Annotated in this window: 52 protein-coding genes and 2 riboswitches (2 of these 54 only partly in view); of the genes, 13 read left to right on the forward strand and 39 right to left on the reverse strand. The window is 69.2% G+C overall.

What is annotated here, in order from left to right; genetic code table 11:
• A protein-coding gene (locus tag HD596_RS11920) for a dihydrofolate reductase family protein (RefSeq protein ID WP_185069319.1) crosses the window boundary here: on the forward strand, positions 1 to 446 show its 3' portion. The gene continues 109 nt to the left of window position 1, outside the view; only the last 446 of its 555 coding nucleotides appear in the window; the start codon falls outside the window, past its left edge; the stop codon is at positions 444 to 446.
• Between the two features lie 205 nt (positions 447 to 651).
• Here the strand turns inward: HD596_RS11920 and HD596_RS11925 are convergent, their stop codons facing one another.
• From HD596_RS11925 to HD596_RS11945, 5 genes are all read right to left on the reverse strand, one after another.
• Positions 652 to 3153: an ATP-dependent Clp protease ATP-binding subunit gene (locus tag HD596_RS11925; RefSeq protein WP_185069320.1), complete on the reverse strand. Its 2502-nt coding sequence runs from the start codon at positions 3151 to 3153 to the stop codon at positions 652 to 654.
• A 1083-nt stretch (positions 3154 to 4236) separates the two neighbouring features.
• The gene (locus tag HD596_RS11930; protein WP_185069321.1) at positions 4237 to 4569 is read right to left on the reverse strand and encodes a histone-like nucleoid-structuring protein Lsr2; all 333 of its coding nucleotides are present in this window, start codon (positions 4567 to 4569) and stop codon (positions 4237 to 4239) included.
• A gap of 515 nt (positions 4570 to 5084) precedes the next feature.
• On the reverse strand, positions 5085 to 5573 hold the full coding sequence (locus HD596_RS11935; RefSeq protein WP_185069322.1) for an RDD family protein: 489 nt from the start codon (positions 5571 to 5573) through the stop codon (positions 5085 to 5087).
• A 111-nt stretch (positions 5574 to 5684) separates the two neighbouring features.
• The gene (locus tag HD596_RS64735) at positions 5685 to 7115 is read right to left on the reverse strand and encodes an RDD family protein (protein ID WP_185069323.1); all 1431 of its coding nucleotides are present in this window, start codon (positions 7113 to 7115) and stop codon (positions 5685 to 5687) included.
• 52 nt (positions 7116 to 7167) lie between these two features.
• The gene (locus HD596_RS11945) at positions 7168 to 7737 is read right to left on the reverse strand and encodes an amino-acid N-acetyltransferase (RefSeq protein ID WP_185069324.1); all 570 of its coding nucleotides are present in this window, start codon (positions 7735 to 7737) and stop codon (positions 7168 to 7170) included.
• Between the two features lie 276 nt (positions 7738 to 8013).
• A riboswitch (cyclic di-AMP (ydaO/yuaA leader) is annotated at positions 8014 to 8163 on the forward strand.
• A gap of 5 nt (positions 8164 to 8168) precedes the next feature.
• Between HD596_RS11945 and HD596_RS63700 the strand changes: the two genes are divergently transcribed.
• Positions 8169 to 9209, forward strand: a complete 1041-nt coding sequence (locus HD596_RS63700) for a C40 family peptidase (RefSeq protein WP_313043694.1) — start codon at positions 8169 to 8171, stop codon at positions 9207 to 9209.
• Positions 9210 to 9235: 26 nt separating this feature from the next.
• On the opposite strand, the gene HD596_RS11955 is transcribed toward HD596_RS63700, so the two are convergent.
• The 3 genes from HD596_RS11955 to lysX form a co-directional block, all read right to left on the reverse strand.
• On the reverse strand, positions 9236 to 9448 hold the full coding sequence (locus HD596_RS11955; protein ID WP_185069325.1) for a LuxR C-terminal-related transcriptional regulator: 213 nt from the start codon (positions 9446 to 9448) through the stop codon (positions 9236 to 9238).
• Between the two features lie 611 nt (positions 9449 to 10059).
• A complete protein-coding gene (locus HD596_RS11960; protein WP_185069326.1) occupies positions 10060 to 10461 on the reverse strand; it encodes a winged helix-turn-helix transcriptional regulator in 402 nt (133 codons plus the stop codon).
• A gap of 73 nt (positions 10462 to 10534) precedes the next feature.
• The gene (gene lysX / locus HD596_RS11965; protein WP_185069327.1) at positions 10535 to 12016 is read right to left on the reverse strand and encodes a bifunctional lysylphosphatidylglycerol synthetase/lysine--tRNA ligase LysX; all 1482 of its coding nucleotides are present in this window, start codon (positions 12014 to 12016) and stop codon (positions 10535 to 10537) included.
• A gap of 147 nt (positions 12017 to 12163) precedes the next feature.
• Between lysX and HD596_RS11970 the strand changes: the two genes are divergently transcribed.
• Entirely contained in the window at positions 12164 to 12655 is a 492-nt protein-coding gene (locus HD596_RS11970; protein ID WP_185069328.1) for a hypothetical protein, read from the forward strand.
• 66 nt (positions 12656 to 12721) lie between these two features.
• Here the strand turns inward: HD596_RS11970 and HD596_RS11975 are convergent, their stop codons facing one another.
• The 5 genes from HD596_RS11975 to HD596_RS11995 form a co-directional block, all read right to left on the reverse strand.
• Positions 12722 to 13504, reverse strand: coding sequence for a type III pantothenate kinase (locus tag HD596_RS11975; protein ID WP_185069329.1), 783 nt, complete (start codon positions 13502 to 13504; stop codon positions 12722 to 12724).
• Positions 13505 to 13507: 3 nt separating this feature from the next.
• Positions 13508 to 16033: an L-aspartate oxidase gene (locus HD596_RS11980; RefSeq protein WP_185069330.1), complete on the reverse strand. Its 2526-nt coding sequence runs from the start codon at positions 16031 to 16033 to the stop codon at positions 13508 to 13510.
• A 95-nt stretch (positions 16034 to 16128) separates the two neighbouring features.
• Positions 16129 to 16965, reverse strand: coding sequence for a pantoate--beta-alanine ligase (gene panC / locus HD596_RS11985; protein ID WP_185069331.1), 837 nt, complete (start codon positions 16963 to 16965; stop codon positions 16129 to 16131).
• Positions 16966 to 16986: 21 nt separating this feature from the next.
• The gene (locus HD596_RS11990) at positions 16987 to 17877 is read right to left on the reverse strand and encodes a Rossmann-like and DUF2520 domain-containing protein (RefSeq protein ID WP_185069332.1); all 891 of its coding nucleotides are present in this window, start codon (positions 17875 to 17877) and stop codon (positions 16987 to 16989) included.
• A gap of 442 nt (positions 17878 to 18319) precedes the next feature.
• A complete protein-coding gene (locus tag HD596_RS11995; protein ID WP_313043703.1) occupies positions 18320 to 18547 on the reverse strand; it encodes a chaplin family protein in 228 nt (75 codons plus the stop codon).
• A gap of 186 nt (positions 18548 to 18733) precedes the next feature.
• Here HD596_RS11995 and HD596_RS12000 point away from each other — a divergent pair, with 186 nt between their 5' ends.
• Positions 18734 to 19696: an SAM-dependent methyltransferase gene (locus HD596_RS12000; RefSeq protein WP_185069333.1), complete on the forward strand. Its 963-nt coding sequence runs from the start codon at positions 18734 to 18736 to the stop codon at positions 19694 to 19696.
• On the opposite strand, the gene HD596_RS12005 is transcribed toward HD596_RS12000, so the two are convergent.
• Positions 19680 to 20873 carry a cytochrome P450 gene (locus HD596_RS12005; protein WP_185069334.1) on the reverse strand — a complete coding sequence of 398 codons (1194 nt, stop codon included), beginning with the start codon at positions 20871 to 20873 and terminating at the stop codon, positions 19680 to 19682. The genes HD596_RS12000 and HD596_RS12005 overlap by 17 nt on opposite strands.
• Before the next feature lie 9 nt (positions 20874 to 20882).
• Positions 20883 to 21620 carry a TerC family protein gene (locus HD596_RS12010; RefSeq protein WP_185069335.1) on the reverse strand — a complete coding sequence of 246 codons (738 nt, stop codon included), beginning with the start codon at positions 21618 to 21620 and terminating at the stop codon, positions 20883 to 20885.
• Between the two features lie 113 nt (positions 21621 to 21733).
• Positions 21734 to 21849, forward strand: a riboswitch (SAM riboswitch).
• 46 nt (positions 21850 to 21895) lie between these two features.
• On the opposite strand from HD596_RS12010, the gene HD596_RS12015 reads away from it, so the two are divergent.
• Positions 21896 to 23254: an aminotransferase class V-fold PLP-dependent enzyme gene (locus HD596_RS12015; protein WP_313043707.1), complete on the forward strand. Its 1359-nt coding sequence runs from the start codon at positions 21896 to 21898 to the stop codon at positions 23252 to 23254.
• A 10-nt stretch (positions 23255 to 23264) separates the two neighbouring features.
• Here HD596_RS12015 and HD596_RS12020 read toward each other — a convergent pair whose 3' ends face one another.
• Positions 23265 to 23912, reverse strand: a complete 648-nt coding sequence (locus HD596_RS12020; RefSeq protein ID WP_185069336.1) for a DoxX family protein — start codon at positions 23910 to 23912, stop codon at positions 23265 to 23267.
• A gap of 122 nt (positions 23913 to 24034) precedes the next feature.
• Between HD596_RS12020 and HD596_RS12025 the strand changes: the two genes are divergently transcribed.
• Both HD596_RS12025 and HD596_RS12030 read left to right on the forward strand, forming a co-directional pair.
• Positions 24035 to 25180 (forward strand): NADH-quinone oxidoreductase subunit D, encoded by a 1146-nt coding sequence (locus HD596_RS12025; protein ID WP_185069337.1) that lies wholly within the window; start codon positions 24035 to 24037, stop codon positions 25178 to 25180.
• A complete protein-coding gene (locus HD596_RS12030) occupies positions 25177 to 26238 on the forward strand; it encodes an acyltransferase family protein (RefSeq protein WP_185069338.1) in 1062 nt (353 codons plus the stop codon). The genes HD596_RS12025 and HD596_RS12030 overlap by 4 nt, the downstream gene beginning before the upstream one ends.
• Here the strand turns inward: HD596_RS12030 and HD596_RS12035 are convergent.
• From HD596_RS12035 to dacB, 11 genes are all read right to left on the reverse strand, one after another.
• On the reverse strand, positions 26235 to 26690 hold the full coding sequence (locus tag HD596_RS12035; RefSeq protein WP_185069339.1) for a DUF3180 domain-containing protein: 456 nt from the start codon (positions 26688 to 26690) through the stop codon (positions 26235 to 26237). The genes HD596_RS12030 and HD596_RS12035 overlap by 4 nt on opposite strands.
• Entirely contained in the window at positions 26687 to 27190 is a 504-nt protein-coding gene (gene folK / locus HD596_RS12040) for a 2-amino-4-hydroxy-6-hydroxymethyldihydropteridine diphosphokinase (RefSeq protein ID WP_185069340.1), read from the reverse strand. The genes HD596_RS12035 and folK overlap by 4 nt, the downstream gene beginning before the upstream one ends.
• On the reverse strand, positions 27187 to 27552 hold the full coding sequence (gene folB / locus HD596_RS12045; protein ID WP_376775837.1) for a dihydroneopterin aldolase: 366 nt from the start codon (positions 27550 to 27552) through the stop codon (positions 27187 to 27189). The genes folK and folB overlap by 4 nt, the downstream gene beginning before the upstream one ends.
• Positions 27542 to 27988, reverse strand: coding sequence for a nuclear transport factor 2 family protein (locus tag HD596_RS12050; protein WP_185069342.1), 447 nt, complete (start codon positions 27986 to 27988; stop codon positions 27542 to 27544). Before HD596_RS12050 ends, folB begins: the two co-directional genes overlap by 11 nt.
• Positions 27985 to 28842, reverse strand: coding sequence for a dihydropteroate synthase (gene folP / locus HD596_RS12055; RefSeq protein ID WP_446685860.1), 858 nt, complete (start codon positions 28840 to 28842; stop codon positions 27985 to 27987). Before folP ends, HD596_RS12050 begins: the two co-directional genes overlap by 4 nt.
• Before the next feature lie 58 nt (positions 28843 to 28900).
• Positions 28901 to 29479 (reverse strand): GTP cyclohydrolase I FolE, encoded by a 579-nt coding sequence (gene folE, locus HD596_RS12060; protein ID WP_185069343.1) that lies wholly within the window; start codon positions 29477 to 29479, stop codon positions 28901 to 28903.
• Complete coding sequence (ftsH, locus tag HD596_RS12065) at positions 29476 to 31470, reverse strand: ATP-dependent zinc metalloprotease FtsH (RefSeq protein ID WP_185069344.1); 1995 nt, start codon at positions 31468 to 31470, stop codon at positions 29476 to 29478. Before ftsH ends, folE begins: the two co-directional genes overlap by 4 nt.
• A 238-nt stretch (positions 31471 to 31708) precedes the next feature.
• Positions 31709 to 32260, reverse strand: coding sequence for a hypoxanthine phosphoribosyltransferase (gene hpt, locus HD596_RS12070; protein WP_313043709.1), 552 nt, complete (start codon positions 32258 to 32260; stop codon positions 31709 to 31711).
• Between the two features lie 10 nt (positions 32261 to 32270).
• Positions 32271 to 33275, reverse strand: a complete 1005-nt coding sequence (gene tilS / locus HD596_RS12075; protein WP_185069345.1) for a tRNA lysidine(34) synthetase TilS — start codon at positions 33273 to 33275, stop codon at positions 32271 to 32273.
• 403 nt (positions 33276 to 33678) lie between these two features.
• Positions 33679 to 34755, reverse strand: a complete 1077-nt coding sequence (locus HD596_RS12080) for an Rv3626c family coenzyme F420 biosynthesis-associated protein (protein ID WP_185069346.1) — start codon at positions 34753 to 34755, stop codon at positions 33679 to 33681.
• Positions 34756 to 34950: 195 nt separating this feature from the next.
• Complete coding sequence (gene dacB, locus HD596_RS12085; protein ID WP_221519291.1) at positions 34951 to 36348, reverse strand: D-alanyl-D-alanine carboxypeptidase/D-alanyl-D-alanine endopeptidase; 1398 nt, start codon at positions 36346 to 36348, stop codon at positions 34951 to 34953.
• A 161-nt stretch (positions 36349 to 36509) separates the two neighbouring features.
• Here dacB and HD596_RS12090 point away from each other — a divergent pair, with 161 nt between their 5' ends.
• Positions 36510 to 37001, forward strand: a complete 492-nt coding sequence (locus tag HD596_RS12090; RefSeq protein ID WP_185069348.1) for an inorganic diphosphatase — start codon at positions 36510 to 36512, stop codon at positions 36999 to 37001.
• Positions 37002 to 37005: 4 nt separating this feature from the next.
• Here HD596_RS12090 and HD596_RS61650 read toward each other — a convergent pair whose 3' ends face one another.
• From HD596_RS61650 to HD596_RS12115, 5 genes are all read right to left on the reverse strand, one after another.
• The gene (locus tag HD596_RS61650; protein WP_246554368.1) at positions 37006 to 38109 is read right to left on the reverse strand and encodes a C40 family peptidase; all 1104 of its coding nucleotides are present in this window, start codon (positions 38107 to 38109) and stop codon (positions 37006 to 37008) included.
• A 105-nt stretch (positions 38110 to 38214) separates the two neighbouring features.
• Positions 38215 to 39633 (reverse strand): RNA polymerase sigma factor, encoded by a 1419-nt coding sequence (locus HD596_RS12100; protein WP_185069349.1) that lies wholly within the window; start codon positions 39631 to 39633, stop codon positions 38215 to 38217.
• A gap of 84 nt (positions 39634 to 39717) precedes the next feature.
• Positions 39718 to 40527, reverse strand: a complete 810-nt coding sequence (locus HD596_RS12105) for a hypothetical protein (RefSeq protein ID WP_185069350.1) — start codon at positions 40525 to 40527, stop codon at positions 39718 to 39720.
• 64 nt (positions 40528 to 40591) lie between these two features.
• The gene (locus HD596_RS12110; protein ID WP_185069351.1) at positions 40592 to 42202 is read right to left on the reverse strand and encodes an ABC-F family ATP-binding cassette domain-containing protein; all 1611 of its coding nucleotides are present in this window, start codon (positions 42200 to 42202) and stop codon (positions 40592 to 40594) included.
• A gap of 68 nt (positions 42203 to 42270) precedes the next feature.
• On the reverse strand, positions 42271 to 43224 hold the full coding sequence (locus HD596_RS12115) for a phage baseplate protein (RefSeq protein WP_185069352.1): 954 nt from the start codon (positions 43222 to 43224) through the stop codon (positions 42271 to 42273).
• 175 nt (positions 43225 to 43399) lie between these two features.
• On the opposite strand from HD596_RS12115, the gene HD596_RS12120 reads away from it, so the two are divergent.
• From HD596_RS12120 to HD596_RS12140, 5 genes are all read left to right on the forward strand, one after another.
• Complete coding sequence (locus tag HD596_RS12120) at positions 43400 to 44566, forward strand: DUF5005 domain-containing protein (protein WP_185069353.1); 1167 nt, start codon at positions 43400 to 43402, stop codon at positions 44564 to 44566.
• Positions 44563 to 45573 (forward strand): DUF4432 family protein, encoded by a 1011-nt coding sequence (locus HD596_RS12125; RefSeq protein WP_185069354.1) that lies wholly within the window; start codon positions 44563 to 44565, stop codon positions 45571 to 45573. Before HD596_RS12120 ends, HD596_RS12125 begins: the two co-directional genes overlap by 4 nt.
• Before the next feature lie 67 nt (positions 45574 to 45640).
• Positions 45641 to 46411: an SDR family NAD(P)-dependent oxidoreductase gene (locus HD596_RS12130; RefSeq protein ID WP_185069355.1), complete on the forward strand. Its 771-nt coding sequence runs from the start codon at positions 45641 to 45643 to the stop codon at positions 46409 to 46411.
• A 220-nt stretch (positions 46412 to 46631) separates the two neighbouring features.
• Positions 46632 to 47051, forward strand: a complete 420-nt coding sequence (locus HD596_RS12135) for a peptidase inhibitor family I36 protein (protein WP_185069356.1) — start codon at positions 46632 to 46634, stop codon at positions 47049 to 47051.
• Positions 47042 to 47959, forward strand: coding sequence for a hypothetical protein (locus tag HD596_RS12140; protein WP_185069357.1), 918 nt, complete (start codon positions 47042 to 47044; stop codon positions 47957 to 47959). Before HD596_RS12135 ends, HD596_RS12140 begins: the two co-directional genes overlap by 10 nt.
• Here HD596_RS12140 and HD596_RS12145 read toward each other — a convergent pair.
• The 7 genes in view from HD596_RS12145 to HD596_RS12175 are tightly spaced (at most 55 nt apart) and all read right to left on the reverse strand, a layout consistent with a single transcriptional unit that may run on beyond the window.
• A complete protein-coding gene (locus tag HD596_RS12145) occupies positions 47918 to 49354 on the reverse strand; it encodes a S10 family peptidase (RefSeq protein ID WP_185069358.1) in 1437 nt (478 codons plus the stop codon). The two genes, HD596_RS12140 and HD596_RS12145, sit on opposite strands and share 42 nt — an antisense overlap.
• Positions 49355 to 49363: 9 nt before the next feature.
• Entirely contained in the window at positions 49364 to 50596 is a 1233-nt protein-coding gene (locus HD596_RS12150; RefSeq protein WP_185069359.1) for an enolase C-terminal domain-like protein, read from the reverse strand.
• Positions 50593 to 53568 carry a glycoside hydrolase family 38 N-terminal domain-containing protein gene (locus HD596_RS12155; protein WP_185069360.1) on the reverse strand — a complete coding sequence of 992 codons (2976 nt, stop codon included), beginning with the start codon at positions 53566 to 53568 and terminating at the stop codon, positions 50593 to 50595. The genes HD596_RS12150 and HD596_RS12155 overlap by 4 nt, the downstream gene beginning before the upstream one ends.
• Positions 53568 to 54377, reverse strand: a complete 810-nt coding sequence (locus tag HD596_RS12160) for a carbohydrate ABC transporter permease (protein WP_185069361.1) — start codon at positions 54375 to 54377, stop codon at positions 53568 to 53570. Before HD596_RS12160 ends, HD596_RS12155 begins: the two co-directional genes overlap by 1 nt.
• The gene (locus tag HD596_RS12165) at positions 54374 to 55222 is read right to left on the reverse strand and encodes a carbohydrate ABC transporter permease (protein ID WP_185069362.1); all 849 of its coding nucleotides are present in this window, start codon (positions 55220 to 55222) and stop codon (positions 54374 to 54376) included. The genes HD596_RS12160 and HD596_RS12165 overlap by 4 nt, the downstream gene beginning before the upstream one ends.
• Positions 55223 to 55277: 55 nt before the next feature.
• Entirely contained in the window at positions 55278 to 56525 is a 1248-nt protein-coding gene (locus HD596_RS12170) for an ABC transporter substrate-binding protein (protein WP_185069363.1), read from the reverse strand.
• A gap of 29 nt (positions 56526 to 56554) precedes the next feature.
• A protein-coding gene (locus tag HD596_RS12175; protein WP_185069364.1) for a FadR/GntR family transcriptional regulator crosses the window boundary here: on the reverse strand, positions 56555 to 56783 show its final stretch. The gene runs 473 nt beyond the window's last position; the window shows 229 of its 702 coding nt (coding positions 474–702); the start codon falls outside the window, past its right edge; the stop codon is at positions 56555 to 56557.

The raw sequence follows: 56783 nt of genomic DNA on the forward strand, positions 1-56783 counted from the left end.
ACGACCATGTTCGCCAGATCTCGGCGTTCCTGTTCGGGCGGCGGCTGTTCGAGGCGATGGAGAAGCCCTGGACGGAGGACCTCGGCAAGGAAGGCGCCCCGGCCGTCGAGCGGGAGTTCGCCCAGCTCTACAAGGAGACGCCGCGGTACGTCTTCTCCGACACCCTCCAGACCGTCCCCGAAGGGGTCACGCTCGTCCGCCGTAAGGACGCCGCGTCCGTGGTGACGCGCCTCAAGCAGGAGATCGACGGCACCCTCCAGCTCGGCGGCGCCGAGCTGGCCGCCTCCTTGCTGGACCTGATCGACGAGTTCTGGGTGTACGCGCTCCCCGTGATCATCGGGGGCGGCAAGCCGTACCTGCCCGTAAGAGAAGCACTGCGGCTGCGCCTGGTCGAGCACCGTTCCTTCGCCTCGGGAACCATGTTCCGGCGCTACGTACGACGCTGACCGACCAGGCGCGCACCCCGCGCGGGCGCACCACGAGGGCCCTCAGTGGCCGTACGCCCGTGCGGAACCCCGGCCGAGGCACATTCGCCACCCCGGCCGCGTGCAGTGCGACGAAAACCAGCACCACCCCAGAGGCGTAGGCCGCAGGAGGCGGGAACGCGAAAACCCCCGTGTGAGGGATTCACACGGGGGTTTTCGGGATCCGTCAGTGCTGGATCGGAGCCGCGATCGCGGCGGCCGAGTCGGGGACCTTGGAGGCGGACTCGCCCTTGAAGATGAACTTGGCGTTGTCGCCTTCACCCTCGATGGTCACCTTGACGACCTGCCCCGGCCGGAGCTCGCCGTACAGGATCTTCTCCGACAGGGAGTCCTCGAGCTCGCGCTGGATCGTACGGCGGAGCGGACGGGCGCCCATGACGGGGTCGTAGCCCCGGTCGGCCAGCAGCTGCTTGGCCTCGGGCGAGACGTCGAGCCCCATGTCGCGGTCCTTGAGCCGAGCGTCCACCTGGGTGAGCATCAGATCCACGATCTGGATGATCTCCTTCGGCGTGAGCTGGTGGAAGACCACGATGTCGTCGACACGGTTGAGGAACTCGGGCCGGAAATGCTGCTTGAGCTCCTCCTGGACCTTGGCCTTCATCCGCTCGTAGTTGGACTCGGTGTCGTTGGACTTCGCGAACCCGACCCCGATGCCCTTGGAGATGTCGCGGGTGCCGAGGTTGGTGGTCATGATGATGACCGTGTTCTTGAAGTCGACCACCCGGCCCTGGGCGTCGGTCAGGCGACCGTCCTCCAGGATCTGCAGCAGCGAGTTGAAGATGTCGGGGTGGGCCTTCTCGATCTCGTCGAAGAGGACCACGGAGAACGGCTTGCGCCGCACCTTCTCGGTGAGCTGGCCGCCCTCCTCGTAGCCGACGTAGCCGGGGGGCGAGCCGAACAGCCTGGAGACGGTGTGCTTCTCCATGAACTCCGACATGTCCAGGCTGATCAGAGCGTCTTCGTCGCCGAAGAGGAACTCCGCCAGAGCCTTGGACAGCTCCGTCTTACCGACACCGGAGGGACCCGCGAAGATGAACGAGCCACCGGGACGGCGCGGGTCCTTCAGGCCGGCGCGGGTGCGCCGGATGGAGCGCGACAGGCCCTTGATGGCGTCGTCCTGGCCGATGATCCGCTTGTGGAGCTCGTCCTCCATGCGGAGCAGGCGCTGCGACTCCTCCTCGGTCAGCTTGAAGACCGGGATGCCGGTGGCGGTCGCCAGGACCTCGGCGATGAGCTCCTGAGTGACCTCGGCCACGACGTCCATGTCGCCGGCCTTCCACTCCTTCTCCCGCCGCTCGCGCTTGAGCTGGAGCTGCTTCTCCTGGTCGCGGAGGGCAGCGGCCTTCTCGAAGTCCTGCGCGTCGATCGCGGACTCCTTGTCACGGCGGACGTTGGCGATCTTCTCGTCGTATTCGCGCAGGTCCGGCGGAGCGGTCATCCTACGGATGCGCATCCGGGAACCGGCCTCGTCGATGAGGTCGATGGCCTTGTCGGGAAGGTAGCGGTCGCTGATGTAGCGGTCGGCCAGCTGCGCGGCGGCCACCAGCGCGTCGTCGGTGATGGACACGCGGTGGTGCGCCTCGTAGCGGTCGCGCAGACCCTTGAGGATCTCGATCGTGTGGCTGAGCGAGGGCTCGGCCACCTGGATCGGCTGGAACCGGCGCTCCAGCGCGGCGTCCTTCTCGAGGTACTTGCGGTACTCGTCGAGCGTGGTCGCGCCGATCGTCTGCAGCTCGCCGCGCGCCAGCATGGGCTTGAGGATGCTGGCCGCGTCGATCGCGCCCTCCGCGGCGCCCGCGCCGACGAGCGTGTGCAGCTCGTCGATGAACAGGATGATGTCGCCGCGCGTGCGGATCTCCTTGAGCACCTTCTTCAGGCGCTCCTCGAAGTCACCGCGGTAGCGGGAGCCGGCGACCAGGGCGCCGAGGTCAAGCGTGTAGAGCTGCTTGTCCTTCAGCGTCTCGGGCACCTCGCCCCTGACGATCTTCTGCGACAGGCCCTCGACGACGGCGGTCTTGCCGACGCCGGGCTCGCCGATGAGAACCGGGTTGTTCTTGGTCCTCCGGGAGAGGACCTGCATGACCCGCTCGATCTCCTTCTCGCGGCCGATGACCGGATCCAGCTTGCCCTCACGGGCCGCCTGGGTCAGGTTGCGGCCGAACTGGTCGAGCACCAGGGAGGTCGACGGGGCCGACTCCTGCGGACCGCCTGCCGCGGCCGGCTCCTTGCCCTGGTAACCGTGGAGCAACTGGATGACCTGCTGCCGGACACGGTTGAGATCAGCTCCAAGCTTGACCAGCACCTGGGCGGCCACACCCTCACCCTCGCGGATGAGCCCGAGCAGGATGTGCTCGGTGCCGATGTAGTTGTGGCCCAGCTGCAAAGCCTCACGGAGCGACAGCTCGAGGACCTTCTTGGCCCGCGGGGTGAACGGAATGTGCCCCGACGGAGCCGACTGGCCCTGGCCGATGATCTCCTCGACCTGCTGGCGCACACCCTCAAGGCTGATCCCGAGGCTCTCCAGAGCCTTGGCGGCCACGCCCTCACCCTCGTGGATCAAACCAAGAAGTATGTGCTCAGTGCCGATGTAGTTGTGGTTGAGCATCCTGGCCTCTTCTTGGGCCAGGACGACAACACGCCTCGCTCGGTCGGTGAACCTCTCGAACATCTCGTCGCTCCTCACAGAGCGGTCAGTCAGGTCCGGTAAATCCGGGCCCGTCATCCCGCATGCTAGCCCTGGCTCGGCGAACCGTGCCCTCTGCCACTGACACGCTCTATAGCAGACACGTTCCCCGAGAGCAGGGCGTTCACCCTCATCCAACTACTGTTCGGGGGTGACGTGTTCCCGATACGCCGCAAGCGAACGAGGTTTAGGACGCTTCGCGGAAGCGTCAAAAAAATTGCCCCCTGCGGCGCACGCGGTACACACGGATCGGCCATCGGACGCGCCGGGGCGGAGTCAGCGTTGGGGCGCCACTTCGCCCGCACATCCCAGATGCCGCGTCCGTATCGTTACGTAATCATCCTATGTAGCGGAGGGCCGCCGTCCAAACGGCCGCTCTACGCCCTGAGCACAACGCGGCACGGGCGGCGCACCAAGGGAATCTTGCATCCGGTCAGCCCGGTTACCAACTTCATCTCGCATGATGAGACCCCGCCTCGCGCGGCGCCCGGGATTCGTGGCACTTCCGCGCAGTTGAGAAGGCACGGCATTGTGCGTAGATGCCGGGGAACGGGGATTGTCCGAGCCCTGCTCGGGTTCGCGGGTTTTGCCCGCCGGCGGGGATCCCGGCGCCCGCGGTATTGCCCGTCGCCACGCGTCCCGCCCGCGCCGCTTTACCCCGGAGCCGGGCGCGGGTTTACGCTCAGTGAGATCGCCCGTATACACCCGGCACCGCCCCGTAGATCGCTTCCGGGCTATACGGCGCCGGGTTTTCCGGCATGGCGCGTTCCATGAGCGCGGGGATCGCTCGTGACGTACGGACGCGAACGTACGTTGAATGGGGCATGGCCGCCCCGCCCGGCTTTCGGCGCGCGACTACGGCGCCGTCACATATGTGGACGACCGCCGGTGAAACAGCGTCGCGGGCGAAGCCGAACACGCAGCCAAAACGCCCGCATATGTGCACAGGAAGATCACACTCCGGGCGTCCGGCTTTCGAGTTCCGGCCCCGGATAACGATCATGCGCTTATGGCGGCCGCCGGGGTCCTAGGCGAACGGCATAAGCGCATGGTCGATCGTCGGCTTGCTCAGTGGGCCGCTTCGTACTTCTCGACGACCGTGGAGGCGATCCGGCCGCGCTCGCTGACCGGCAGGCCGTGGGCCTTGGCCCACTGCCGGATCTCCGAGCTCTTCTCGCGGCTCATCGCCCTGCTGCCGCCGCGACCGCGGCGACGTGTGGTGACGGCGCCCGCCCTGCGCGCGTGCTGCACGAAAGGCGTGAGTGCGTCCCTCAGCTTCTTCGCGTTAAGGTCGCTGAGGTCAATCTCATAGGACGAGCCGTCAATAGCGAAGCTGACCGTCTCATTGGCCTCGCCCCCATCGAGGTCATCGATGAGAATCTCCTGGATCTGCTTGGCCATCTACGCAATCCTTTCGCGGAGCATTGTTTCATTCGCCTGCCCAAACATATACCCGGAAAGGCGCGGAGACAATTCAGCGCAGCGGGGATTCGGCTGACTGGCCGATCAGTTCTGGCCCTCGGCCTGATCCTCGCGGTTTCGGCGGCCCCCCAGGGCCTCGGACCGGACCAACTTCACTACGCCAAAGATGAAGGCACCCCCGACCACAGCAGGGGGGATGAGCGCTGACAATACGTCTGTTAGGGCTTCCATTCGTCCTCGCCTCCACGGCTTGCGGGGTTTCAGGGGCGCATTATGCGGATGGGAGCGCGCCCAGGAGGGGCGTTGCGGCCCTCACGACGCGCCAGGTGACTACCGTTCGCACCCGACCATAGCGGCGCACAGATGCCCTGCGCCTCGCAGGTCACCACATCCGGCAACCTGGATGCCCCATAGCCTAATGCCAGTCTCTCCAGGCTCCTTACCGGATCAAGGGAAAATTTTTGGAATTGGCGTCCTGCCAGGCACGGGATGGATCAGCGAAGATCTTTTACCACGCGTGTTCCGGCCAGCCTGTCGTGCGGCCCGCGTTCCAGGGGCTTGTCGATCAGGATGAGCAGGCCCACGCAGAACAGGAGCATTCCGGCAACCAGATTGGCCACGGGAATGCCCATCAGCATGACGGGGCCCGGATAGACCAGGGACCGTTTGAGCAGCGCCCTGGAGGCCACGTGGGGCGGCGCCAGGCGAATCCCCATGATCGCCTTGCCGAACGTCCGGCCGCGCCGGTAATGCGCCCACCAGTCGTAGCCCGTATAAGTCAGCCCCACCGCGAGCCACGCGAACACACCGGGCAGCCGGCCGTCCAACGCCGCCAGCATCCCGACAGTCCGGAAGACGCCCCACAGCGCGATGAACAGAATGTAATAGAGCACCCCGAAGGCGAACGCCTCAATCGCCCGGGCGGCGAGCCGTTCCCACCATTCCGCGGGCGGCGCGTCCGCCCCCGGCGGTGACCCGGCCATAACCCCCCACCTCGCGTCATCAGCGGCTCAGGTTCCCCATTTTGGTACGGCCTGTGCACACAAAACAGGGGCCGACGCGAAGCCGGCCCCTGCTTTTACCTGACGCTTGGACTACTTGATCTTCACCACCACGGTGTTCGCGAGCTTGTCCGCGAACGTCTGCTGCAGCGGTTTGTCCCAGAGCTGGGAGGCGCCGTTGACGCCCACGGCGGCGTAGGCGAGCAGCGAGCCGACGAAGCCCAGGGGGAGGGCGTTCAGGATCCAGCCGCCCCACGTCACGCCGGCGCGCTTGAGCGCCAGGTCGGTCGGCAGGCCGCCCGGCGGCATGCCCTGGCCCACGGGGACGACCTTGATGCCCATGACCATCTTGCCGACGGTCTGACCCTTCGCCTTCAGGAGGAAGAAGTCGTAGGCGACCCACAGGACGGTCACGATGATCGCCGACAGGATGGCCACGATCCAGGACGAGAACATGCCGCTGCTGGCGCCCGTCGAGGAGACATAGCTGGCCACGAAGATCGCCGCCATGATGAAGCCGATGACGAGGTTCACGATGAAGAGGATGACCCCGTCGATGAGCCTCGCCACCAGGCGCTGCCACCACTCCGCCAGCGGGGCCGGCGCACCGGGCGGCTGCACCCCCACAGGCCCTGGCTGGCCGTAGGCCTGGCCGTAGCCGGGCTGGCCGTACTGCTGCGCCTGCCCGTAGCCCTGCTGCCCGTAACCCTGCTGGCCGTACTGCTGCTGCCCATACTGCTGCTGCCCGTACTGCTGGTCGCCATAGCCCTGCTGGGCATAGCCGGGCTGGGACTGCTGCTGCTGGCCATAGCCCTGCTGGCCGTAGTCGGGCTGCGACTGGGGCTGCTGCCCGTACTGCTGCTGGCCGTAGTCCGGCTGGGACTGCGGCTGCTGGCCGTACTGCTGCTGACCGTAGTCGGGCTGCGACTGCGGCTGCTGGCCGTACTGCTGCTGGCCATAGCCCTGCTGGCCCGACGGGGGCTGCTGGCCGTAACCCGGCTGGGACTGGGCCTGCTGGCCGTAGCCGGGCTGGGACTGCTGCTGCTGGCCATAACCCTGCTGGCCATAGCCCTGCTGACCCGACGGCGGCTGCTGGCCGTACTGCTGCTGCCCGTACTGCTGACCGTAGTCAGGCTGGGACTGCTGCTGCTGACCGTAGCCCTGCTGGCCGTAGCCCGGCTGGGACTGGGCCTGCTGGCCGTAGCCCTGCTGGCCATATCCCGGCTGGGACTGCTGCTGCTGGCCGTACTGCTGCTGGCCGTATTGGGGTTGCTGACCGTACTGCTGTTGCTGTCCGTACTGCTGCTGGCCATAGCCCTGCTGACCGTACGGGGGCTGCTGCCCATAGGCGTCGTCCGCCCGGTAGCCGATCACAGTCGCGTCCGGGTCGGGCTCGCCGGGGTGGCGGCCCTGGTTCTGCTGCCCGTAATAGGGAGGCGCAGAGTTGTCTCCGGATTCGTCCTGTGGATACGGCGGCTGTCCGGTGCTCACCGTGTCACCTCGCTTCGAGTGCGCATGTGGCACGTGTCAGGACACATGCCTGTGCTGCCCAACGTATCGACATAGGTATCAACAATCACCTTTCCATCTGGTCAAGGTCCACGTCACCCGATGTCAGGTGGAGCAGCATGCGGGTGTTTCCCAGCGTGTTCGGCTTGACGTGTTCAAGATCCAAAAACTCCGCCACACCCTCGTCGTACGAGGCCAGCAGTTCGGCGTAGACCTCAGGCGAGACCGGCGTGCCCTGAATCGGGCGGAACCCGAGCCGCGCGAAGAAGTCGACCTCAAAAGTAAGACAGAATACACGTCGCAGACCCAAATCCTTAGCCTGCTGGATCAGTGCGGAGACGATCCGGTGGCCGACGCCCATCCCCCGGCACTCGGGATCCACCGCCACTGTGCGGACCTCTGCGAGGTCCTCCCAGAGCACGTGGAGCGCGCCGCAGCCGACGACCTGCCCGCCTCGCTCGGCCACCCAGAACTCCTGTACGTCCTCGTACAGCGTCACCGTGGCCTTCTCCAGGAGGCGCGGTCCCGCCCCCGCATAGGTGTCCACCAGGCGTCTGACCGTGCGCACGTCGGGCGTGCGGGCACGCCGGACCACCACCGCGGTCTCGGGCGCTGTCAGCTCGGCCACCTGCTCCATGGTTCTCCAGGGTACAGATCTCATTACGGCTCAGCCCTAACTCCCATGTCTCGGCCCATCTTGTTACATCTCGTGGTCAGATCGGCACGGGACCTCGGGGCCGGCCCGCGCCCGCCGAAAGCGCGGACAAATGGGGCATAGGACCTCTTCCGTACGGGTGCTCACGAGATCACCTTGTGACCCTTCGGTTGTGAAACCTCTACAGACTTGGCAGTTCTGGTTGAGCACGAACCCGGAGTGCATTAGTGTCCAGCGACAATGTTCCCCGCGTGTCGCGCGGGAGACACGCCCAATTCTCGCAAGGGAAGCCGGGGAACCGCCGGTGGCGACCTCCGACGCCACCACTGGGGTGAATCCGAGCCTTTCGGTAGGGCTGCTCCGGCCCGAACCCGTCAGCTAACCCGGTAGGCGTCGACGAGAGGAGCTGGTTGGTGAAGCCCACGCTCAGCGGTGGGGGGAAGTCGGCGGGCAAGCACGCCCGCCCTCCGGAACGGGCTCGGCGGCTGCGCCGCGTCGGTGTGGTGAGTCTCACAGTCGCCGCGCTGCTGTTCGCCATCCCCGTCGGTTCGGCGTCCGCCGATCCCGAGCCCTCGCTGAAAGAGCTCGCCGACCAGGCCACGAAGCTGCACACCGACATCGAGACGCTGACCGAGCAGTACAACGGCCAGCGGGAGAAGCTCAAGACCGCCAAGAAGGCCGCCGAGGCCGCGCAGAAGACGTTGACGAGCAGCGAGGCGGATCTGGCCGCCAAGCGCGAGAAGGCCGTCGCGCTGGCCCAGAACGCCTACATCACCGGTGGCCTGAAGACTCTCGCCTTCGCCACCTCCGACGACCCCGAGGGCTTCCTCAACCGGGCCGCGACCTCGTACGCGCTGCAGACCGAGCAGGGCGAGGAGATCAACCAGCTCACCAAGGCGATGGACGCGGCCACCCGCGCCAAGCAGAGCGCCACGACCCGCATCGACGAGGTCCAGAAGCTCGTCACCGACCTCGACGCCAAGCGCGACAAGATCACCAAGCTGGTGGCGAAGGTCGAGAGCAGCCTGTTCCGGCGGGCTCTGGGCGAGGCCGGGCGTCCCGGCACGCGGGCCGTGCGCGTCAACCTGCCGATCCCGGGCTCGGGCAAGGCCGCCGAGGCCGCGCGGTGGGCGCTCACGCAGCAGCTCAAGCCGTACGTGTGGGGCGCCGAGGGCCCCAGCTCGTACGACTGCTCCGGGCTCGTCATGGCGGCCTTCCAGCGGGTGGGCATCTCGCTGCCGCACTACACCGGCGACCAGTGGACGGCCGGCAGGCACATCTCGCGCGAGGAGCTCCGGCCGGGCGACCTGGTGTTCTTCTACAGCGACCTGCACCACGTGGGCATCTACATCGGCGGCGGCATGATGGTGCACGCCCCGCAGACGGGTGACGTCGTGCGGATCGCGTCGATCGCGAGGCGGCCGTTCGCCGGCGCGGTCCGCATCGCCGACTGAGCCCGCACCCCGGCGGTCCGCCCCGGCTAGATCAGCTGGCGGCGGGCTGCCCAGGCCACGGCCTCGATCGCCGTGGCCACGCCGATGCGGTCGCAGATGCCGCGCAATCTTCGGCGTACCGTGCGCCCGCTGATATCCAGCCGCCGCCCTACCCGATCGACCGTGACTCCCTTGGCCAACTCCGCCAGCAGCGCCAACTCAGCATGGCTGAGCTCAACGCCTTCAGTGAGCACATCCATCGGGAGCCCTCCCCCCAACAGCAGAACGTGGACCTCACAGAGGGGCCAAAGCCGGCTCCTCGCAGACGGTAAACGCATCCTGGAAAGGTCGTCAAGCATGACAATCGCCGCACTTGACGAGCGCTATTGACATGATCCGCTATATATGACGCACTCGCGATATGTCAGAACGTAGCGTGATCACATTGGGGCTTCCGGAATAGCCCTGACCAGCACTCCCCTTTTCGATCAGCGCGGTATGGATATTCCCCATGATCGATACATCTATGGCGTGATCTTTGCACCACGGGGTCAGCCACCAATCGCTCGCTTTGTACGGCGTCACCATAGGATCCGACCACCCAGGTCAGGTGGTTGACCAAGGCGATGTGATCAATCCACCGGGGGAATCGCCACCCTGGATTCCGGCCGGGTGGAGGGCCGCGAGCATGCCGGGCGGCCTCGTTTGCTGGTGCGCGTGAGCGGCGCGTGGCGAGGTGGACACAGGGGCGGCCGGAGCGCTGCGGGCGGGCCCGGGCCCGCCCCTCGGCGACCTTGACCCCATGCTGACAAGCGCGCTGGGGTCGGAAACCGGGCGGACCGGAAGCCGGATTCGCGACGGCGATGATCGCTCAGGCGTTGGCGGCGTCGTAGCGGTCCCTGGCGGCTTCGACGTCCTCCATGTGCGCCTCGGCCCAGCTCTTGATCGCGGCCACCAACGGCATCAGGCTCTCGCCCAGCGGGGTGAGCGCGTAGTCCACCCGTACCGGCACAGAAGGGGTGAGCGTGCGCGAGACCAGGCCGTCGCGCTCCAGGCCCCGCAGCGTCTGCGTGAGCATCTTCTGGCTGACGCCCGCGACGCGCCTGGACAGGTCGCTGTAGCGGCGCGGGCCCTGCGACAGCGCGGTGAGCAGGAGGGTGACCCACTTGTCGCTGAGGGTGTCGAGCAGCTTCCTGGAGGGGCACTCGGCGAAGTACGCGTCGAAGACCCGCCTGGCCTCGTCCCGCCGCTCCGCCGCCGTCTTCGTGGCCACCCGCACGCCCCTTCCCGCCTGCTGGTTACCAGAAGAGAGTAGAGCGCCCGGGGCGGGCGCTCCAAGACGCGGGTCAGTGGGTGGGCTTGACCAGCGGGAACAGGATGGTCTCGCGGATGTTCTTGCCGGTGAAGGCCATGATCATCCGGTCGATGCCCGCTCCCATGCCCCCCGTGGGCGGCATCGCGTACTCGAGGGCCTGCAGGAAGTCCTCGTCGAGCTGCATCGCCTCAAGGTCGCCGCCGGCGGCCAGGAGGGACTGCTCCACCAGGCGGCGGCGCTGCTCGATCGGGTCGATCAGCTCGGAGTAGGCGGTGCCCAGCTCCGTGCCGAAGCCGATCAGGTCCCACTTCTCGGTCAGCAGCGGGTTGTCCCGGTGCTGGCGGGTCAGCGGCGAGGTCTCCAGCGGGTAGTCCATGACGAACGTGGGCTGGACGAGCGTGTGCTCCACCAGGGCCTCGAAGAGCTCCTGCACCAGCTTGCCCGGGCCCCACTTGGGGTCCCAGTGGATCTCGCGCCGATCGGCGATCTTGCGCAGCTCCTCCAGGCCGGTAGCGGTGGTGATCTCCTCGCCCACGGCCTCCGACACCGCGCCGTACAGGGTGATGCGCGGCCACCGGGCGATCCCGAGGTCGACCTCCACCCCGTCGTGGACGACCACCGTGGTGTCCAGGGCGGCCACCACGGCCTTCTGGTACATCCGCTGGGTCAGGTCGGCCATGTCGTTGTAGTCGAGGTAGGTGCCGTAGGCCTCGAGCATCGTGAACTCGGGGTTGTGCGTGGAGTCGGCGCCCTCGTTGCGGAAGTTGCGGTTGATCTCGAAGACCTTCTCGATGCCCCCGACCACGAGCCGCTTGAGGTAGAGCTCGATCGCGATGCGAAGGTAGAGCTCCATGTCGTAGGCGTTGATGTGGGTCTTGAAGGGCCGGGCCGCCGCGCCGCCGTGGATGGGCTGCAGCATGGGCGTCTCGACCTCGAGGTAGCCCTCCTCGTGCCAGAAGTCGCGCACCGCGCGCACCGTGGCGCTGCGCAGGCGGGCCATCTTCCGCGACTCGTCGTTGACGATGAGGTCGACGTAGCGCTGGCGGACGCGCGCCTCCGGGTCGGTGAGCCCGACGTGCTTCTCCGGCAGCGGGCGCAGGCACTTGGCGGTGATCTGCCAGCTGTCGGCGAGGATGGACAGCTCGCCGCGCCGCGAGGTGATGACCTCGCCGGTCACGCCCACGTGGTCGCCCAGGTCGACGTCGCGCTTCCAGGCGGCCAGCGAGTCCTCGCCCACCTTGTCGAGCGAGATCATGACCTGCAGGTCGGCGCCGCCGTCGCGGAGCGTGGCGAAGCAGAGCTTGCCGCCCACGCGGTTGAGCATGACGCGCCCCGCGACCGCGACCGTGTCGCCGGTGGCGGTGTCGGGCTCCAGGCCCTGGTATTTCTCCCGGACCTCGGCGTTGGTGGCCGTACGGGGGAAATTCACCGGGTAAGGGTCGACGCCCTCGCTGCGAAGGCGGTCGAGCTTCTCCCTCCGGATGCGCATCTGCTCGGGAAGTTCGTCGCTCACAAGAACAAAGGGTAGGGGATATGGCGACCTGCAAGGGTTCGTCGGCACGCTGAAGGGCCGCTGCAAGAGCCCTCTTCTATCAATGTCTCACGAGCTCAGGGGGGAACCGGTAGGGAGCCGGTCCCAGGGGGAGCTCAAGGAGAGAAGATGTTGAAGAAGATCGCGACAGGTTTCCTCGCCGTCGCCGCCACCAGCGCGCTGGCCCTGTCGCTGCCTGCCGCCGCCAACGCCGCCACGGCCGCCGCCCCGAGCCACGACGACGACTACTCCGACTACTGGGGCCCCGTCTACGCCAAGAACAGCCAGGCCAAGTCGCAGGGCTGGATCGGCGTCAGCTGGGACGAGGACGGCGAGTCGAACGAGGTCACCGTCAAGGGCCGGCTCTACGACCTGGACAACCGCGACGAGGACGAGGGCGGCAAGTGCGCATTCGTGAAGTTCGAGGCCAGCGACTTCGACCACGACTGGTCGCCGGTCTACTCCAAGAAGTACTGCGGCTTCCCCGGCTACAAGAAGTTCACCTTCTCGGAGAACGACGTCTTCAGCGTGCGGGTGAAGGTCTGCCAGATCGGCCAGTACAGCAACTACCCCACGAAGTGCGGCCGCTGGGAGTACATCTACACCGCCGAGAGCGAGTGACGAGCCGTCCCCGGACGTGCGAGCGGCCTCCCACCCGAGTGGGAGGCCGCTTTTTGCGGTCGGAGCTCAGGCTGTGTTCCGCTTGTAGATCAGGCGCAGGCCGATGAGCGTCAGCCACGGCTCGTGCACGTCGATGGAGCGCGACTCGCCCACCACCAGTGCCGCGTGCCCGCCCGTGGCCACCACCGTCACCTCGTCGGGGTCGTCGGCCAGCTCGGCCGCCATCCGCTCCACGATCCCGTCCACCTGGCCCGCGAAGCCGTAGATGATGCCGGCCTGCAGGGCCTCCACGGTGTTCTTGGCGATCACCGAGCGCGGCCTGACCAGCTCCACCTTGTGCAGCTGGGCCCCGGCGGCGGCCAAGGCGTCGACCGAGATCTCGATGCCGGGAGCGGTCACCGCGCCGACGTACTCGCCCTTGGCCGACACCGCGTCGAACGAGGTCGCGGTGCCGAAGTCGACGATGACACAGGGGCCGCCGTACTGGTCGATGGCCGCCAGCGCGTTCACGATGCGGTCGCTGCCGACCTCCTTGGGGTTGTCCATGCGTACGGGCACCCCGGTGCGGATGCCCGGCTCCACGATCACCGCCGTCACGTCGCCGTAGTAACGGCGGCACATCTCACGCATCTCGTTGAGCACACTTGGAACGGTCGAACAGATGGCGATGCCGTCAATGTCGGCCCCCTTGACCAGCGGCGACTGCGCCAGCAACCCTTGGAGGACGACCGCGATCTCGTCGGCGGTGCGGCGGGCGTCGGTGGCCAGCCGCCAATGCTCGATGACGTCCTCGCCCTCGAACAGCCCGAGCACCGTGTGCGTGTTGCCGACGTCGATCGTGAGCAGCATCAATTACCCCCGCAGATCCAATGCGATGTCCAGAGCCGGAGCAGAGTGCGTCAGCGCTCCCACCGCCAGATAGTCAACGCCAGTTTCGGCCACGCGACGAGCCGATTCCAAGGTCAATCCCCCGCTGGCCTCGAGCGCAACCCTCTTTCCTGCCCGATTTTTCACGACATGTACGGCACGGTCCGTGTCCTCGATCGTGAAGTTGTCCAGCAGGATCTCCTCGGCTCCCTCGTCCAGCACGGCCTCCAGTTGGTCGAGCCGGTCGATCTCCACCTCGATCGGCAGGTCGGGGTAGCGCTCCCTGACCGCCCTGAACGCCTCGGCCACCCCACCGGCCGCCACGACGTGGTTGTCCTTGATCAGCGCGGCGTCCGACAGCGACATCCGGTGGTTCACGCCGCCGCCGCAGCGCACCGCGTACTTCTCCAGCGCCCGCAGCCCCGGCAGCGTCTTGCGGCTGTCCCGCACGCGCGCCGCCGTGCCGCTGATCGCCTCCACCCACCTGCCGGTCAGCGTGGCCACCCCGGACAGGTGCGTGAGCAGGTTGAGCGCGGTGCGCTCGGCCGTCAGCAGGGCCCGTACCGGCCCCTCGACCGTCATCAGCACGTCTCCGGCCCGCACCCGCTCGCCGTCCTTGGCCCTTCTCTCGGTACGGCCGGCGCCCAGCCGGACGAACACCGCCTCCGCGACCGCCAGCCCGGCCACGACGCCGTCCTTGCGAGCCACCACGTCGGCCACCGAGCGCTGCTCGGCCGGGATCGTGGCCAGGCTCGTCACGTCGCCGGCCTCCTGCAGGTCCTCGGCCAGCGCCCGGTCGATCAGCGCGTCCACCTCGGCCGGGTCCAGCCCGGCGGCGGTGAGCTCCTGCGCCAGGCGCGGCGGCATCGCGTCGCCATGGGGCGTGTACGTCATGCGGGGGCCCTCCTCGGTCAGGGTCACGTCCAGGTGGCCCAGCCATTCGTTGTCGTCACGGGTGTCGTAGTCCTCGCGCCAGTGCGAGCCGCGGGTCTCGAGCCTGGCCGCCGCCGCCCCGGTCAGCACGGTGGCGACGGTGAGCAGGTTGGTGGCCTCCCAGGACTCGGTGCAGGCGGGCACCTCGACCGGCGTCCAGCGGGCGTCGCGCAGCGCCCTGGCCGTGGCCAGCAGCGACTCGCGGCTGCGCAGCACGCTCGCCCCGAGGCTCATGTGCGACTGGATCCTGGGCCTGACCCTCGGGTCCACCAGCCCGGAGGCGGCGCCGCCCGCGACCGGCTCGCCCGGCGCGGGGCGTGCCTCGTGGATGTCCTCGGCGATGCGCTCGGCGAAGACGAGCCCTTCGAGCAGGGAGTTGGAGGCCAGCCGGTTGGCGCCGTGCACGCCGCTGCAGGCCACCTCGCCGCACGCGTACAGGCCCTCGATCGAGGTACGGCCGCGCAGGTCCGTCATGACGCCGCCGCTCGCGTAATGGGCGGCCGGGGCCACGGGGATCGGCTCGGTGGCCGGGTCGATGCCGTGCTCGCGGCAGACGGCGTAGATCGTGGGGAAGCGGGTCTCCCACTTCTCCCGGCCGAAGTGGCGGCCGTCGAGGTACATGTGGTCGCGGCCCGTCTCCTGCATCCTGCGCATGATCGCCTTGGCCACGATGTCGCGCGGCGCCAGGTCGGCCAGCTCGTGCGCGCCCTGCATGAACCTGACGCCCTCGTGGTCGACCAGGTACGCCCCCTCGCCCCTGACCGCCTCCGAGATCAGCGGCTGCTGGCCCGTCGAGCCCTCGCCGAGCCACAGCACGGTCGGGTGGAACTGGACGAACTCGATGTCGCGCACCACGGCCCCGGCCCGCAGCGCGAGCGCGACCCCGTCACCGGTGGAGACGGCGGGGTTGGTGGTGGCCGAGTAGACCTGGCCCATGCCGCCGGTGGCCAGCACCACCGCCCTGGCGCGCACCGCGCCCACCCCGTCGCGGGCGCCCTCGCCCATGACGTGCAGCGTCACTCCCCTGGCCCGGCCCTTCGCGTCCTTGAGCAGGTCGAGCACCAGCGCGTGCTCGATCACCTCGATCTCCGCGGCGCGCACGGCCTCGACGAGCGCCCGCTGCACCTCGGCGCCCGTGGCGTCGCCGCCCGCGTGCACGATCCGGTGCCGCCGGTGCCCGCCTTCCCTGGTGAGCTGGAGCTCACCGTCGGGGGTGCGGTCGAAACGGGCGCCGCGGGCGATGAGCCGCCGCACGGCGCCGGGTCCCTCCGTGACGAGCGCGCGCACGGCCCGCACGTCGCACAGCCCGACCCCGGCGATCAGCGTGTCGTTCAGGTGCTCGTCGGGGGTGTCGCGGGGGTCGAGCACGGCCGCGATGCCGCCCTGGGCCCATCGGGTGGAGCCCGCCGACAGCACGTCCTTGGTGACGACCAGCACCTTTGCGGACGGCTCCAGCTCCGCGTGGCGCAGCGCCACGGTCAGGCCCGCGACGCCGGAGCCGATGACGACCACGTCCGCCTCGACGGTCCAGCCGGGCGCCGGCGCGGTCAACCGCAGGGGAATCGCCGGTGCACTCATCAGGGGGCCTCCTCACTGAGGGATTTCGTCAATATGACGATAACGCCTCGTGCGGAGTGAGGAGTCAGCGGGCCTCCGCTTCGGGGCGATCCGGCTCAGGAGGGATTCAGGGTGAGAGTGACGTTGTCGATCAACCGGGTGGTGCCCACCGTGGCGGCGACCGCGAGCACGGCCATCCCCGCGTACGACTCGTCCACCTCGGCGAACGTCGCCGGGTCGACCAGCGCCAGATAGTCGGTCGCGAGCCGGGGCCCGGCCGCGTCGAGCACCTCCTGGGCCACCGCGCGGACCCGGGCCGGGGTGAGCTCGGCCGCGCCCGCCCGCAGCGCGCGGGAGAGCGCCAGCGCCACCTGGCGGTCGTCGTCGGACAGGTAGCGGTTGCGGCTCGACAGGGCCAGGCCGTCGGGCTCGCGTACGGTCGGCGCGCCAAGGATCTCGATGGGCAGGTCGAGGTCGGCGACCATGCGGCGGATGAGGGCGAGCTGCTGGGCGTCCTTCTGCCCGAAGACCGCCAGGTCGGGCTGGACCAGGTTGAACAGCTTGAGCACGACCGTCAGCACGCCGTCGAAGTGGCCGGGCCGGAAGGCGCCCTCGACGATCGAGCCCATGTGGCCCGCGGAGACGCTCACCTGGCGGTCGGCCGCGTACATCTCCTCGGCGTCCGGGTGGAAGACGACGTCCACGCCCTCGGCCCGGCACACGTCCAGGTCGGCGTCGAATGTACGGGGATAGCGTGAAAAATCCTCGCTTGGACCGAATTGCAGGGGATTGACGAAGATGCTGACCACGACCTGATCGGCGCGGACGCGGGCCTGCCTGATCAGCGACCTGTGCCCCTCGTGCAGCGCGCCCATGGTCGGCACCAGGGCCACCGCGCCACCCCGGCGCGCCTTGACCAGGTCTTCCCGACCTTTGGCAACGATCAGCTCCATAAAAGGCCCCTTAATCGCATCTCAGGTCCATATATTGCCCCCCAGCGCGTCGAGGAGCCTTTCGGCCTCCTCCGGTTTGAGCAACCCCGCGGCCAGCGCACGGTCGGCCGTGAGGCGGGCCAGCGCGATGTAGGCGTCCGCCGCCTCGGGCGCCGCCAGGATCAGCGCGTCCACGTGCTTGCGCACGGTGCCGGCGTCGCCGCGGACGACCGGGCCGGTCAGCCCCGCGATGCCCAGCCGCAGCACGTTGTCGAGCGCGGCCCCGAGCAGCGGGCCCAGCATCCGTCCCGGGTGCTCGACGCCGATGCGCCCCAGCAGCTCCTGCGACTCGGCGATGAGGGTGACCATGTGGTTGGCGGCCCCGGCCAGCGCCGCGTGGTAGAGCGCGCGGTCGGCGTCGGCGATCCAGACCGGCTCGCCGCCCATCTCGATCACCAGGGCCTCGGCGATCGGCCGCAGCACGTCGGGGGCGGTCACGCCGTACGAGATGCCGGTGAGCTTGTTGAGGTCGTCGTCCCTGCCCGTGAAGGTCATCACCGGGTGCAGCGCGAGCGGCAGCGCGCCGGCCTTGGCCGCCGGCTCCAGCACGGACAGCCCGTACGCCCCGCTGGTGTGCACCAGCAGCTTGCCGTGGAGGTCGGCCCCCGTCGTGGCCAGCCCGTTGACGAGGTCGGGCAGCGCGTCGTCGGGCACGGTGAGCAGGATGAGCTGGGCCGCCGCGACCACCTCGTCGGGCCTGGACGGCTTGACGCCGAGCCGGTCGGCCGCCCATCGCTGTGAATTGTCCGAAACGCCGCTCGCGGCCGCGATCCGGTGGCCCGCCTGAGCCAGCGCGGCACCGAGGGCCGAGCCGACCTTGCCCGCCCCGAGTACGCCGACAGTCAGCCGTGCCGGGCGATCCCCTGCCTCCATGACGTCACACCCCTGTCGACCTGCTGATGAGAAGCCTGCCGGGCGGACTCCCGTCCTGGCCTCAACCAGGCACGACGAGCAGGACTCCGGTCCGACGAGCAGGCTTCTGTTGTGGCACTGCCGACCAGCGTAACGGCCTCTCAGGGCTGCGGACCGTAGGGCCTGTCCCGCGACTCGCCCGGGGGCTCCTCCGTGACCGCGGTTTTGCCGCCCGTTGAGTTAACGACAAATGCGACAAGGGCATACAAAACGTGCACCCCCTGTCGGAAGAGATGAGGAGAGGGGTTCCATCGCATGGCAGCGGGCGCCGAGTCCCCTCATCCAGGACCCGACGCCCGCAGGATGTGACCTCTTGGAGGTGCGACCGGCCGGCCGCTCGCCGACCGGCCAGCCGGAGTCGGAGCCCGGGCCGGACGAGTGCCGGCCCGGGCTCTTTCTTCTGTCAGTGGTGGCTCGGCACGTTGGCGTAGGCGCCGCCCTTGCAGCCGGCGAACGCGGCGCCGATGACGGCCACGGCGTTGCCACAGACGTTGACCGGGATCGCGATCGGAAGGTGCAGCTGGTTGCCGCCGAGCACACTGCCGTTGCCGCTGGTCGTGTCGGCGTGCGCCGGGGCCGCGAGCGACAGCATGGCGACGGCTCCTGTGACGACCATGACCTTCTTCAGCACGAGGGCTCCTCTCAGTTTGGCGGCCCTGGGCCGCTGGTGCTTGCTCGGGAGCGGTCGATCGCGCCAAATGGGGGTGACGCAACGCGAACGCTCGATGACATTAGGTAAACGTACCGCAAGTCGGCGACTATGAGTAGCCAAATGATGACGATGCGTGTCACATGAAAGTCATGAGATAGTCCTGACATGTGGCTCACCTGGCGCGCCGCAATGGAGCGTGCGCTGTATGGCGAGGAGGGCTTCTACCTCCGCGAACGCCCTTCAGGCCACTTCCGGACCTCGGTCAGCGCCTCCCCGGCGTTCGCCGACGCGGTGCTGGCGCTGCTGTCGGAGGTGGACGCCGAGCTCGGCGGTCCTGCCGTGCTCGACCTGGTCGACATCGGCGCGGGCGAGGGCACGCTGGTCGCCCAGGTGCTGGAGGCCGCCGAGCCCGCGCTGCGCGACCGGCTGCGCGTCACCGCCGTCGACCTCTCCCCCCGGCCCGAGGGCCTGCCGGAGCGGATCGCCTGGCGGCGGAGCGTGCCCACCGGCATCACGGGCATGGCCATCGCCAACGAGTGGCTCGACAACGTGCCGCTCGACGTGGCGGAGCAGACCGCCGCCGGGCCGCGCCTCATCATGGTGAACGTCCACACCGGCGAGGAGCGCCTCGGCGGGCCGCCGCAACCTGAGGACTGCGCCTGGCTCGACCGGTGGTGGCCGCTGACCCGGGCGGGCTCGCGGGCGGAGATCGGCCGCCCCCGCGACGAGGCGTGGGCCTCCGTCCTGAGAAGCCTCACAAGAGGCCGAGCGATTGCCGTGGATTATGCACACCCTGTGGATAACCGGCCGCTCTGTGGCACGTTGACCGGTTACCGCGACGGCGCGGTCGTTGCCCCGATCCCCGATGGGACCTGCGATATCACCGCTCATGTCGCGCTTGACGCGTGCGCCGAGGCCGGGCGCCGGGCCGGCGCGATATCCACAGGCTTGTCCACACAGCGCGACGCGCTGAGGGCTCTGGGGATCACCGGCACCAGGCCCCCGCTCGAACTGGCCCGCACCGAGCCGCGGGCTTACATCCGGGCGCTGGCCAGGGCGTCGGAGGAGGGTGAGCTGATCGATCCGGCGGGGCTGGGCGGGTTCGGCTGGCTCAGCCAGCGGCGGTGACCTCCAGCGACCGCAGCCCCCTGATGACGTAGCCGGGCTTCCAGCTCGGCTCCTCCCGCAGCTCCAGCTTGGCCGCCCGGTCCAGGAGGGCGCCGTACGACTCCATGAGCTCGATGCGGGCCAGCGGCGCGCCCAGGCAGAAGTGGATCCCGGCCCCGAACGAGATGTGCGGATTGTCGGCCCGCCCCACGTCGAGCCGGTCCGGGTCCTCGAAGACCGCCGGGTCGCGGTTGGCCGAGCCGAACAGCAGCGCCACCTCCGACCCGCGCGGTATCTCCACCCCGTGGACCTCGATGTCCTCCAGCACCCAGCGCTCGAACATCTGCAGCGGCGTGTCCCAGCGCATCACCTCCTCGACGGCCGTGGGCAGCAGCGAGCGGTCCTCGCGCAGCCGTGCCAGTTCGGAGGGGTTGCGGAACAGGGCCCACCAGCCGTTGCCCGTCACGTTCACGGTGGCCTCGTGACCGGCGTTGAGCAGCAGCACGCATGTGCCGACCAGCTCGTCCTCGGTCAGCTCGTCGATCTGCGCCAGCGCGCTGATCAGGTCGTCGCCGGGAGCCCGGCGGCGCTGCGCGGCCAGGGTCTTGAGGTAGTCGGCGAACTCCGACGCCGCCCGTACCGCCGTGTGCTGGGCTTCGAGGCTCGGGTTGAGCTCGTACATGCCGCAGATCTCCGCCGACCAGGGGCGCAGCAGGTGGCGGTCGGCGTGGGGGATGCCGAGCATCTCCGCGATCACCGTCACCGGGAGCGGCTCGGCGACCTCGGCGAGCAGGTCGCCGCCGCCCTTCTCCACGAAGGCGTCCACCAGGCTCCCGGCGATGGCGCGCACCCGGGGACGCAGCGACTCGACCATGCGCGGCGTGAACGCCCTGGAGACCAGCCGGCGCAGCCTGGTGTGCACCGGCGGCTCCACGTCGAGCATGCCCGCCCTGATCACCCGCCAGAACGGCTCCTGGAACTCCGGCTCCGGCGGCCTGCCGAACTCCTCGTGGGTGGCCACGTGGAGGTAAGACCGCCCCAGGCGGCGGTCCCTGAGCAGGGCGTTCACGTCGGCATGACGTGAGATCAGCCACTGGTTCGTCGGCTCGAAGTAGCTGACCGGCGCCTCGCGCCGCAGCTCGTCGTACACCTGGTACGGGTGAGCCACGAAATCCGGATCCCAAGGGTCAAATCGCACTATTTCATCTTAAGGAGCGGGGTTCTCCTGCGACACCGTCCGCTTGCTCCGCGCCCGGATGTTCAGCAGCTCGACGACGAGCGAGAACGCCATCGCGAAGTAGATGTAGCCCTTGGGGATGTGCTGGCCGAAGCCCTCGGCGATGAGCACCACGCCGATCAGCACCAGGAACGCCAGCGCCAGCATCTTGATGCTCGGGTGCCGGTCCACGAACCTGCTGATCGGCCCCGAGGCGAACAGCATGACCAGCACCGCCACCACGACCGCCGCGATCATCACGCCGAGCTCGTCGACCATGCCGACGGCGGTGATGACGGAGTCGAGCGAGAACACGATGTCCAGCACCATGATCTGGATGATCACCGCGGTGAAGGAGGCCGCCGCGGCCTTCTTGCCGTCCTTGCCCACGGGGCCGTCCATGCTGTGGCCGATCTCGGTGACGCTCTTGCCCAGCAGGAACAGGCCGCCGAGCAGCAGGATCAGGTCACGTCCTGATATTTCGTGACCGAAGACGGCGAACAGCGGCTCGGTGAGCTGCACCACCCACGACAGGGCCAGCAGCAGGAGCAGCCGGGTGATCAGGGCCGCTCCCAACCCCAGCACCCGGGCTCTGTCCCGTTGTTCGGGAGGTAGTTTCCCGGCCAGGATGGAGATGAAGATGATGTTGTCGATCCCCAGCACGATCTCCAGGGCGACGAGGGTGAAGAAACCGATCCATATTTGCGGATCGGTCACCCAGTCCAACATTTACGCACCTCCATGACACATGAGCGGGGTTTCCGGTAGCAACGAGCCAGGCGGCGAAGAAGTTCACCCGACTTGCGATCGATGGTGGGGATTGGGTTATAGTCTCCGCCGTAGGTCATGAGTGCCAGCGACAAGCCCCGGCTAGCTGGCCGGCAACCCTCGCGTCCGCGGCGGGGTGCCCCGGGTGAAGACCTGGTCCGCCACGAGGTGTGGCGGGCAAGCGCGGGCTCCGTGGCTGCTTCCAGGGGTCCGATGACCCTTGAGGGAGATGTGCCGTGTCCACGTTGACGATCTTCAGCTCCGTCCCCGCCCGTACCGCCGCCGAGTCGGCTCCGGCCGCCACGGGCAGGCCGATCCCGGCCGTGCTCGGGGCCGATCTCGAGGTACCGGTCAAGGGCGGCAGGCTCGTCGGCTACGCCAACCTCGACTACGCTGCCAGCGCCCCCTGTCTGGAGCCGGTCAGCGCCGCCGTCACCGCCGCGCTCCCGGCCTACTCCAGCGTCCACCGGGGCGCGGGCTACGCCTCGCAGCTCACCACCGCCCGCTACGAGCAGGCCCGCCACACGGTCCGCGCGTTCGTCGGGGCCCGCCCGGACGACGCCGTGATCTTCACCCGCAACACCACCGACGCCACCAACCTCCTGGCCCGCTGCCTGCCCGAAGGCACCACCACCGTGGTGTTCGACACCGAGCACCACGCCTCTCTCCTCCCCTGGGAGAAGTCCGTACGGCTGGCGCCGCCCGCCTTCCCCGGCGAGGCCGTCCGCGCCGCCGACGCGGCCCTGGCCGGCATCGACGGCCCCAAGCTGCTCGTGGTCACCGCCGCCTCCAACGTCACCGGCGAGCTGTGGCCCATCGCCGCCCTGGCCCACATCGCGCACCGGCACGGCGCCCGCATCCTGGTGGACGCCGCCCAGCTCGTACCGCACCGGCGGCTCAACCTGACCGCGCTCGACCTGGACTACGTGGCCTTCTCCGGGCACAAGCTGTACGCGCCGTTCGGCGCGGGGGCGCTGGTCGGGCGGCGGGACTGGCTCGCGGACGGCGAGCCGTACCTCAAGGGCGGCGGCGCGGTGCGCTCCGTGGGCGACGACATCGAGTGGCACGACGACCCGGAGCCGCGGCACGAAGCGGGCACCCCGAACGTGCTGGGCGCCATCGCCCTGGCCGCCGCCTGCGACGCGCTCACGGCCACCGGCTGGACCGCGCTGGTGCGCGAGGAGGAGCGGCTGATCGCGCGCCTGCGGTCGGGGCTGGCCTCGATCGAGGGCGTACGGGAGCTGTCGCTGTGGGGGGACGACCACCCGCGCGTCGGCATCGTGTCGTTCACCGTGGACGGCTACTCGGCCCGCGAGGTGGCCGAGGCGCTGTCCAGCGAGTACGGCATCGGGGTGCGCGACGGCAAGTTCTGCGCCCACCCGTTCGTCCGGCACCTGCTGGGTGAGCCGGAGCGCAGGAGCTCGGCCGGAGAGAGCGAAGCCAGCGGAGGCCGAAGCGGGCGCGACCATAAGCACGCCGGCGGATGTGAGGACGGGACCGCCTCCGCGGTGCGGGCCTCCATCGGCATCGGCAGCACGCAGGAGCACGTGGACCGGCTGGTCGAGGCCGTGCGGGACCTCGTCAACCGCCGCTGACCTGCGCCGGCTAGAGGGCGTCGGAGCGGTTCGGCGGCTTGCGGTGCGGCGGCGGCTCGTCGGAGACCAGGGCGTCGATGTCCCTCATGTCCTCGTCGTTGATCCCGCCCGCCCGGTGCTCGCTCGGCTGCCTGGGCACCCGAGGCGCCTCGGCGGGCGTCGCGGGGCGGGTGGTCGTCGTGACGTTCGACGGCTCGGGACGCTGTGGCTGCGAGGCGCGTTCCGCCTCGGCGGCCCGGCGTTCCGAACGCCGCCGGAACATCGCCGCGAAGATCCCGTCGATCCCGATCCGGCCGCCACCGAGCGCCAGGAACAGCAGGGCCAGTGCCCCGAGCGCGCCGGCCAGCTCCCAGCCGCCGGCGCTGGAGAGTACCCCGTGCCCCGCGTGCACGTACGTGATGGCGCCCAGCATGTTGATCAGCAACAGCAGCCCCACGAGGCGCACCAGCAGGCCCAGGATCAGGAAAATGCCGCCGGCGGTCTCGACGACGGTCGCGAACGCGGCGGCGAGCTCCGGCATCGGGATCCCCATCCCCTTGAACGCCTGCCCCGTGGCCGCAAGTCCGCCCTGCCACTTCTGCGAGCCGTGCGCCACGAGGATCACTCCGGTCACCACCCGTGCGATCAGCGCCGCGACATCAAACACAACTCTCTTCATGGTGTTATCTCCCCCCGTTCCTGGTATTCCTCCCCGTGTCCGAGTTAGGGATGCGTTTCCGTACCATTCCTTGACCTGGCCCCGCCCTGGATCATCAACCGGGGCGGTGGCAGCATTGCCATATGACGGAACGTGTGGTCGGGATCGGCGCGGGTGCGAAAGAGCTGGCCACCGAGGACATGATCCTCAACATCGGCCCGCAGCATCCCTCGACGCACGGGGTGCTCCGGCTCAGGCTGACGCTCGACGGCGAACGCATCACCGCCGCCGAGCCGATCATCGGCTACATGCACAGGGGCGCGGAGAAGCTGTTCGAGGTCCGCGACTACCGTCAGATCATCATGCTGGCCAACAGGCACGACTGGCTGTCGGGGTTCGCGAACGAGCTGGGCGTGGTCCTCGCCGCCGAACGCCTGCTCGGCATGGAGCCCCCGGTCCGGGCCGTGTGGGCGCGTACGCTGCTGGCCGAGCTCAACCGGGTGCTCAACCACCTGATGTTCCTCGGCTCCTATCCGCTGGAGCTCGGCGCGATCACGCCGCTGTTCTACTCGTTCAACGAGCGCGAGCGCATCCAGGCGGTCATGGAGGAGATCTCCGGCGGCCGCATGCACTACATGTTCAACCGGGTCGGAGGCCTCAAGGAGGACCTGCCGCTCGGCTGGCTCGACCGGGTGTCGGAGGCCGTCGCGGAGACCCGCCGCCGGGTGCCCGACATCGAGAACCTCATCCTGCACAACGAGATCTTCATCGCCCGCACCAAGGGCGTCGGCGTGCTCTCCCCCGAGCAGATCACGCAGTACGGCGTCAGCGGCCCCATCGCCAGGGCCTCCGGCGTGGACTTCGACCTGCGCCGCGACGATCCGTACCTCGCCTATCCCGAGCTGCCCGTGAAGGTCGTCACGCGGCAGGCCGGCGACTGCCACTCCCGGTTCGAGGTGCTGTTCGACCAGCTCAAGGTCTCGCTCGACCTGGCCGACGCCTGCGTCTCGCGGCTGCGCTCGCTGCCACCGGGGCCGATCAACCAGCGCCTGCCGAAGGTGCTCAAGGTGCCGGAGGGCCACACGTACGCGTGGACCGAGAACCCCCTCGGCATCAACGGCTACTACCTGGTCTCCAAGGGCGACAAGACACCGTGGCGGCTCAAGCTGCGCTCGGCCTCCTACAGCAACATCCAGGTGCTGCGGGAGATGCTGCCCGGCCACCTGGTCGCCGACATGGTGGCCATCCTCGGCTCGATGTTCTTCGTCGTGGGTGACATCGACAAGTGAAAGTCGAGCGCGACAAGTACGTCGACTGGCTCCGCGCCCTGAGCCTGTGCGTCGTGGTGGTCTGGCACTGGGCGTTCACCATCCTGGAGTGGAAGCCGAGCGGCCCCGAGCCCACCAGCCCGCTGGGCTTCACCTCGGGGCTGTGGATCCTGACCTGGCTGCTGCAGGTGCTGCCGCTGTTCTTCTACGTCGGCGGCCACGTGCACCTGCTGTCCTGGGAGCGGGCCAAGGCACGCGGCGTCGGCATCGGCTCGTTCGTCTGGCGGCGCATCCGCGCGCTGGCCTTACCCGCCCTGTTCCTGTCCGGCGTGTGGATCGCCATCGGGGCGGTCGTGACGTACACGTTCGGAGTGGACTGGATGTGGCGGGTGGTGCTGCTGGTGCTCAGCCCGCTGTGGTTCCTCGGCGTCTACCTCGTGCTGATCGCGCTGCTGCCCGTGGCGCTCTGGCTGCACCGCCGCTACGACGTGCTGGCGCTGATCTGGCTCGGCGGCGCGTCGCTGGTGGTGGACGTGGTGCGCTTCCGGTACGGGGTCGACTGGGTCGGCTGGCTCAACATGATCATCGTCTGGGGGCTCGCCCACCAGGCCGGGTTCTTCTACGACCGGATCGTCATCCTGCCCAGGCGCTATGACATCGCGGTGCTCTGGACGGGGCTGTTCGCCCTGTTCGGCCTGGTCTACTCGGGCATCTACCCGGGCTCGATGGTGGGCGTGCCGGGCGACAAGTGGTCGAACATGGCGCCGCCCACGTTCGTGATCGTCGCCCTGCTGCTGTTCCAGGTCGGGCTGGTGGAGGTGCTGCGGCCGGCGATGGAGCGCGTGCTGGAGCGTCCGGGCTGGCGCCGGGTGAACGCGTTCATCAACCGCTACTCGCTGCCGCTCTTCCTCTTCCACACGACCGGGATGGCCATCGCGCTGGGACTGTCGTGGTGGCTCTTCGGCTCCCTGGGCACCAAGATCCCGCCGGACCTGAAATGGTGGCTGGAACGCCCGATCGCCATCCTCGGCCCGCTGATCTGCACCGCCCCGGTCATCTACTTGTTCGGCCGGCGTTAGTCGGGTTTGTGTTCGTCCTGGTCCTTGGGGATCCGGCAGGCGTGCTCCAGGTAGAGGGCGGCGCAGATCAGCGCCACGCAGGACACGAACGACCCCGCCGCGACGAAGAACTCCGAGCGCGGCGTCTCCCGGTCCAGGATCTGCACCGTGTAGAGCCCGAACCCGGCGAACAGCCCGCCGAACACCGCCCCCGCGTACGCCGACGCCTTGGCCAGCGCGGCCAGCCGGGCCACCGACAGCGGCTCCACCGGTTTGGTGCCCGGTTTCCTGGCGATCCTGGCCTTGGTCACCCAGGCGCTGTAACCCTCGCCGATGGCCAGCAGCAGCACGGTCGGGATCGCCGTCCACGGCATCAGGGGGAGGTCCGAGTAGACGGGCGTGACCGCCGCCCACGTGATCAGCGCGACAACGGCGATGATGCCGACCAGAAGTCCCGGATGGGTCGGCTTCAATCGGGCCTCTGCAGTTTCAGGTCGTCGCGCAGGCGTACCCCCTGCTGGTCGATGCCCGCCAGCAGCTCCGCCACCCGGCCGCGCCCGGGCACCACCGCGTCGGGGTCGGCCTTCGACCACGGCACCAGCACGAACGCGCGCTCGTGCGCGAGCGGATGTGGCAGCGTCAGCTCCGGCTCCTCGCAGACCGTGTCGCCCACCACGATCAGGTCGATGTCGAGCGTACGCGGCCCCCAGCGCTCGGCGCGGACCCGCCCGAAGGCGTTCTCCACGCTCTGTGCCCGCTCCAGGAGCGTGCGCGGCTGCAGGGTGGTCTCCGCGATCACGATCGCGTTGAGATACGGCTTCTGTCCCGCCGGACCGCCCACAGGGTCGGTCTCGTAGACCGGCGACGCCTGGACGAACTCCAACCCCGGGGCGTCGAACAGGGTGTCCACGGCGCCTTGCAGAGTCTGGAACCGGGGCCCCAGATTGCTGCCGAGAGCGAGGACGACTTTCATACGCGGCTCCGCTCTATGGTCACGACCACGTCGTCGAACGGCAGCGGGATGGGCGCCGCCGGTTTGTGCACGCTCACTTCGACCTTACGTACCAGCTCACTGGCCAGGCACACGTCGGCCAGCCGCTGCGCGAGCGTCTCTATCAACGCGACCGGCTCGCCCTCCACGACCTCGACCAGCGCCTCGGCCAGTTCCCCGTAATGGACGGTCTTGGTGAGGTCGTCGCCGGCCGCGGCCGGCGCGGTGTCGAGGAACAGCGTCGCGTCCACGACGAACTCCTGCCCGAGCTCCCGCTCGGCAGGGAGCACGCCGTGCCTCCCCCTGGCCCGCAGGCCCTTGAGAGCGATGCGATCAGGGCTCAAGCTCGCCTTCCTCCTCCTCGTCGTCATCTCCCTGGAGCACGGGCGAACCGTGGTGCATCCACAGGCGCCAGCCCAGCGGGGTGCGGATGTAGACGTTGCTGGCCACCACCTTGCCCGCGGCGAAGCTGGACTCGCCCTCCTCGCCGGCGGTGAGGATGTTCTCGACGCAGGTGAGCACGGCCACATCGCCCAGCACGGTCGTGTCGACGTCGGTCAGCACGAACTGGATGTAGGTGGTGTTGGCCATGATCAGGGCCCACGACCGCAGCACCTCGGACCGGCCGCTGAGCAGGGTCCAGCCGGGGTGCACGCAGCTCACCTGGTCGTCGGCGGTGTCCTCGGCCCAGATCTCGGTCATCTTGTCGAGATCCGCGTTCTCGATCGCGGCGTAGAACTCCTGGTTGATCGTCTCGATCGCGACGGTGTCGACGCTCATGTGTTGGCTCCGGCTCTCTTCCATGCGGCTGCCACGCGTACGGCATCGGCGTTGGGGCCCACCTCGTGGACGCGTACGCACCAGGCGCCCGCCTGGGCGGCCAGCGCGGTCACGGCCAGCGTCGCGTCGTCGCTGCGGCTGAACGGCCGGGGTGCGCCGTCAGGACCCGCCAGCAGCCGTCCGAGGAAGCGCTTGCGCGACGCTCCGATGAGCAGTGGGTAGCCCAGCTCGGCCAGCTGGGGGATCCCGGCCAGCAGCGTCCAGTTGTGCTCGGCGTTCTTGGCGAAGCCCAGGCCGGGGTCGAGCACGATCTGCTGCTCCGTGACCCCTTCGGCCAGGACCAGATCGACCCGCTTGGCGAGCTCTTCGCGCACTTCGGTGACCACGTCGGCGTAGACCGCGCGGCTGTCCATGTCATGGCTGTGGCCGCGCCAGTGCATCACCACGTACGGGACGCCGGTCGCGGCCACCACCCGCGGCATCTCCGGGTCGGCGAGACCACCGCTCACGTCGTTGACCAGCCGCGCCCCCGCCTCGACCGCGGCCTTGGCCACCTCGGCCCGCATCGTGTCGACGCTGACCGCCACTCCCTCGGCGTGGAGTGCCCTGATCACGGGGACGACCCTGGCCAGCTCCTCCTCCAGGGACACCCTGGCCGCGCCCGGGCGGGTGGACTCGCCGCCCACGTCGACCAGGTCGGCCCCCTCCTGGACCAGCTCAAGGCCATGCTGGATGGCGGCTTTCTCGTCGAACCACAAGCCGCCGTCGGAGAACGAATCGGGGGTCACATTGACCACACCCATGACGAGGCACCGATCCGCACCTCCCGGCACGCTGATGGGCACGCTAGTCATGGGCCAAGCCTAGGCGCTCCCCCACACATGTTGACATCGTGGGTACCCCGTTCGGTCATCAACGACCCAGGATCAGCGCCATCGCCTCAGATCGGGTCTTGTCGCTCGTGCGGAAATCGCCGCGAACCGCCGAGGTGACGGTCTTGGCGCCCGGTTTGCGTACGCCGCGCATCGTCATGCACAGATGCTCGGCCTCGACCACCACGATGACTCCGCGCGGCTCCAGAACCCGCATGAGGGCGTCGGCGATCTGGGACGTCATGCGCTCCTGGACCTGGGGGCGGCGGGCGAACACGTCGACCAGGCGGGCCAGCTTCGACAGGCCCGTCACCTGGCCGCGGTCGTTGGGGATGTAGCCCACGTGGGCCACACCGTGGAACGGGACCAGGTGGTGCTCGCAGGTCGAGTAGACCTCGATGTCCCGGACGAGCACCATCTCGTCATGATCTACGTCGAAGACCTTGGTCAGGACGTCTTCGGGCTTCTGGCCGAGCCCTGAATACTGCTCGGCCATGGCGCGGGCGACCCGGGCCGGCGTGTCGAGGAGGCCGTCGCGGTCGGGATCCTCGCCGATGGCGTAGAGGATCTCGCGTACGGCCTTCTCGATCCGGCCCAGGTCTACGTCGTGCTGAGTCACACACTGTCCCCGGACGGGAGGGCGTCCTGGTGGCCCGCCGTGAGCGAGCCGTTGGCCGACTGCTCCTTGGGGGTCAGGATCGGCGGACGGTCGGAGGGGAGCCGCTTGCCGTAGCCCGCGTAGGACGGGCGGTGCGCCTTGACCACCACGGGGGCGAAGATCTGCAGCACCTGCTCGCGGGAGAGCGTCTCCTTCTCCATGAGCTCGAGCACCAGGTTGTCGAGCACGTCGCGGTATTCGACCAGGATGTCCCACGCCTGGTCGTGCGCCGTCTCGATCATCCGGCGGACCTCCTCGTCGATCGTGGAAGCGATCTTCTCGGAGTAGTCGCGCTCGTGGCCCATCTCGCGGCCCAGGAACACCTCGGCCTGGCCGGTGCCGAACTTACGGGCGCCGAGCTGCTCGCTCATGCCGTACTCGGTCACCATGCGGCGGGCGACCGCCGTGGCCTTCTCGATGTCGTTGGAGGCGCCGGTGGTGGGCTCGTGGAAGACGAGCTCCTCCGCCGCGCGGCCGCCGAGCAGCATCGCGAGCTGGTCCATCATCTCCGACCTGGTGGCCAGGAACTTGTCCTCCATCGGCAGCGTCATCGTGTAACCGAGGGCGCGGCCGCGGGACAGGATCGTGATCTTGTGGACCGGGTCGGAGTTGGGCAGCGCGTGCGCCACCAGCGCGTGACCGCCCTCGTGGTAGGCGATCATCTTCTTTTCCTTGTCGGACATGACCCGCGACTTGCGCTCGGGCCCTGCCATGACGCGGTCGATCGACTCCTCGAGGACGTCCATCGTGATCAGCTTCTGGTCGGCCCGCGCGGTGAGCAGGGCGGCCTCGTTGATCACGTTGGCCAGGTCGGCGCCGGTGAACCCGGGGGTGCGGCGCGCGATGACGTCGAGGTCGACGTTGGGGGCGAACGGCTTGCCGCGGCCGTGAACCTTGAGGATGCCCTTGCGGCCCTCGAGGTCGGGGCGGTCGACGGTGACCTGCCGGTCGAAACGGCCCGGGCGCAGCAGCGCCGGGTCGAGGATGTCGGGCCGGTTGGTCGCGGCGATGAGGATCACGCCGCCCTTGACGTCGAAGCCGTCCATCTCGACGAGCAGCTGGTTGAGCGTCTGCTCGCGCTCGTCGTGGCCGCCGCCCAGGCCGGCGCCGCGGTGGCGGCCGACGGCGTCGATCTCGTCGATGAAGATGATCGCCGGGGCGTTGGCCTTGGCCTGCTCGAACAGGTCGCGCACCCGCGAGGCGCCGACACCGACGAACATCTCGACGAAGTCGGAACCGGAGATCGAGTAGAACGGCACGCCCGCCTCGCCGGCCACGGCACGGGCCAGCAGGGTCTTACCGGTGCCGGGCGGGCCGTACAGCAGCACGCCCTTGGGGATCTTGGCGCCGATCGCCTGGAACTTGGCCGGGGCCTGCAGGAACTCCTTGATCTCCTGGAGCTCCTCGATGGCCTCGTCGGCTCCGGCGACGTCGGCGAAAGTGGTCTTGGGGGTGTCTTTGGTGATGAGCTTGGCCTTGGACTTGCCGAAGTTCATCACTCGCGAGCCGCCACCCTGCATCTGGTTCATGATGAACAGGAAGATCAGCACGATGAAGACGATCGGCAGGAAGCTCACCAGGATGCTGACGAGGAAGTTCTCCTGCGGCACCTCGGTGGTGAAGCTCTTGGTCTTGCCGGCCTCGTACTGAGCCTGGAGCTCGTCGGTCAGCTTGCTGCCGTAACCGGTGACCCAGTTGGACTGGATCAGCTTCGTCGGGGCGTCGCCGGCCTTGACCGTGATCGGGTTGGTCAGCGTCACCTCGATCCGGTTGTCCTTGTCGACAATCTTGGCGTTGCTGACGTTTCCGGCGCGAATCTGCTGGAGAACCAGGGACGTGTCGGCCTGCTTGAAATTACCGCCGCCACTCCAAAGCTGAGTGACGAGTAGGAGCAGCACGACGATGCCCAGGATCCACAGCAGTGGCCCACGTGTAAATCGCTTGAGATCCATCCGATGCGGAACCCCTTGCGGGCCCGTCCCTTCCTGACCATGGCCTGGAACCCCGGGCTGCCCCGGGGCCGCGGCATCCGGCACCGCGACTTCTGACTACCCGAGGGGGACACGCGGTCACCCTCCAGGAGTCTGAAGGTACACCGGCAGAGCGCACGGGGGGACCCGCCCGCTGTACCGGTCTTGCCCTATCAACGTACGTCACGTTGCGCGGTGTTCCCGGCCGTGGTCCAGATTGCTACTTGTAAACGTGTGGGGCCAGTGTGCCGATGAACGGCAGATTCCGGTATCGCTCGGCGTAGTCGAGGCCGTAACCGATGACGAACTCGTTGGGAATGTCGAACCCCACGTATTTCACATCGATCGGCACCTTCACCGCGTCGGGTTTCCGCAGCGCGGTGCAGATCTCAAGTGAGGCGGGATTACGTGACTTCAGGTTTTCCAACAGCCAGTGCAGGGTCAGGCCGGAGTCGATGATGTCCTCGACTATCAGCACGTCGCGGCCCATGATGTCGGTATCGAGGTCTTTCAGCACGCGTACGACGCCGGATGACTTCGTGCCCGCGCCGTACGACGACACCGCCATCCAATCCATTTGCACGGGCACGTGCAGGGACCTGGCCAGGTCGGCCATCACCATGACGGCGCCCTTCAACACCCCCACGAGCAGCAAGTCTTTACCCGCGTAGTCCTCGTCGATCCGCCCGGCAAGCTCTTTGATCTTGGCCTGGAGCTCGTCCTCGGGAATGAGGACATTTTCCAGGTCATTGCCCATGTCGGCAGCGTCCACCTGTGGTTCCTTATGCGATGGGACTGATGGCGAGTATCAGGGTGCCATACCGCCGGACAGCGGCCAGACCCCCGGGCAGGTCCACGGCCTTCTGCCCGCGCCAGCTCGTGACCAGCCGATCCACGGCCAGCACGTGCGTGGCCGAGAGGGCCCCTGACGGCGCTCCCGCCGCAATCGCCGCCCGCCGCAGCACCCGCCGCCTGACGGCGTCGGGGAGCTTCTCCAGCTCTGGCACGGCCATTGTCACGGATCCCGGAATATCGCTAAGAGCGCAATTTTGGTACGCCGATTCGGCCCACTGGTCGAGGGCGTCGGCGTCCTCCCGCGCCATCCCCGCGGTCCTCGCGAGCGCCTCGGCCACTCCCGGGCCCAGCTCCGCTTCGAGCACGGGCAGGACCCTGCGTCGCACGCGGACCCTCGTGTAGCGGGGATCCTCGTTGTGCGGGTCGTCCCAGGGGTCGAGCCCCATGGCCTCGCAGGCCTTCACGGTGGTGGCCCTGGGGATGTGCAGGAACGGCCTGCGGTAGCGGCCGCTGCGCGCCGCCATCCCGGACAGGGACCTGACGCCGCTCCCCCTGGCCAGGCCCAGCAGCACCGTCTCCGCCTGGTCGTCGCGGGTGTGCCCGAGCAGGACCGCCTCCGCCCGGAGCTGGTCCGCCGCCTCGGCCAGCGCCGCGTACCTCGCCTCCCGCGCCGCCGCCTCGGGACCGCCCTCGGTGCCGACCGTGACGGTGAGCACCTCGGCCGGGCTCAGGCCGAGCCGGCGCGCCCCGATGTCCGCGACCGTCCGCGCCCGCTCGTCCGAGCCCTGCTGGAGCTGGTGGTCCACGGTGAGCAGCCCCGCCCTGAGGCCTGTCCTGGGGGCCACGAACGCCAGCGCCGCCGCCAAAGCCAGGGAGTCGGCTCCGCCGCTGCAGGCGGTCAGCACGAGCGCGCCTTTCTCGACGTCGGCCAGCGCCTCACGCACTGCCCGGCGCACGTCGGCTACGGCTGGATGTGGACCCACGGGTGCCATTCTCGCCCCCTGCCCCCACCCCAACACCACCCGCGCCACCCCGACCCACCGCCCGTAGCCCACCGCCCGTAGCCCGCAGCCCGTAGCCCGTAGCCCGCAACCCGTAGCCCACCGTCGCCGGGCGCCGGACTCCACGGCACCACACCCCACCGACGCGGCGCTCCAAGGGCACCGGCTCCGGGCTCACCGCGCCTGCGTCGTCAGCCGCTCACCGCCCGCAGTGGTCATGCGGGCGCCCGCTGAGGGCACCCGCATGCCGGCGTTCACGGGTCCTGCGTCCGTCGCGCTGCTCACGAGGACGGAATGCCGATCTCACGCAGCTGCACCACGGGACACACCCGCACCACCCGGCCGCCTGGGCAGCCCGCTGGGCGGCCGCTGGTGTGAAGAGGCGGCCGGGAGGTCAGGCCGGGAGGGCCGGGGTGCCGATGACGCGGCTGATCCAGGCGTCCGGGTCCGAGATCTCCGCCGTCGTCGGAAGCGTCTCGGGAGAGGTCCAGATCTTGTTGAAGCCATCCATCCCCACCCGGTCCACCACCTTCCGTACGAACGCCGACCCCTCCGCGTACTGCTTCATCTTGAGGTCGATCCCCAGCAGCCGCCGCACCGTACGGTCAAGGCGGGAGCCGCCCTCCCGGCGCTGGGCGAACTTGGCGCGGATGTCGCCCACCGAGGGCACCACGGACGGGCCCACCGCGTCCATGACGTAGTCGCCGTGCCCCTCCACCAGGGTCATCACGGCCGTCAGACGGTCGAGGATCTCCTTCTGCCCCGGTGACTGGATGGCGTCGATGAGGTTGCCCTCCCCGCCGCGCACCACGTCGGCCACCGTGTCGGCGGCGTTGCGGAGGCGTTCGAGCAGCGTGGGCAGGTCGAGGTCGGAGGCGAGCAGGAACTCGGTCATCTGCGACCGGACGTATTCGCGCAGCCACGGCACACCCGTGAACTGCACCCGGTGCGTCTCCTCGTGCAGGCACACCCACAGGCGGAAGTCGTGCGGGTCGACGCCCATCTCGCGCTCGGCGTGGACGATGTTGGGGGCGACGAGCGTCAGCCGGCCCGTGGGCTCCTGGCCCGTGGGGTCGGGCGGGAGGAACAGCTCGTACTGCCCGAGGACCCGCGAGGCGAGGAAGGCCAGGACGGCCCCGACCTCGACGCCCGTGATGCGGGAGCCCACGGCGGTGACGATGGCGGGCGGCTGGTTCTCGCTGCTGCCCATGCGCTCCGTCAACGGCTCGAGCACCACGCGGAAGCCCTCGACGTTCGCCTTGATCCAGCCGGGCCGGTCGACGATGGTCGCGGCCTGCGGCGCGGCCTCCGTGTGAATCTTGGTGAACTCGCGCACGTGCCCCTCGGCCTCACGCGACAGGGTACGGAGCTCGGTGACGGCCTGCCTGGCCTCCTCCCGGCTCACTTGAGGACCGGGGCGCACCAGGCGCGTGCCGGTCGTGACGGCCAGATCCCAGTCGATCACCTGCATACCGTCCACCGTACGTGCTCGATGCCCAACCTGCGAAGGAGCGCCGGTGTCTGGACTGAGGAGGGAGGGAGCGAAGCGACCGAGTGACGAAGGAAGACACCGGACCCCAGCGACTGAGCCGCGATCCGCAGGATCGCCATAAACACGCGAAGGAGCGCCGGTGTCTGGGCTGAGGCGTGGGCCTTAGGAGCGTGGTCAGGACCTTGCCACGATGGCGGCGAGGCGGTCGAGTACGGGTTCGGCCGTGGCCGGGACGCGGTCCGCCATGAAGGCGAACGTCACCAGCCGCCCGTCCTTCGTGGTCGCCATGCCCGCCAGCGTGTTGACGTTGTTCAGCGTGCCGGTCTTGGCCCGGACGAGCCCGACCTCCCCCCTGCTGTCGCTGCCCGTGAACCGCCGCCCGTTCCCCAGCGTGCCGGAGAAGCCCGCGATCGGCATGCCGGAGGCGATGGCGTGCAGGTTGGGCTGGCTCGGGGAGCCGGACATGGCGATCAGCTTGGCAAGGGCGCCGGGGCTGATGCGGTTGCGGGTGGACAGGCCGCTGCCGTCGGAGAGCGAGATCCCCTGCGCGGCCCCCAGCCGCTGGAGCACCGCCACCACGGCCTTGGTGCCCCCTTCGAACGACGCCTCCTGGCCCTCCTTGATGGCGACATGCCTGGCCAGGGCCTCGGCCAGGTCGTTGTCGCTCCGGGTGAGCGCGTGCTCGACGAGGGAGTAGAGCGGGGCGGAGTCCACCCGGCCCAGCTCCGGGGCGCCCGCGGGGGCCTTGCCGGGCTTCACGGACCTGGAGACCGTGATCCCCTGCTTGGCCAGCAGCTTGGCGAAGGCCGCGGCGGCGTACTGGGGCGGGTTGGAGACCCGGGGCTGGTGGAAGCGCGGGTTCTGGCGGCCTTCGTCCATGGTCAGGGCGTAGACGGGCGCGACCTCGCCGTCCGGGACGTAGTTCGGCTTCCAGCCGGGGGCGATCGGCGAACCGACGAACAACGAGGTGTCGTACGAAAGAGTGATTTTTCGAAGGTTTTGCGACTTGAGGGTGGCGGCCGTGCGGGCCGCCAGGGTGGCCAGGCTCGCCTGCTTCGGGTACGTCGGTTTCGCCGACGGGCCGGCCAGCATCGGGTCGCCGCCCCCGACCAGGACGGCCGTGCCCGGCTTCGCGCCCTGGACGACCCTGGTGGACAGCCGCGTGTCCGGGCCGAGGGAGGCCAGGGCCGCGGAACACGTGACGACCTTGGTGGTCGAGGCCGGGACGATGGGGGTGTCGGCGTTGGCGGCGAAAATCCGTTCGCCGGTGGCCGCGTCGATCACCACCGCGCCCACGTGTGAGCCGAGCGCTTCGTCACCCAGGGCACTGGTGAGCTGGCGCGTCAAAGTACCCTTAGTCGGGAGAGGTCCGCCCCCTGACTTCACCGAAAGCTGGGCCAGCACAGGCCCCGAGGTGACCACGGGGACGGAGGGAGACCCTTCCGGCGGGGACGCCGTCGGCTTGGTCGGTGGAGACTGCCTCGTCAACGCGCCCAGGCTGAAGTCGGTGGTCATCGCGTAAACGCCGATGACGATCGTCAGGGCCTGCAGCACGGCGAGAGTGGTCAACATCACCCACCGGTCGTGCCGCGCCACGTCGTCTGCCTCTCTCCTGTGTTCGCCTACGAGACATTAACGCCCAACCGGGGGTTCCCGGGGGCTTGAGTGCGGGAGACGAAGCCGAACCAGGCGTTGCCCGGTGAAGCGGAATCGGCCCATGAGAAAGGACCGCGGTGGAGTTCGACGTCGTCGTTGAGATTCCGAAGGGGAATCGGAACAAGTACGAAGTGGACCACGAGACCGGGAAGATCAGGCTCGACAGGCTCCTGTTCACCTCCACGCAGTATCCCGCCGACTACGGCTTCATCGAGAACACCCTCGGCGAGGACGGCGACCCGCTGGACGCGCTGGTGCTGCTGCAGGAGCCCACGTTCCCCGGGTGCTACATCACCTGCCGGGCGGTGGGCATGTTCAGGATGACGGACGAGAAGGGCGGCGACGACAAGGTCCTCTGCGTCCCCTCGACCGACCCGCGGATGCACCACATCCAGGACATCCATCACGTGTCGGAGTTCGACCGCCTGGAGATCCAGCACTTCTTCGAGGTCTACAAGGACCTGGAGCCGGGCAAGTCCGTCGAGGGCGCCAACTGGGTCGGCCGCATCGAGGCCGAGGCCGAGATCGAGCGCTCCTTCCGCCGGGCCAAGGAGGAGGGTCACCACTGACCCCTCAGCGGGGCCTGGTGGCGCCCACCAGGTCCCCGCGCCAGATCGAGGCGACCCGTACGACGTCGCCGGTCTGCGGCGCGTGCACCATCTGGCCGTTGCCGACGTAGATCCCGACGTGGTGGATGGTGCCCGGGTCGCTGCTGACGTAGCCGAAGAACAGCAGGTCGCCCCGTCTGAGCTGGTCCAGTGGCACGTGCGGGCCCGAGGTCCACTGGGTGCCCGTCCAGTGGTCCAGCTGTACGCCCACCTTCTCCCAGGCCCGCATCACGAGCCCTGAGCAGTCGTACGTGTCCGGTCCCGCGGCCGCCCACACGTACGGCTTGCCCAGCTGGGTGAGCGCCCAGTTGGCCGCCACGTCCCCCATGGCCGAGCCACCGGTAGCCGCGTTCTGCAGTGCCGCGGCCCGCTGCCTGGCCAGCAGCTCCGCGCGGGTGCGCGCCGCGTCCACCCGGCGCTGGAGGACCACCGTACGGGCCCGCAGCCGCGTCGTCTCCTGCCGCTGCCGGGCCACCGCCTGCTCGGCCACGGTCTTGGCCACCGCGACCCGCTCCGAGAGGACCCGGTGGGCGGCGTAGGCGTTCGCGGCCTGCGTACGCAGGATGGCGGCTACCTCCTGCGCGTCGCGCAGGCTGCCGAGGATCGCCGACTGCTCGCTCCTCATCTGCGCCAGCAGGCCCGCCCTGCGCAGAACGCCCTCCCTGTCGCCCTGATCGACGAGCATGCTGACGACCGGGGTCATCAGCCCCAGCCCGCCGTAGCTCTGCGCCGCCAGCAGCGCGACGGCCTGCCTGGCCCGCTCGACCTCCGCGTCCGCCGCCGCCAGCCGCGCCCTGGCCTGCGCGTACGTCTGGTCGGCCTGCTGGAGCCTGACCAGCTCGCCGTTGTACGCCTCCACCAGCCGCTCCACCGCGGCCGCCATTCCGTCCAACCGCGCCTGCGCCGTGGCCAGCTGGGCACTGGCCGCCCCCAGCTCCCTCGAACGGACTTGCGCGGCCTGCCGGGCCTTGCGCACCTCCCGCGAGGAGGGGACGGGGTCGGCCACGACGGGCGGGCACAGAGCGACGACCAGGCAGCACGCGAGGAGCCCGGCCCGGAATGCGCGCATTGGTCCCCCCGGAAACACATGGTTACTCTATGCACACAGTTCCCGGCAATTCACTCACGTAACGTGATCGGCCCACGCGGATTCAGGCAATGGAGGGGTTGGAGGTCAGCCGGCGGTGCTGGTGGGTGAGGGGGCGTCCGTGGGGGTCGGTGATGTGGGCGGAGTGGGGGTCTGGGTGGGGGTCTGGGCTGGGGTGGGGGTCGGGGTGGGGCAGGGGGTGCGGGTGCGGGGGACGGATGGTGGGGGGTTGGCCGGGGGCGGGTCCTTGGGTGGGCCGCCTGCCGGTGGCCGGTGTGTCGGCGGGACCGGTGGAGGTGGGGGGAGGTACGTCGGGGGTTCCCAGTCCGGGGACCGAGGAGGGCCGGAGCGGTCACGGGAGGAGGGCGCGTCGCCGGCCGGCGGGGTGCGTTCGGAGTCGCGGACGGGCGCGACGGACGGCACCAGCATCGGGACGCCGGTGACCCTGATCGGACGGGTGGTCCTGCTGTCCAGGACGGGATCGCCCGTCACCACCACGTCCGGAGGGTCGGAGCGCCAGGGCACGCGGATGGCGGGCGGCTCACCCGTGGCCGGGAACGCGGCCGTCGCCACCCCCGACACCCCGCCCCCCTCCGTCTCGAGCTGCTGCAGGATCAGCGCTACCGCCACCACGGCCGCGACCGCCGCCAGCGCGCCTGCCAGCGCCTTAGGCCACCTTCGAGCGTTCTTGTCCGCGGGAACGGGAAATCCGGCGGCGCCCAGGTTGCCCGTACGTCTGGCGACGTAACGGCGGTACGGCAGGAGTTCGGGGTCGACGAAGCAGCTCATCACCCGCAGCCGGAGCGCGTCGGGCAGGGTCTGCTGGGGCAGCAGGCCGAGGACCTTGGCGGGCGACACCTCGCGGTTGCGGTGCGGCGCGCAGGTCTCGCAGCGCCGCAGGTGCCGGACCAGGCTCTCGCGCATCTCCTGGGTCAGTTCGCCGGAGAAGCCGGCCAGGATCGCGGCCCGCTGCGGGCAGTCGTACGGGCCCTTCAAGGCGAGGATCTCGGCGGTGATCGCGTCGCGCAGCCGCTCGCGCGCCCCCTCCAGCACCTGCTCGACCTGCCGCGTCCCCAGCACCTGGGCCAGCTCGGGCGCGGGCAGCGAGTGCCGGTACGTGAGCTCCAGGGCCTCGCGGTCGGCGACGGGCAGGCTGTGGACGGCGTTCCAGGCCATGACCCGCAGGTCGGCGTCGGCCTCGTCGCGCGGTGGCGGCGCCTTGGCCAGGGCTTCGGCGGACCCCGGCGGCGCGGCGGCCCGGCGGCGCAGGCACTCCGCGCGGGCCAGCGCGTACAGCCAGGCGCGCAGCCGGTCGGGGTCGGCCAGCGCGCCCACGTGCGCCTCAGCCGCGATGAGGGTGTCACGGAGCGCCACCTGGGCGCTGTCCGCGTTCAGCAGGAGGGACCAGCAGTAGCGGTAGACGCTCTCCGCGTACGTGTCATAGAGCGCGGCGAGCGCGCCGGGATCACGGGCGCGGAGGGCTTCGACCAGGACGCGGTCATTCATATGACCGAAGGTAATTGATTGGTAACTAGTAGTTCTACCGCTTTCGGGGTGTCGGTATAACAACGCCTTTGGATTTTACCCAATTCATTGTTTATGCTCCGACACGACCTGTGTGCTCCGGTCTACCGCGAATGGCTCCGTCACCGGCTTGACGGTGTGGACCGGCGCGGCTCCGGCGAGTGCCAGCTCCTCGTAGGGACGGCCGGTCGAGCCCCAGGTCCTGGCCGTGATGTCGGTCCTCGCGACCTTCGTCCCTTGGGGCAGCCCTGACACGGTGAGGATGAATCGCGGCGGACTTCCGGTTTTGACGTCGTCCACGAATGTGCTCCCGCCGCCGAGGAGTTTGCCCGCTTTGTCGCGCAGCAGCGCGTTCACGACGAGGCTGCTGGCCGACATTTGATAGGGATTGCCGACATATCCAGTAATAAGGTATGAGCCGTCTTTCTGGGGCAATGTCTGAACTCGGCTGATAGGGAACCGCTGGAACGCGGACGGAATCCGCGCCGCCGCCCGCCAGCGCGCGGGACGGTACTGGATCGTCACCTTCGCCGGCTTCTCGGAAGCGGTGGCCTGGCCGGTGAAGGCCAGCGACCCGCCTGGCGGCACGGCGTCGAGCGGCTGGTCCATCCTGACCACCTCGGTGCCCTTGGCGTCGTGTCCGACGATCGTGGCCACCACGTGCTCGCCGAAGTGCCACGGGTTGGCGTTGCTGAGCACACCCGCCCAGGTGACGGCGTACCCGTCGGCGGATTTGACGATATTGGAGACCTGCTCCTTGAGCGCAAGGGGCTTGAGCTCTTGCACGGGTCGTTTCTCGTTCGCGCACCCGGAGAGGCAGATCGCCCCGAGTGCGCAGAGTGCGAGCAGGCTGACGGTTCGGCTGCGCGGGATCACTTTGCCGTGATAACCCGTGCATGGGCACGGCTGGCAGATGACACGCGCCAGGCGTACCAACTCTTTAACGGGGACGTACGACCCTGGCCTCGTCCCAAACCGGCTCGGACGACTCGTAGACCGTGCCGTCGGAGCCGAAGACCAGGTAGCGGTCGAAGTCGGCGGCGAACCAGCGGTCGTGGGTGACCGCCAGGACCGTGCCGTCGAACGCGTCGAGGCCCGCCTGCAGCGCCTCCGCGCTGGCCAGGTCGAGGTTGTCGGTCGGCTCGTCGAGCAGCAGCAGCGTGGCCCCGGACAGTTCGAGCAGCAGGATCTGCAGCCGGGCCTGCTGCCCGCCGGAGAGCGTGTCGAACCGCTGCTCGGCGATCAGCCCCGCCAGCTCGTAGCGGGCCAGCGTCTTCATGGCCTCGTTCTTGAGCTTGGCGTGCTCGGTCATGACGATCTCGACCGGGGTGCGGCCGAGCAGGTCGGGCCTGGCGTGCGTCTGGGCGAAGTGGCCGGGGACCACGCGGGCGCCGAGCTTGGCGACCCCCTCGTGGTTGATCGGCTCTCCGGCCAGCAGGCGCAGGAAGTGGGACTTGCCCGAGCCGTTGGAGCCGAGCACCGCGACGCGCTCGCCGTACCAGACCTCCAGGTCGAACGGGCGCATGAGGCCGGTGAGCTCGAGCCCCTCGCAGGTGATCGCGCGCTTGCCGGTGCGGCCGCCCCTGAGGCGCATCTTGATGTTCTGGTCGTTGGGCGGCGTCTCGGGCGGGCCCGCCTCCACGAACTTGCGCAACCGGGTCTGGGCGGCGTGGTAGGCGGCGGCCATGCCGTCGTTGTATCGCGCCTTGTTCTTGAGCATGTTGACCAGGGCCTTGAGCTTGGCGTGCTCTTCGTCCCAGCGCCTGCGCAGCTCGTCGAGGCGTTCGTTGCGGGCCTTGCGGGCCTCGGCGTACGTGCCGAACCCGCCGCCGTGGATCCAGATGTTGCCGGACTCGACGGTCACGATGCGGTCGGCCGCGTTGGCCAGGAGCTGGCGGTCGTGGCTGACCAGCAGCACGGTCTTGGGCGTCTCCCTGAGCTGCTGCTCCAGCCACTCCTTGCCGGGGACGTCGAGGTAGTTGTCGGGCTCGTCGAGCAGCAGCGTCTGGTCGGGGCCGCGCAGCAGCGCCTCCAGGACGAGCCGCTTCTGCTCGCCGCCGGACAGCGTGGACACGTCCCGATATTTCACCCTTTCGTACGGGACGCCGAGCGCGGCCACCGTACACGTGTCCCACAACACCTCGATGTCGTAGCCACCCGCGTCGGTGTAGTCGCTGATGGCCTGCGCGTAACGCATCTGCGTCTTCTCGTCGTCGCGCTCCATCATGACCAGCTCGGCCTCGTCGAGCCGCTCGGCCGCCGCGCGCACCGCCGGGGGCGCGACGCCGAGCAGCAGGTCGCGCACGCTGCTCCCGTCGCGCACGCTGCCGATGAACTGCCGCATCACGCCCAGCCCGCCGGAGCTCGCCACGCTGCCGTCGACGGGCTGGAGGTCACCGGCGATCAGCCGCATGAGCGTGGTCTTGCCCGCGCCGTTGGGCCCGACGAGCGCCGCCTTGACGCCTTCGCCGATCCGGAAGGACACGTCGTTGAGCAGGGGCCGCCCGTCGGGCAGCACGTACGTGAGATGTCCTACTTCGACGTGGCCCATCCCGGCAGGCTACCGGGCCCCTTCGGGCGCGGTCACCACATTTTCCGTCCTCGAAGAGGCGGTCCGTGTCAGACGAGGGCGGACTTGTAGAAGATGCTGGCTTTGCGGGCCCCGGCGGTGCCGGAGGCGAGGCCGAGGCACAGTCTGGGCCGTCCCGAGACGATCTGGATCGCCATGCCCTCCGGCTCCCGGTAGTCCAGGGACTTGCCCGCCTGGCTGAGCGAGCGCTGGACCTTGGCGCCCGTGCGCAGGTCGACGCAGGTGAGGTAGGTGTTGCCCGGCGCGGGGTTGGAGGCGCCGTACGCCGTTCCGTCGAGCAGGTAGAGGTAGTCGCCGTAGGCCGTGTAGCCCTGGAAGACGCCCAGGCCGGACGGCTGCGCGACGTCGTACAGCTTCTTGGCCGTGCCCGCCTTGACCGCCGCCAGCGAGTACGCCACGAACCGCGCCTGGCCGTCGACCCGGCAGCGCATGATCAGCCGGTTGGTGGACGGGTCGATGGCGCAGGTGGTGCTGGTCGCGCCCGAGATCAGGGTGTACTTGGTGAGCGCCGAGGACGACGGCGTGAGCGTCTGGCCGTTGACGAACTTGAACCTCGCCAGCCGCCGCCCCCACGCGTTCCCCGAGCCGTCGGCGACCGCGTCGGTCTCCGTCCACAGGTAGGCGGAGCCGCCCGACGGCTCCACGCCGATCTGCACGCCGTGGCCGAAGCCCTTGAGGTACATGTGGCCGAGCACCGATCCGGACAGGCTCAGCTTGGTCACGCAGAGATCCCCGGCCGCCGCCGAGCCCGAGCCGTTCTTCAGCTGGGCCAGGTAAATGTGCCCGTTGGCGTTGTCGAAGGCGAACGACTGCAGCACGGTCTCGTCGTACAGCGCCTTCTTCCAGATCAGCTGGGTGGCGGGCGCCGCCAGGTCGAACCGGCCCGCTGCGGAGGCGGCGGCCGCCGCCGTCTCCGTGCCCGCCAGAGCCGCCGCCGCGGCTCCGGCGCCGACCTTGAGCAGATCTCGGCGAGTGACCGGCATACAACCTCCATAACGGATATTTACGGATATTTCAGGAAGTCATCACCATAGTGCAGCTCGCTGAGGATCAGCTCCGAACTCCAACGATCTGATTCGGCCGAGTGTGAGGGGGCCCTGGACAGCAAGTGATCTAATGACTAGAACTGTAGGGAACTTCCCTCCCCAAGGACGAGTGATGACGCGATTCCGCTCCGCCTTAGCACCCCTCGCCATCGCGTTGGCCGGCCTGACGGCCGTACCGCAGCAAGCCTGGGCCGCCCCACCCAAACCCGTCCCCTCGGTGGCCCAGCAGCAGCAGCCGGCCGCCCCGAAGGCCGCGTGCGGCCCGACCGTCAAGGCAACCACCACCGACGCCCGCCTGACCAGCCTTTTCACCAACTACGGCAACGACAACAGCCGGGTGGACGACTGGACGGGCGCCGACGGCACCTACTCGGTCAAGCTGCCGAACGGCAAGGAGCTGTGGATCTTCTCCGACACGTTCCTCGGCCGGGTGAACGCCGACGGCTCGCGCCCGCCCGTGGTCGGGGAGGGCGGGGACACGGTCTTCCTGAACAACTCCTTCGCCGTCGAGCGCGACGGCAGGCTGTCCACGATCCACGACGGCACCGCCGCCAAGCCGACCGCCGTCATGCCTCCGCGCGACCAGAACCACTGGTACTGGGCCGGCGACGCGACGGTGGCCGGCGGGCTCGTGGAGGTCACCTACCAGGAGTACGAGCGGTACGGCACCGGCGCCTGGGACTGGCGCTGGCACCGGAACGTGGTGGCCAGGTTCGCCCCGGGCCGGCTGAACCAGCCCATCAGCGTCACCGACCTGCCGTCCGGGCACGGCGTCTCGTGGGCCTCGGCGATCCTCAAGGACGGCGGATACACCTACGTGTACGGCGTCGAGGACCTCGGCTCGCCCAAGTACATGCACGTCGCCAGGGTCGCCGGGCAGAGCCTGCTGGGCACGTGGGAGTTCCTGAAGGCGGACGGCACCTGGTCGCCGAACGAGGCCGACTCGGCACGGATCATGAGCGGCGTCGCGAACGAGTACAGCGTCACCAAGGTCGGATCCGGATATGTCCTGATCACGCATGACACGACCGAAGTGCTGAGCCCCAACATCGTGGCCTACACCTCGTGCTCCCCGTTCGGCCCGTTCACCGGCAAGCAGCACGTCTACACGACCCCCGAGACCAAGGGGAACATCTTCACCTACAACGCCCACGCGCATCCCGAGGTCGCGGGCAACGGGCTCGTGATCTCCTACAACGTCAACAGCTTCGTGAACACCGACCACTACCGCGACGTGACCATCTACCGGCCGAGATTCCTGGATGTGACCTTCCAGTGAGGCGTAACTGGGCGGCCCGCCTGCGGCCCGTCACGATCGACGGGCTGCGGGCGGTCGTGCTGGAGAACGAGCTGCTGCGCGTGACCGTCGTGCCGGACAAAGGCGGCGATGTGCTGGAATTTCTGCACAAGCCCACCGACACGGACTTCGTCTGGCTCTCCCCGCAGGGCCTGCGCAACCCACACGACCACCTCCAGGGCGCGGCCGACGACGTCGCCCAGTTCATCGACCACTACGAGGGCGGCTGGCAGGAGGTCTTCCCGAACGGCGGCGCGCCCAGCGAGTACCGGGGCGCGCGGCTGGCGCAGCACGGGGAGGTCTCCGGGCTGCCGTGGCGCTGCGAGGTCGTGGCCGACTCCGAGGAGGAGGTCGCGGTACGGCTCAGCGTGCGGACGCGGCGGCTGCCGTACCGGATCGAGAAGGTCTTCAGGCTCAGGTCGGGCACGGCGGCGCTGGAGATCGAGGGCCGGGCCACCAACGAGGCCGATCTCCCGCTGCACGCCATGTGGGGGCAGCACATCGTGTACGGCCTGCCGTTCCTGCGTCCCGGCGCCCGGATCAGGCTGCCGGAGGGCGTCAAGGTGATCCCCCACCAGAGTGCGATAAACCCGGCGGGCCGGCGGGTCAGGGCGGGCGGGCCGTGGGAGTGGCCCGTCGTCCCGGCCGACGGCGGCGGCGAGACCGACCTGAGCGTGGTGCAGGAGCCGGGGTCGCCGAGCGACATCGTCTACCTGACGGGCTTCGACGAGGGTTGGTACGAAATTTCGGGGGATATCGGTATGCGGGTGGAGTGGGATGCGACGCTCCTGCCGTACCTGTGGATGTGGCAGGAGCTCGGCGCGTCCACCGATTATCCCTGGTGGGGACGGGCGTACACGCTGGGGCTCGAACCGTTCTCCAGCATGCCGACCGACGGCCTGGCCGCCGCCGTGGACAACGGCACGGCCCTCGTCCTGGGCCCGCACGAGACGAAGGTGTTGAGGTTGCGCGCGGAGGTGCTGGCGTGAGTGAGCGTAGCGAACGAACAATCAAACACAGTAGCGAATCGCTCATGCGCCCGACGAAGGAGGGCGCATGAGCGAGTTCAAGGGGAAAGTGGCGCTGGTCACGGGCGGTTCGATGGGCATCGGGCGGGCCGTGGTGGACCGGCTGGCCGACGGCGGGGCGTCCGTGGTGTTCTGCGGGGTCGACAAGGACGCGGTGCTCGATACCGAAAGTGTCACCGGCGTGGTCGCCGACGTGCGCCGGGCCGGCGAGATGCGCGACCTGGTGGACCTGGCCGTGACCAGGTACGGCGGGCTCGACATCGTCGTCACCTGCGCGGGCGTGCAGCGCTACGGCACGGTCGAGGACACCCCGGAGGAGGTCTGGGACGAGGTCCTCGACATCAACCTCAAGGGCGTCTACCTCACCTGCAAGGCGGCCGTCCCCAGGCTGAGGGCCCGCGGCGGCGGCTCGATCGTGATCATGTCTTCGGTACAGGCGTTCTCCTCGCAGGCGCAGGTGGCCGCCTACACCGCGAGCAAGGCGGCGCTCAACGGCCTGACCAGGGCCATGGCGCTCGACCACGCCGCCGACGGCATCAGGGTGAACGTGGTCTGCCCGGGCTCGGTCGACACCCCGATGCTGCGCTGGGCGGCCGACCTGTGGCGGGGCGACCTGTCGCAGGAGGAGCAGATCGCGCAGTGGGGCCGCTCGCACCCGCTGGGCCGCGTGGGCCGGCCCGAGGAGGTGGCCGAGCTGGTGGCGTTCCTGGCGGGGCCGCGCTCGTCGTTCATCACCGGGGCCGAGCACCGGGTGGACGGCGGCCTGCTCGCGCAGAATCCGGCCGCCCTTCCCGAATAACCCACAGGTTCCCCTGGAGGCGCACCAAAGCTGGCAAGTGTTGCGTCAACGCGACGAACTCGCAGGTCGTCCCACTGATACCAGTGGTCCTCGGCGTGCCGGGCACGCGACCCGATCCGGGCGCGCAGCCCTTGATCGTGCGGCGGGTCATAGCGGCCCGCAATCGATCTTGCACGCTAGGTTACGAGGTCGAAACGACTCACCGATCGAGGAGAGACCTGTGAGGCTATCGAGAAAGGCCGCCGGCATCGCCGCCGCGGTCGCGATTCTGTCCGCGGTCGTGCCCGCCACCGCAGCGGTGGCCAGCCCCCGCTCGACCTGCTACGGCGGTCGCGTCTGCCTGTACGCCGACTTCGACTACAACCGCGGTCAGGCCGACCACTGGCGCGACTTCATGCAGGACGACTCGGACTTCTCCGACAACAACTGGCTGAACTGGGACTTCAGCAACTCCTGGGAGAGCATGGACAACGACACCAGCTCCGTCAGGAACCGCATCGGCTGCAGCGCCACGCTCTGGCAGCACCCGGGCTTCACGGGAGCCCACAGCACGTTCATGAACAACTCGAACGACGGCTTCCTGGCGAACAACGCCATCGACGACGACCGCGCCAGCGCGCTCGACATCTGGTGCCGCTGAGCAGTAACGGGAGTGCCGGTTTCCGGGCTTGGCCGCCGGAAACCGGCTGCCGCGGACTCCTCGCGGGCGCACTGCTGCTGACCACGGTCACGGCCTGCGCCGCCGACGAGCCCGCGCCGCGGGCGCCGGTGAAAGGCGTCTCCTCGGTGTCGGAGCTGGTGCTGCCGTTCGACGCCTACAAGATCACTCCCGAGCAGCGGGCCGTCCTGGGCAACGCCCACAACCAACTCGTCGTGCAGTGCATGCGCAAGCAGGGCATCACGATCGACCCACCCGCGGAGGACGCCGCCGCCATCGCCGCGGTGGACCCCGGCAACTCCCGCCGTTACGGGGTCGCCGACGTCGAGGCGGCCAAGACGTACGGCTACCACCTCGCCCGGCCGCCCTCGCCCGACACCACGGGCGCCTGGGCCGGCAAGCTCCCCAAACCCGCCCGGCACCGCCTGTACGGCACCGCCGCCGACCGCGGCTGCCTGGACCGGGCCACGCTCACCCTGGACAAGGGCTCGGCTAAGGCCGACTGGCCATGGCTGGCCCTGCAGGACTCGCTCACGCTGGAGCAGGCCGCCAAGGATCCGTCCGTGACGGCGGCGGCCAAGCGCTGGGAGACGTGCATGGGCCAGGCGGGCCACTCGTACCCGGCTCCCGAGGCCGCCATCGCCGACAGCCGCTGGGACCTGGACAAGCCGGACGTCAGCGAGGAAGAGAAGCAGACCGCGACCGCCGACACGACGTGCAAGTGGTCGTCGGGCCTGGTGGCGGCCTGGTTCTCGGCCGACGCGGAGCTCCAGCGGGCGGTCGTCCGGGACAACCCCGACCGCTTCGCCGCGCTCCGCGACAACCTCAAACAGCGCCTGGCCCGGGCCTCAGCCCTGCTGACCGAGCACGAAGGCGGCCAGGTCCGCTGACTGCCGCAGCCTGCTCGGCTCGTGGACGTACATCATGTGGCCGGCCTCGTAGTACCTGAACTCGACGTTGGCGGCCAGCTCCGCGGGCACGGGCAGGTGCGCGAACGCGTGCTCGGCGGCGTAGTACGGCGTCGCGCCGTCGTGGTAGCCGCAGGCCACGTGCACGCGCAGGTGCGGGTTGGCCCGCATCGCGCCGGCCAGCTTGTCGACCACCGCGACGTGGGCGCCCTCGAACTCCTTGAACGACCACGGGTGCACCCGCGAGGTGAGCACCTCGTACGGCAGGTCGTTGGCGTAGCCCAGCTCGGCGCGCAGGTAGTGGTTGAGCGCGGCGCTGTAGGGGCCCATGATCGCGTTCATGCTGGGGTCGGAGGAGAAGTGCTCGCGCCCCGAGTCGGGGTCCCAGCCGGTGAACCGGCCGTCGAGGCGGCCGACGGTCTGGCGGCGCGAGCGCAGCACCTCGGTGAAGAACCTGATGTGCTCGATCCGCAGGTCCACCCGGTCGACGTAGTCCTCGCTCAGCCCGGTCAGCGCGGCGACCGTGGAGACGGCGGCCGAGCGCTCCTCGGCGGTGAGGCGGTTGCCGCGGGCCAGCGCCCACGGGTAGTCGCGCTCGGCGTACGCCTCGGCCTCGCGCAGCACGTCGGCCAGCGGCCGGTCGCCATGCAGCCCGTGATAGTGCGCAATAGCGGCATAAGTCGGCAAATAGAGGGCGTAGGACAGGTCGTTGCCCTGGTTGAAGTCCCCGGTGATGAAGTCGAGCACCGAGGAGATCAGCATCACGCCGTTGAGGTACATGCCATAGCGCGACTGCAGGTGGTCGGCCAGCCCGGCCGCCCTGACCGTCCCGTACGACTCCCCCGCCAGGAACTTCGGCGACATCCACCGCCCGTTCCTGGTGGTCCACAACCGGATGATCTCCCCGACGGACTCGATGTCGCCGGTGAAGCCGTGGTACGGCTCCGGCTTCTCGCCCTCGGCCGCCCGCGAGTAGCCGGTCGAGACCGGGTCGATGAAGACCAGGTCGCTCACGCTCAGCAGGCTCTCCTCGTTGTCGGCCAGCCCGTAAGGGGGAGGCAGGAGCGCGCCCGCGTCCCCCATCACGACCCGGCGCGGCCCGAGCACGCCCAGGTGCAGCCACACGCTCGACGATCCAGGACCGCCGTTGAACGCGAACGTGACCGGCCTGCTCAGCGGCTCGGCCCCGTCGAGCGTGTACGAGGTGACGAACATCTCGGCCTTGGGCCGCAGCCCCCCGAACCTGCCGTCGTCGATCACCTCCTCGCGCAGCACCATGGTGCCGGTGGTGGCGGTGTACGCCTGCCCGGACGGCAGCGTGTGCGAGGTGGTGACGAGATTGTCAGCCGGCGGGGCCGGCCGGGTTTCTTCCGACATATCGCCCAATTATGGAGCTATATCCAGGGACACGGTGGGGTCGGCGAACCGTTCGTTCGGCACAGTGGCGTACCAGCCGGGCCGCCCGGGGTCGCGGTCGTACGGGTAGCCGCCCCTCTCCCGGTAGTACTCGGCATAACGGGCGACCCGCTCGGGATCCAGGCGCACCCCCAGCCCAGGGCCGGACGGCACCGCGATGGCGCCCTCCGAGTACGCCAGCTTCCCGCCCTCGATCACGTCGTCCCTGAGCTGGTGGTAGTGGGCGTCGGCGGCGTAGGTGAGGTTCGGCAGCACGGCGCCGAGGTGCAGCATGGTCGCCAGCTGGATGCCCAGCTCGCCCGAGGAGTGCACGGCCACCCCGAGCTGGAAGGTCTCGCACACCCCCGCCGCCTTCACGCACGGCCTGATGCCGCCCCAGAACGTCGTGTCCAGCAGCACCACGTCGGCGGCCCTGCGCATGACGTTGGAGGCGAGCTGCTCGAAGTTGACGACGACGGTGTTCGTCGCCAGCGGCACCCTCACCTGCTCGCGGATGGTCCTGAGCCCTTCGAGCCCCCAGACCGGGTCCTCCAGGTAGTCGTTGTTCAGCCCCTCGATGGCCCGGCCGAAGCGCAGCCCCTCGGCCACCGACAGCACGGCGTTCGGGTCGTACCTGAGCCGGTCCTCGGGGAACGCCTCGGCCAGCGCCCGGTAGCACTCCAGCTCGTGGTCCGGCGGGAACACGCCGCCCTTGAGCTTGTGCACGGTGAACCCGTGGTCGGCCTTGAGGTGCTTGGTGTGCTCGACGAGCTGGTCGGGCGTGCGGATCTCGCCGTACCCCTCGGCCGCGTACCGGAAGAACAGGTACGAGGCGAACGGCACGGCGTCGCGGATCCGCCCGCCGAGCAGGTCGTACGCGGGCACGCCCAGGTGCTGCCCGATGAGGTCGATGCAGGCGAACTCGATGGCCGCGAGCAGCTGCGTCCTGTTGTTGTAGAGCGAGGCCGTCGGGTTGGCGATCTTGAAGCGCAGCGCCTCGAGCTGGAAGGGATCATGGTCCTTCAGGTACGGCACGAGCGCCCGGAACGCCGCTTCCGCGCTCTCGCCCCCGCCTCCCATCTCACCCAGCCCGACCAGCCCGTTGTCGGCCTCGACCTCGACGATCGTGCGCACGAACCGGCCCCAGTGGGCGCCGTTGCTGTGCCGCAGCGGCGCCTCCAGCGGGACCGCGACCGTCGTGGCCCGGATGTCAACGATCTTCACGAACACGTCCCCCAAACAACGGCCACCCCGCAGGCGGGCAGCCGTACCTTGACCGTCTCGTCCACTACGTCCAGCCCGCGAGCCGAGCGCAGGCCCGGCAGGCCGACCGTCACCTCGACCGGCTCGGCGGCCAGCGACTGCAGCCGCACCACACGCTCGTCGCCCGCCCGCCCGAGGGACGTGACGAGCACGTCCGGGTGGTCGACGGACACGTACGTCTCGGTGACGTCGGGGCTGTCGGTGATGAGCGCGCCGACGAACGGCTCGGTCAACCCGGAGGCCGCCGCGGCGCCGAGCCGCCGCCCGCGGGCTCCCACCTCCGAGCTCACGGCGTAGCGGAACGTGGTCTCGCCCTGCTGCTGGGCCGGGAAGTTGGTGTCCCAGATGTTGTTGAGCGCCCACGAGTAGACCGTGCCGTCCTCCTGGTCGAGGGTCGGCGGGAAGGGCGCGTACGGCATGTGGATGGTGCCGAGCTGCACCAGCGGCGCCTCCAGCGTGGCCCAGGCGACGGTCAGCTCGGGGTCCTCGAACGCGATCCAGTGCCTGATCGGCAGCATGTATTCGGCCGAGCCCGGCACGCGCGGCACGCCGGGGCCGCCCACGCCGCCGGTCAGCTCCCAGGCGGTGGCCGGTCCGGTGGCGAACGGGAAGGCCAGGAAGACGGCCTCCTTGGCGGGGGTGCCCTGCTTGGCGAGCTGGTAGGTCAGGTCGACCCTGGGCACGCCGGCGTGCAGCTCGATCGTCGTGCGGATCCAGTCGACACCCTTGCCGTGCAGCTCCACGACCAGCTTCTCGCCGACGGCCGTGCGCTGGGCCTTGGTGATCGTGGCGCCCTTGCCGATGGCCCGGTCACCGAGGAGCGTGCGGTCGTGCGCTCCGACGTGCCCCGACAGATGGTTGAAATGCGGGGCGGTGGCGTACTGGTCGTAGACGTACTGGCCGAAGCCGGCCGCCGCGTCGCCGTTGACCAGCTCGCGGCCTGCCCGCTTGTCGAAGATCGAGCCGACGTAGCCCTCGCGGACGTCGTAGGCCACCCGGTAGAACTCGTTCTCGATCACCCCGCTCAGGTCCAGCTCGACCGGCTCGGGGGCCTGGTTCACGCCGGGCACGACGTCGAGGCGGGCGTAGCTGTAGCCGGGCACGCCGGGGACGACCGCGTGGACGTGCCGCCCGATGGGCCGGGTCGGCCAGTCGTCCGGATGCACCAGCTCCTCGTGGTGCGGGAGCGTCTCCCCGGTCCGCGAGTCCACCAGCGCGATCGGCACGTCCACGCCCACCACGTCCCTCGGCAGGAACGCGCGGACCACGTCGGTCCGCGTCCAGGTGCCGGGGTTGAAGACGGCGAACGAGGCCAGCGCGCCACCCTCGGTGCCCGCTTCCGACAGCGCGGCGCCGAACCTGCGGACGGCGGCGTGCAGCAGATCGGCCGCGTCGTCCTGGGCGTCGTAGGCGCCGGAGGACTTGCGCGTCCACTGCAGGCCGCCCGAGTCGCCCGCCTCCTCGGCGTCCTCCCACGGGTTGGCCGCGCCCCAGGTGTGCTCGTTGAACAGGGCGACCTTGTCGTAGGCCGCGTCCACCTGCTCGGTCGCGTCCACCCCGGCCAGCGTGTGCAGCGTCTCGGCGACCCGCAGGGCCGACTGCGCCCGGCGCACGTAGCCGAGCGGGCGCGCGCCCGAGCCGAGCCCGTCGGCCCACCAGTCGGTCCAGTCGCCCTCGTGCACGGCCAGCCGGTCGTGGTAGCGCTCCTCGACGTGCTGGAAGAAGTCGCTGTTCACGGCCGAGCGCAGGCGCGGGTAGGCCCACTCCTCGTTCCACCGGCGCGCGATCGACGCGGGCACGATCGACGGGCCGGCGTTGTCTGCGTGTGCGCCCTGCACCCGCAGGTGCAGCACGTCCAGCTCGTACGGCTCCTTCGGCGCGTCCGGCCCCTGCCAGCCGAACGTCCCCGGCCCGTACGGATACCCCCGCGTGGCCAGCGCCGACAGGTAACGCGGCAGCAGGTCGTCGGCCAGCTCGTAGGAGTCGGTCAGGCCGACCGTGTTGCCCTCCATGTACGCCATGCCGTGCGGCGTGTCCGTGAACCAGACGATGATCTCGTTGCCGCTCGGCGCCCGCCAGCGGAACGGCCTGGTCAGCTTGTCGCCGCCGTGCAGGTAGGGCACGGAGCGACCGGCCCAGTTGTGCGCCGCGGCCAGGTAACGCACGCCGTGCGAGTGCAGCGCGTCCACCAGGCCGACGACCGCGCCCGGCACGTCGGTGTGCATGGCGGACCTGGTGGCGAAGCCGTACTTCTGCTCCAGCTGGGTGGTGAAGCGGAGCTGGCGGTGCAGCTCCTCGGTCGAGCACGCCTCCGTGTGGAGCTGGAACGGCAGCGCGGTCACCTCGATCACGCCCTCGCGGGCCTTGCGCGCGAAGGACTCCACCATGTCGGCGGGCCGCGCGGCCAGCCACTTCAGCGCCGGCATCGACGACTCGACCGTCCAGCGGAACTTCGCGTCGTCCGGCCAGGACGCGGTCTCCTCGGCCAGCCGCAGCGCCGCGTCCAGGTAGTCGAGGTGGTGGCGGAGCACGGTGCCCTGCGGGTCGGTGTAGCCGATGTCCAGGTGCGAGTGGTGGACGACGAACACGCTCCACTTGCGCTGCGGGGTCACCGTCACCTGCGCGGTGCCGACCACCCCCGCGTCGTCGCGGCACTCCAGCGTGAGCACGCGCGGCGCGTCCACCTCGGGCACCAGCAGCGTCACGTCGTCACCCGACGCGCTGTCCACGCCCACCAGCACGTGCGTCAGCGGCTCGGTGCTCGACACCCTGACCGCCTGCCGGCCGTCATGGGTGAACAGCGGCAGCACCGCGACCCGAACCTCCAGCCCGCGCACGCTGATCACCGGTGTCGAGGTGTCGTCGCGCAGCGCCTGCCTGATCCCGTCATAGTCGGGACTGCCCAGGCTCCGCTGGAGCAACCGGCTCGTCATCAAACACTCCCTAGAGACAGGCCCCTGGCGAAGAGGCGCTGGGTGGCGAGGAACAGCACGACGGTCGGCAGCGAGACCACGAGCCCCGCGGCCAGGCCCACGGGCACGGGCGTCCCGGCGTACACGTCGGTCATGAGGCCGGCGATGGCGGTCATCACCGGCCGCACGTCCTCGGTCTGGGTCAGGGTCAGACCGAAGATGAGGTCGTTCCAGACGAAGGTGAACTCCAGGATGAACACCGCCGTCAGCGCGCTGAACGAGATCGGCAGGTAGATGCCCCAGAAGATGCGCCAGGTGGAGGCGCCGTCCATCCTGGCCGCCTCGAAGATCGAGAACGCTACGCCAGTGTAGAAGTTGCGCAGCACGAAGGCGGCGAGCGGCACGCTGATCGCCGTGTAGACGAGGATCATGCCGAGGCGGCTGTCGTAGAGGCCGGCGTCGCTGTAGCCGACGAACAGCGGCACCAGCAGCATCTGCGAGGGGAAGACCGTGCCGCCGAAGATCAGGATGAACCAGAAGAACCCGTGCCGGAGCCGCAGCACCACGATCGTGTACCCGGCCAGCGCCCCGATGAGCACCCCGAGCAGGGGCGAGACGACGGCGTAGAGCGCGGTACTGGCCAGGCTCTGCGTCAGGTTGGCGCTGTCGAGCGCCCGCGCGAAGTTCTCGAACAGCGCGAAGTCGGACGAGGGTGCCCACGCCCGGCCCGGGTCGTACGAGGCGGCCGGTCGCGCGGCGTTCACGAGCAGCAGGTACGTCGGCCCGAGCCAGACCAGCCCGAGCACCACCAGGACGGCACGCCGGATCACTGGGTCACCTGCCGCTTGAGGTAGAGGTAGGACGCCAGCCCGGTGACGACGGTCAGCATCACCGCCACGGCCGAGCCGTAGCCGTAGTCGCTGGCCACGAACGTCTCCTTGTACATGGTCACCGCCAGCGTCTCGGAGTTGCGCCCCGGGCCGCCCTGCGTCAGCACCCACACGATGTCGAACGTCTTCAGGCTGGCCACCAGCGCCAGCCCGACCACGACCGCCGTCAGCGGCCTCATGAGCGGCCAGATGACGTACCTGAACAGCCGCCACCCGCCGGCCCCGTCGAGCCGGGCGGCCTCGATCGGCTCCTTCGGGATCGACTGCAGCCCCACCACGAACAGCAGCATGTTGACGCCGAGCTGCTGCCACGTCCAGACCAGCAGCATCGCCAGCGTGTTGACCGGCGCCTCCTGCAGGAACGCGGTGTCCACGCCGAGCAGCTGGTTGGCGATGCCGTCGTGCGACAGGATCGGGCTCCACACCATGGCCAGGCCGGCGCCGCTCAGCGCGTACGGCAGCAGGAACGGCACCCGGAACCACACACCGCCCTTGATGTCGTACGACAGCACCGCGACCAGCAGGCCGAGCCCGACGGGCAGCACCATGGTGCCGACGACCCAGAGCAGCGTGTTGCGGATCGAGGTGAGCAGGGCCGGGTCGTCGAGCAGCTTGCCGAAGTTGTGCGCGCCGATCCACTGGGCCGGCTCCAGGCCGTCATAGCGGGTGAAGCTGAGGTAGGCCGTCCACAGGAACGGCGCGTAGAGCAGCCCCGCGACCAGCAGGACCGCGGGCGCCACGTACCCGTAACCGAACCGCCCAAGTATGGGTGCCCGCCTGCTCATGGCCTCACTCCGTGAGGCGGGCTCGGTCGCCCTCGATGCCGCCGCCTTCCCCCGCTCACTGATGGGTGCTCCAGTACTCGTCAGCCGCCTTCTGGATGGTGTCCAGGACCTCCTTGTAGCTGCCGGGCTCCGTCACGAACTTGCCGAACCCATCCAGCGCGGCCGTCAGGACCGGCGGCGGCGTGGCCTCGAAGTAGCGGTTGACCAGGCGGTACTGGCCGCTGCCCGCGTCCTTCGTGACGGTGCCGAGTGCCTTGTCCGAGATGCTCACCTTGGGGTTGGCGCTCACGTCTCCCCTGCTGGACGCCCACTTCTCCTGCGCCTCTGCCGTGGTCCACCACTTGAGGTACTTCTGGTTGGCGGCGGGGTCGGCGCCCTTGGTCAGCGAGCAGAGCGGGCCGCTCTCGAAGATCATCGAGGTCTTGGGCAGCGAGGGGTTGACGTTGGGGATGACGAAGAAGTCGTAGTCCTCGCCGGGCTTCATGTTGCGCTGGGTCATGCTGGTGTTGAACCAGGTGCCGAAGGAGACCATCGCCGCCTTGCCGTTCTTCAGCACGTCACCCGGGTCCGTTTTATCGCCAGGGTTGATGAAATATCCGGCGTCGATGAGGGACTTCCACTTCTCCATCACCTGGACCACGCCCGGGTCGGTGTACTTGGCCTGGCCGGTGGCCAGGCGGTCGTACAGGTCGGGGTCGGAGCCGGCCATGAGCTGCTCGAACCAGACGAAGGAGAACAGCACGCTGGTGTGGTAGAAGGCCTTGACGCCGTTCTTCTTCAGCGTGTCGGCCACCTTGACCAGGTCGTCCCACGTCTTCGGCGCGGTGAGGCCGTACTTGTCGAAGATCTTTTTGTTGTAGAACATGCCCCAGTACGCGACGTTCATCGGCACGCAGTACTGCTTGCCGCCGATCGTGTAGTACGGCGCGAGGTCCTTCGACAGGTCGCCGGACTGGATCGCCTGCTGCCAGATGTCCGTGGTGTCGGCCACCTGCTTCTGCTTGACGATCTCTTCCAGCATCCCCCCGGTCTGCCAGGTGAACAGGTCAGGCTTGACGTTCGTACGGAACGACGCCTTGATGAACGCCTGGTATTGGGCCGAGTCCGTGTATCCCGTCGGCTTCATGCCCAGGCCGATGCTCTGCTTGGACAGGGCGCCCATCTCGTCGAAGTACTTCGTCCAGGCGCCCTTGTCGTTGTACAGGGTCAGCTCGCTCTTCTTCTGCGTCTCGGCGCCGTTTCCGCCGCAGGCGGTCAGGACGAGCGCCGCCACGCCGAGCGTGACCACACGTGACCGGAACATGGACCGGCCTCCTTGTTTCTTCGGGGGTCTTACATCAGGGGGGATTGCAACCTGTGCTCTATAACCGTCTTGACGTCCACCAGGTGGGCCCGCATGCGCTCCTCGGCCTGCGCCGCGTCGCGTGCCTCGATGGCCTCCAGGATCGCCAGGTGCTCGTCGTAGTCGCGGCGCCGGTCGTCGAAGATCTGCAGGATCTCCCGCTGCTCGGGCCCGTGGACGGTCAGCAGCGAGTCGACGACCTCGTGCAGCACGCTGTTG

This window comes from Nonomuraea jabiensis, assembly GCF_014204795.1.
Lineage (GTDB): Bacteria > Actinomycetota > Actinomycetes > Streptosporangiales > Streptosporangiaceae > Nonomuraea > Nonomuraea jabiensis.

Excerpts from the sequence above, each read along its gene's own strand:
- folP (WP_446685860.1), bottom strand. The coding sequence starts at position 28,842 with ATGACTAGCGTGCCCATCAGCGTGCCGGGAGGTGCGGATCGGTGCCTC.
- HD596_RS11945 (WP_185069324.1), bottom strand. The coding sequence starts at position 7,737 with ATGGAGCAGGTGGCCGAGCTGACAGCGCCCGAGACCGCGGTGGTGGTC.
- HD596_RS12020 (WP_185069336.1), bottom strand. The coding sequence starts at position 23,912 with ATGAAGAGAGTTGTGTTTGATGTCGCGGCGCTGATCGCACGGGTGGTG.
- tilS (WP_185069345.1), bottom strand. The coding sequence starts at position 33,275 with ATGGCACCCGTGGGTCCACATCCAGCCGTAGCCGACGTGCGCCGGGCA.
- HD596_RS12145 (WP_185069358.1), bottom strand. The coding sequence starts at position 49,354 with ATGTCGGAAGAAACCCGGCCGGCCCCGCCGGCTGACAATCTCGTCACC.
- dacB (WP_221519291.1), bottom strand. The coding sequence starts at position 36,348 with ATGTTGACCACTCTCGCCGTGCTGCAGGCCCTGACGATCGTCATCGGC.
- HD596_RS11975 (WP_185069329.1), bottom strand. The coding sequence starts at position 13,504 with ATGCTGCTCACGATCGACGTCGGCAACACGCACACGGTGCTCGGGCTG.
- HD596_RS12165 (WP_185069362.1), bottom strand. The coding sequence starts at position 55,222 with ATGAGCAGGCGGGCACCCATACTTGGGCGGTTCGGTTACGGGTACGTG.
- HD596_RS11955 (WP_185069325.1), bottom strand. The coding sequence starts at position 9,448 with ATGGATGTGCTCACTGAAGGCGTTGAGCTCAGCCATGCTGAGTTGGCG.
- HD596_RS11935 (WP_185069322.1), bottom strand. The coding sequence starts at position 5,573 with ATGGCCGGGTCACCGCCGGGGGCGGACGCGCCGCCCGCGGAATGGTGG.
- HD596_RS12110 (WP_185069351.1), bottom strand. The coding sequence starts at position 42,202 with ATGGGCCACGTCGAAGTAGGACATCTCACGTACGTGCTGCCCGACGGG.
- HD596_RS11930 (WP_185069321.1), bottom strand. The coding sequence starts at position 4,569 with ATGGCCAAGCAGATCCAGGAGATTCTCATCGATGACCTCGATGGGGGC.
- HD596_RS12155 (WP_185069360.1), bottom strand. The coding sequence starts at position 53,568 with ATGACGAGCCGGTTGCTCCAGCGGAGCCTGGGCAGTCCCGACTATGAC.
- HD596_RS61650 (WP_246554368.1), bottom strand. The coding sequence starts at position 38,109 with ATGCGCGCATTCCGGGCCGGGCTCCTCGCGTGCTGCCTGGTCGTCGCT.
- HD596_RS11980 (WP_185069330.1), bottom strand. The coding sequence starts at position 16,033 with ATGAGTGCACCGGCGATTCCCCTGCGGTTGACCGCGCCGGCGCCCGGC.
- folK (WP_185069340.1), bottom strand. The coding sequence starts at position 27,190 with ATGAAAGTCGTCCTCGCTCTCGGCAGCAATCTGGGGCCCCGGTTCCAG.
- HD596_RS11990 (WP_185069332.1), bottom strand. The coding sequence starts at position 17,877 with ATGGAGGCAGGGGATCGCCCGGCACGGCTGACTGTCGGCGTACTCGGG.
- HD596_RS11970 (WP_185069328.1), top strand. The coding sequence starts at position 12,164 with ATGTTGAAGAAGATCGCGACAGGTTTCCTCGCCGTCGCCGCCACCAGC.
- HD596_RS12100 (WP_185069349.1), bottom strand. The coding sequence starts at position 39,633 with ATGAATGACCGCGTCCTGGTCGAAGCCCTCCGCGCCCGTGATCCCGGC.
- HD596_RS12080 (WP_185069346.1), bottom strand. The coding sequence starts at position 34,755 with ATGCAGGTGATCGACTGGGATCTGGCCGTCACGACCGGCACGCGCCTG.
- HD596_RS12130 (WP_185069355.1), top strand. The coding sequence starts at position 45,641 with ATGAGCGAGTTCAAGGGGAAAGTGGCGCTGGTCACGGGCGGTTCGATG.
- HD596_RS12115 (WP_185069352.1), bottom strand. The coding sequence starts at position 43,224 with ATGCCGGTCACTCGCCGAGATCTGCTCAAGGTCGGCGCCGGAGCCGCG.
- ftsH (WP_185069344.1), bottom strand. The coding sequence starts at position 31,470 with ATGGATCTCAAGCGATTTACACGTGGGCCACTGCTGTGGATCCTGGGC.
- HD596_RS12050 (WP_185069342.1), bottom strand. The coding sequence starts at position 27,988 with ATGAGCGTCGACACCGTCGCGATCGAGACGATCAACCAGGAGTTCTAC.
- HD596_RS11925 (WP_185069320.1), bottom strand. The coding sequence starts at position 3,153 with ATGTTCGAGAGGTTCACCGACCGAGCGAGGCGTGTTGTCGTCCTGGCC.
- HD596_RS12010 (WP_185069335.1), bottom strand. The coding sequence starts at position 21,620 with ATGTTGGACTGGGTGACCGATCCGCAAATATGGATCGGTTTCTTCACC.
- panC (WP_185069331.1), bottom strand. The coding sequence starts at position 16,965 with ATGGAGCTGATCGTTGCCAAAGGTCGGGAAGACCTGGTCAAGGCGCGC.
- HD596_RS12000 (WP_185069333.1), top strand. The coding sequence starts at position 18,734 with ATGTGGCTCACCTGGCGCGCCGCAATGGAGCGTGCGCTGTATGGCGAG.
- HD596_RS12025 (WP_185069337.1), top strand. The coding sequence starts at position 24,035 with ATGACGGAACGTGTGGTCGGGATCGGCGCGGGTGCGAAAGAGCTGGCC.
- HD596_RS12120 (WP_185069353.1), top strand. The coding sequence starts at position 43,400 with ATGACGCGATTCCGCTCCGCCTTAGCACCCCTCGCCATCGCGTTGGCC.
- HD596_RS12170 (WP_185069363.1), bottom strand. The coding sequence starts at position 56,525 with ATGTTCCGGTCACGTGTGGTCACGCTCGGCGTGGCGGCGCTCGTCCTG.